This is a genomic window from Acinetobacter sp. 1294243 (assembly GCF_000588015.1).
In the GTDB taxonomy this organism is placed as follows: Bacteria; Pseudomonadota; Gammaproteobacteria; order Pseudomonadales; family Moraxellaceae; genus Acinetobacter; species Acinetobacter pittii.
The window spans coordinates 57,672-115,342 of sequence record NZ_JFXG01000004.1; the positions used below are offsets into that span (position 1 = coordinate 57,672).

A 57,671-nucleotide genomic window follows, 5' to 3' on the forward strand; every position below is an offset into this window, starting at 1 on the left:
TGTCTTAATTAATGGCATTAATCTGCTACACGTTAAGTTTTTTGGCGAAATGGAATTTTGGTTTTCTATTGTCAAAATCTTAGCGATTCTTGCAATGATTGGCTTTGGTTCATATCTACTTGCAACAGGCACAGCAGGTCCACAGGCAAGCATTTCAAACCTTTGGGCACTTGGCGGTTTCTTCCCGTTCGGTGTTGAAGGCTTAGTGATGGCAATGGCGGTCATTATTTTTGCTTTTGGTGGTATTGAGCTTTTCGGTATTACTGCAGCTGAAGCACGTGACCCTGATAAAACTTTACCTAAAGCTGTGAATCAAATTATTTATCGTATTTTGATTTTCTACATTGCGACGCTTTTTGTTTTATTCTCGCTGTTCCCATGGAACCAAATGGCACAAGGCGGAAGCCCGTTTGTAATGGTCTTTGCTTCTTTAGATAGCCAAGGCATAGCAACGTTATTGAACTTTGTGATTTTGACCGCTGCGGTTTCAGTTTATAACGGGACAAGTTATTGCAGTAGCCGTATGTTATTAGGCCTTGCACAACAAGGAAATGCACCAAAAGTATTTGCACGTATTAATAAACGCGGTATTCCAACCAACGCAGTGATCCTTTCTGCGGCAGTCACTATTTTATGTGTACTGTTAAATTATATTTTCCCTGAAAAAGCATTTGGTTTACTCATGATGCTTGTGGTTGCAGCGATTGTAATTAACTGGGTTGTAATTTCATGGACGCATTTAAAATTCCGCAAATATATGCAGCGCCAAGGGCAAACAACGAAGTTCCCAAGCTTTATGTATCCGTTTAGCAACTATCTATGCATACTGTTTATGCTGGGTATTTTGGTCGTGATGTCTTTAACACCAGATATGCGTGTTGCGGTCATGATGATTCCTGGCTGGATCTTGTGTTTGATGGTGGCTTACCAATTTAAACGCCGAAAATTAAAAGCTGAGCAGTCTGTACCTGCCTTAGAAGCAGATATTTAATAAATTATTGAGTTGTATTTAAAAAAGGACGTATCTCATACGTCCTTTTTTATTTTTAAAATTTAGCAACAGAAATTAAAGGATTTTATTATTGTTATAATATAACATTTCATTAATTTGATGATGAGCAATTTTCCCATTTTTGGTGAAGATAGAGCATATTTATGAAGCGTTATTTCGGTTTAATTTTATTATCTCTCACAGCGTGTAGCACTCAAACTCCCAAGCCAACAATCCCTCTGCACAACCAGACCTCTTTACCTCAACCTACAAAAACAGTGGTCAGAATAAAGCCTCAGCCTGAGGCGTATGTTGCATGGTTAGCAACAGCAGATCATCGTCAGTCTGTGCAAGCTTACAAGCAATTTCTTAAACAAAAGGGTCTTGCCGATTTAGTGCCAGACCATGAATTATTAAGCTCAGCTCGAGACTGGCAAAAATGTGGAGTTGAGCCTTACGCGGTGCCACCACGCGAGATTTGGTCCAATATTGTTCCGACGCTTAGCATTTTAAAAGCGTTAGTTGAGGATGGTGTAATTAATGATTTTGAAGTGACTTCGGTCTACCGAGCATTATCTCTAAACCGCTGTGCAGGTGGTGCTGATGCTTCCCGACATGTCTTTAATGCAGCGCTTGATTTTAGAATTGGGCCAGAACAGCCTACCGATTTAGACCAATTCAATATTCAGCAAACCAAAACCAAACTTTGTCAGTTCTGGGCGACAAAAGGTCAAGCGCTTAATATGGGACTAGGTGTTTATGCTTCAGGGCAAATTCATATTGATAGCCAAGGATTCCGTGCATGGGGACCTGACCATCACTACAAAACCTCAATTTGTCAGGGACTATAAAAGCAATTTTTTCAACGACTAAGTAAATTGATTTAAACAAAAGCGGAATAAAAACTTGATCAATAGTTATGTTATAACATAACATTATTGTGGTTTAGAAATAGATTACGCCTGTGATCTGGCCATACCTAGATGGCCAGCCATGATCAGTTTAAATATTATTCGAAGAGATCAAGCCATGCGCACTGCAATCGCCAACTCATTTGCCAAGCTTCCCGTCACTGTTTTATCAGGCTTTTTGGGTGCAGGAAAAACCACATTACTCAACCATATTTTAAATAATCGTGAAGGCCGCCGTATTGCCGTGATTGTCAATGATATGTCTGAGGTGAATATTGATGCTGCATTAGTACGTGAAGGTGGGGCAGAGCTTTCAAGAACGGATGAAAAGCTGGTTGAAATGAGTAATGGCTGTATCTGTTGTACGTTACGTGAAGATTTATTGGTTGAGGTTAAACGGCTAGCTGATGAAGGACGATTTGACCAATTGGTGATTGAGTCAACTGGCATTTCTGAACCACTGCCTGTTGCAGAAACCTTTACCTTTGAAGATGAAGATGGAAACTCACTCAATGAGTTTGCTCGACTCGACACCATGGTTACGGTAGTCGATGCTTTTAACTTTCTTAAAGACTACAGTTCAGTCGACTCACTGCAACAACGTGGTGAGTCATTAGGCGAGCAAGATGAAAGAACTGTAGTCGATCTTCTCATTGATCAAATCGAGTTTTGTGATGTGATTGTGCTGAATAAAATTGATCTGATTGATCGGGCTCAGCAAGACCAGCTTATCGCCATTTTAAGAACTCTAAACCCGCGTGCCCGAATTGAAATTGCTCAATTTGGAAAGATTGCCTTAGATAAAATTTTAAATACGCAATTATTCGATTTTGATGAAGCTGCCCAAGCACCAGGTTGGTTAAAAGAGTTACGTGGTGAGCATACGCCAGAGACTGAAGAGTATGGAATCAGTAGCTTTGTTTACCGCGCTCGCCGACCTTTCCATCCAGAGCGTTTTTATGATTTGGTTCAGGCTGAATGGCCGGGAGTCGTGCGTTCTAAGGGCTTTTTCTGGTTGGCTGCCGAACCGACATTGGCTTATTCATGGTCACAAGCAGGTGCAATGGCTCGACACGGCTTGGCAGGTTATTGGTGGGCCGCCGTTGCAGAAGAAGATTGGCCGAGTGACCTAGCCAGCATTGAACAAATTAAGAAAAATTGGGATGCCCGCACAGGTGATGCACGTCAGGAGCTGGTATTAATTGGTATGCAAATGGATGAGCAAGCTTTAATAGAACGCTTAGACCGTTGTTTATTAAATGATGAAGAAATGGCTTTAGGTCCACAAGCTTGGCAGAGCTGGTCGAACCCTTTTAAGCAAGATGATGAAACCATGTTGATTGCTTAATTAAAAAAGCCCCTATTTAAAAGGGGCTTTTTTTTTATGATTTATCTTTAATGAAAACCTTTCGAATGTAGGTGTTAAGTGGGGTGGAATAATATTTTTCAATTGCTGCGCTAATGATGAAAGTTAAAATCAGATAGCCAATTAAAAGCATAATTTTGATGCTAGAGTCAGTTTGAGCCGGAATAAAAGCAACCTTCATAAGGCCCAGCACAACCAGATGAAACAAATAAGTTTCATAACTTCTTTGCCCCAACCAGACCATCACTTTGGTCAATAGGTTATGCGCCTGTGTTTCGGAAGGATGCTGAAAACACAAAATGAGTAGACCTGTAGCAAAAGCAAATAAGCTGATACCCCATGTACTGACTTCTTTAATTGGCGCATATAAATATAGAGCGGTCATACTCAAAATAATCAACCACGAAAGAGGTTTTTTATAGGGCCAATTTGGCTGATATTTATGAGAGAAAATGGCAGTTAAACAGCCAATTGCTATACCATCAAAACTCGAAAAATAGTGATATAAATAGGCACCGCTTTCTTCTCCAAAATGGAGAGACCTAAAATAAGGCCCATATAAAATCACGCCAATTAGTACAGCAACAAAGACCTTATTACTACGCGTAAGTAGACACAATAATGGAAAAACAAAGTAAAAAACTTCTTCTACAGAGAGTGACCACAACACCCCCAAAGCATAGTTTACCCAACCAAATTTAATAATCAGGATATTCATCCAGAAGGTTAAAGCTGCAAAAATTGTTAGTGGATAGGAAACCTCAATGCCATTCGGGGCTTGGTTCATAAAGGGTTTTAAGTCAAACGAACCGAGTATGCTTACCCCAAAAATGAGTAATACCAGACACGGTAAAATACGTGCTGCCCGTCGGATATAAAAATGCTTGAGGTTAATTGCAGAAAATTGTTTGTCTCGTTTTAAAGTGTGATGAGTAATTAAAAAACCCGAAATCACAAAAAACATGGTGACGCCATAATTTCCGTTTCTTGCGATGACTGTGCTAAATGCTTCACCTAAAAAATCAAAACCTAACCATGTATCTTTAAGTTTATAGGGAATATTAAAATGATGTAAAAGAACCAAAAGGATAGAGATTCCTCGAAGAATATCTATTTTATAATTACGCATTCGATGTGCTTCCAGTTTTATTAATATACTGTGTGGCAGAAGAATACTATCGATCAGTTATTTTAAATAAAAGTTTTAAGCATCATTTCGTAAACCCGAAAAAATGATATTTTTGTTTTCTTGGATGGGGCACTGGCTTAGCAGAAATAACTATTAAATAAATATTGATAAAATCCTAATATATTTGAATTTCTCTACATAAAACTTTAAATTAGCTCTTATCGAGCTATGTTTATTTTTTAAACTTTTTAAAATCTATTTATTTCATAAATTAACATGTTGTATGTGGTTGTATATACATAGCATGTCAACTAAAATACTTTTTTGCCTGCCGCCTTTTTGAGTATTTGTTATGCCCAGAACATCAAAACAAGAACATGCTGAGCTTTCGATTGAAGCTGATAGTCCAGTTCCTTTATATCAACGCGTCAAACAGCTGATTTCACAAAAGATTTATGAAGGCTCGTGGGCTGTAAATAAAAAAATTCCTTCGGAAAGTGAACTGGTTAATCAACTCGGCTGTAGCCGTATGACGGTAAACCGTGCGCTACGTGAGTTAACGACTGAGGGTTTACTTGTGCGAATTCAGGGCGTTGGTTCTTTCGTAGCTGAAGGGCAAGGCCGAACTGCACTTTTTCAAATTAATAATATTGCCGATGAGATTATTGCACGAAACCATAAGCACCACGCTGAAGTTTTAGTCCTAGAACAAGTTTATGCAAATGCAGAGCAAAGCGTGTTAATGCAGACTCGTGAAGGGCAAAGATTATTTCATTCGATTATTGTGCATTATGAAAATGATGTACCTGTTCAGGTCGAAGATCGTTTAGTTGATGCAGCACTGATTCCAGATTATTTAGAACAAGATTTTAAAACCATTACCCCAAATGCTTACCTCATGGCAAAAGCTCCCGTGACAGAAGGCGAGCATATTGTTGAGGCCGTTTTAGCATCTCCTCAAGAGTGTAAGTGGTTAAAGATTACTAAAGCTGAGCCATGCTTACTCATTCGCCGCCGCACATGGTCAAACAAACAACTCATTTCAAGTGCGCGTTTGATCTATCCGGGTAGCCGCTACTATCTCGAAGGGAAATTTAATCCATGATTGAATTGATCAGGGCCGATCAATATACAAAAATGCTTTGGAAAAACGGTGCAGGCTTTACTTTAGAAATTGCTCGAAGCCTAGGTGAGGCTGACTTTGACTGGCGTATTTCGATGGCAGATGTGACCACTTCTGGGCCATTTTCGCTATTTCCCAATAAGCAGCGCATTATTAGCGTTCTTGATGGGAAGGGTATGGTGCTGCATGTCGATGATCTTCCTGCCAAAACGCTGAACCAAGGTGATATTTTTGCTTTCCATGGCGAGAATCAGGTCCAAAGTGAACTGGTCGACGGTGCAATTCGAGATTTAAATTTAATTTATGATCCTGCAAAGTTTCATGCTCGTTTTCAGTGGTTGAATGATGCAGCGGAGCAGGCATTTATCAGTTCGGCAGACCTGATTTTCATTTTTAATCAGGGTAGTGAAACGGAAGTGAACGTTGATGATCATTCCGTTCAGATTGCTGCTAATGAGACTTTAAAAATTGAAAAAAATACTGGGGTAACATCGGTTCATTTTACTCAAACTCAAGCAAAAAGTTGTTATGTTATTGAGCTAATTCAACGTTAAAAATTAAGTAATTTGCTTATTCAAAAGCACATGTCTACTGAAAAGACATGTGCTTTTTTTATACCTGATATAAAAATAAATTAATTTAATTCATAAGTTTATTGAATTTTATTAAAAAAATATCAGTCACCCTCTTCACGCCGAAAAATATTTGTGTAGTATATGGATGTATATACAAGTTAATACATTACTATACAAATGCAGAGACAAGTGATGTTCTGCTGATGTAAGCTCAAAGGAAGGAGTCCGACCGTGACAACAATGACAACAAAATTTCGTGATGTAGAAATTCGTGCGCCACGCGGCACTGAATTGACGGCTAAAAGTTGGTTAACTGAAGCTCCATTACGTATGTTGATGAATAACCTTGATCCGGACGTTGCAGAAAACCCGAAAGAGTTGGTTGTATACGGTGGTATTGGCCGTGCAGCACGAAACTGGGAATGTTTCGACAAAATTGTAGATACGCTAAAAAATCTTGAAACTGATGAAACTTTATTGGTTCAATCAGGCAAACCAGTAGGTGTGTTTAAAACTCATAAAGATGCACCACGCGTTTTAATTGCAAACTCAAACCTTGTACCGCACTGGGCAAACTGGGAACACTTTAACGAATTAGACGCTAAAGCTTTGGCAATGTACGGTCAAATGACAGCAGGTTCATGGATCTATATTGGTAGCCAAGGCATTGTACAAGGTACTTACGAAACTTTCGTTGAAGCAGGCCGTCAACACTATAACGGTGATTTAAAAGGTCGTTGGGTGCTTACTGCTGGTTTAGGTGGTATGGGTGGTGCTCAGCCTTTAGCTGCAACACTTGCAGGTGCGTGTTCTTTAAACATTGAATGCCAACAAGCAAGTATCGATTTCCGTTTACGTACCCGTTATGTAGATGAACAAGCGACTGACTTAGACGATGCTTTAGCGCGTATTGACCGTTATACGAAAGAAGGTAAAGCAATTTCAATTGCGCTTCATGGTAACGCTGCTGAAATTTTACCTGAGCTTGTACGCCGTGGTGTACGTCCAGACATGGTAACTGACCAAACAAGTGCACATGATCCACTAAATGGCTACTTACCAGTAGGCTGGACTTGGGATGAATACCGTGCACGTGCGAAAACTGAACCAGAAGCTGTTGTAAAAGCTGCAAAACAGTCGATGGCGAAGCACGTACAAGCGATGCTTGATTTCCAAAAAATGGGTGTTCCAACTTTTGACTATGGTAATAACATCCGTCAAATGGCGAAAGAAGAAGGTGTAGCAAACGCTTTTGATTTCCCAGGCTTCGTACCTGCATACATCCGTCCATTGTTCTGCCGTGGTATTGGTCCATTCCGTTGGGCAGCGCTTTCTGGTGACCCAGAAGATATTTATAAAACAGATGCCAAAGTTAAAGAGTTAATTCCTGATGATGAGCATTTACATCACTGGTTAGACATGGCACGTGAACGCATTAGCTTCCAAGGTTTACCAGCGCGTATTTGCTGGGTAGGTTTAGGCTTACGTGCAAAACTTGGTTTGGCATTTAACGAAATGGTTCGTAGCGGTGAATTATCAGCTCCAGTTGTGATTGGGCGTGACCATTTAGACTCAGGTTCAGTTGCAAGTCCAAACCGTGAAACTGAAGCAATGCAAGACGGATCAGATGCAGTATCAGACTGGCCTTTATTAAACGCTTTGCTTAATACAGCAGGCGGCGCAACTTGGGTGTCTTTACATCACGGTGGTGGTGTAGGTATGGGCTTCTCTCAACACTCAGGCGTTGTGATTGTGTGTGATGGTACAGATGAAGCTGCTGCACGTATTGCTCGCGTACTGACCAATGACCCTGCAACAGGTGTTATGCGTCATGCCGATGCAGGTTATGAAATTGCAATTAACTGTGCGAAAGAGCAAGGCCTACACTTGCCAATGATCACGCAATAAAAATACACGGAAGAACTGGCGGTGCTTTTTGCAATTGTGAAAAGCACCGTCTCAGCAGAATATAGTGCAAAAAATTAGGAAGCCAACATGGAATTATTAATCCAACCGGGAAAACTAACCTTAGCCGATTTACGTCAAGCGTACCTCAACCCGATCAAAGTTAAATTAGATGAAAGTGCTTCATCTGCAATTAATGCAAGCGTGGCTTGCGTTGAGAAAATTGTAAATGAAGGACGTACAGCTTACGGCATTAATACAGGCTTTGGCTTACTTGCTTCAACCAAAATTGCTCCTGAAGATTTAGAAAAATTACAGCGTTCATTGGTTCTTTCGCATGCAGCAGGTGTAGGTGAAGCACTTGATGATGCAATGGTTCGTTTAATTATTCTATTGAAAGCAAATAGCTTGGCGCGTGGTTTCTCTGGTATTCGCCGTAAAGTGATTGATGCTTTGTTGGCTTTAATTAATGCCGAAGTTTACCCACACATTCCACTGAAAGGTTCAGTAGGCGCTTCAGGTGACTTGGCACCACTTGCACACATGTCTTTAGTGTTACTTGGTGAAGGTAAGGCGCGTTATAAAGGTGAATGGTTACCAGCAGTTGAAGCTTTAAAAGTTGCAGGTTTAGAACCAATTTCTTTAGCAGCTAAAGAAGGTTTAGCACTTTTAAATGGTACACAAGTTTCAACGGCTTATGCTTTACGCGGCTTATTTGAAGCGGAAGATTTATTTGCCGCTGCAACTGTTTGTGGTGGCTTAAGCGTTGAAGCAATGCTGGGTTCACGTGCACCATTTGATGCGCGTATTCATGAAGTACGTGGTCAACGTGGCCAAATTGATGTGGCTGCGGCTTATCGTGATCTATTAACAGACTCGAGTGAAATTGCACATTCACACGAAGACTGTAGCAAAGTTCAAGACCCATACTCTTTACGTTGCCAACCACAGGTGATGGGCGCATGTTTAACCCAAATCCGTCAGGCTGCTGAAGTATTAGAAATTGAAGCAAATGCTGTATCTGATAATCCGCTTGTTTTTGCTGAACAAGGTGACGTGATTTCTGGTGGTAACTTCCATGCAGAACCTGTTGCAATGGCGGCTGATAATTTAGCATTAGCAATTGCAGAAATTGGTTCATTGTCTGAACGTCGTATTTCAATGATGATGGACCGTCACATGTCGCAACTTCCACCGTTCTTGGTGGCAAATGGTGGTGTTAACTCGGGCTTTATGATTGCTCAGGTAACCGCTGCTGCTCTTGCAAGTGACAACAAAGCGCTTGCTCATCCAGCAAGTGTTGATAGCTTACCGACTTCTGCCAACCAAGAAGACCATGTATCAATGGCTCCGAATGCGGGTAAACGTCTTTGGTATATGGCTGACAACGTCCGTGGCATTTTAGCTGTTGAATGGTTAGGCGCTTGTCAGGGTCTAGACTTCCGTGAAGGCCTAAAAAGCTCGCCTAAACTTGAACAAGCTCGTAAAATCTTGCGCGCTCAAGTGCCTTACTACAGTGAAGACCGTTTCTTTGCTCCTGATATTGAGCAAGCAAGTGAATTACTCTCAAGCGGCTGCTTAAACGAGTTAATTATTCCAAAACTACTCCCTAGTTTATCTGAAGTGTGATTGATAAAACGGTCACATGGAGTGGCCGAATCTAACTAAATATCCTCAAGGATTGGAGATTATAATGCCACAAACCCCCACACTACAGCGGGTTTTAAACCCCCGCCACATTCGTTTCTTGGCATTGGGCTCAGCAATTGGAACTGGGCTTTTCTATGGTTCGGCAACTGCCATTAAAATGGCAGGGCCTTCAGTATTACTTGCGTATATCGTTGCAGGGATTGCAATTTATATCGTTATGCGCGCATTGGGTGAAATGGCTGTCCAAAACCCTGTCTCTGGTTCATTTAGCCACTATGCTTCACAGTACATTGGTCCATTGGCTGGCTTTACGACAGGCTGGACTTATGTTTTTGAGATGATCATTGTGGCGTTGGCTGATGTCACTGCTTTTGGTATTTACATGGGGTTCTGGTATCCCGATGTACCACGGTGGATCTGGATTTTATCCCTGATTATGTTCTTGGGTGCAATTAACCTCATTCACGTTAAAGTCTTTGGCGAACTCGAGTTTTGGCTTTCTATTGTCAAGGTGAGCGCCATTGTTGCCATGATTTTAGGTGGAATCGGTTTAATGTTCTACGGCTTCCATGCTGACCATAGCAGTGTGGTACCGGGTATTCAAAACTTATGGATTTATGATGGCTTTATGCCGCATGGGATTGCCGGCTTAGTTGCATGCTTATCTGTGGTTGTATTTGCTTTCGGTGGTATCGAAATTATTGGTATTACAGCAGGTGAATCACAAGATCCGAAAACCACTTTACCAAAAGCAATTAATGCAGTTCCAGTACGTATTTTACTTTTCTATGTGTTGACCATTTTTGTACTGATGTCGATTTTCCCATGGAATCAAATTGGTAGCCAAGGTAGTCCATTTGTACAGATTTTTGAGAATTTGGGCATTCAATCAGCAGCTACAATTTTAAATATTGTCGTGATTACTGCTGCTGTTTCAGCGATTAATAGTGATGTATTTGGTGCTGGTCGTATGCTTTATGGCATGGCAAACCGTGGTCAAGCGCCTCGAGTTTTCCAGAAATTATCACGTAATGGTGTGCCATGGATGACTGTAGTGGTTATGGCTGGGGGGCTATTAATTGGTGTAGTGCTGAACTACCTGATTCCTGAAAATGTATTCATGATCATTGCCTCAATTGCAACTTTCGCAACCGTTTGGGTGTGGCTCATGATCTTGCTTTCGCAAGTCGCGATGCGCCGTAAGTTGTCTACTGCTGAAATTAAGGCATTGGATTTCCCCGTTATTGGTTGGCCGTATGCTCCTGCGTTTGCAATTGGTTTTATGGTATTCATTTTAGTCATGATGGGTTATTTCCCAGATTCACGCCCTGCAATTTATGTGGGAATCACATGGCTTGTTCTGTTAATGATCGCTTATCGTATTTGGGTCAAACCTCAGCAAAATTCGGGAAAGCAAATTAATTCAATTCCGCAAAATATCGAGATAGAAAGCTAACAAGTCAACTGCCCAATAGCTTTACTGTTGGGCAGTTTTGAGGAAAGGCGAATGAAAAAACTTTGGCAAAATTGCCACATTGCGACCATGCAAAATGGGCAATATTCCTATATTGAAGATGCAGCAATAGTCACAGAAGGGCATCTGATTCACTGGATTGGAAAACAACAACAACTTCCTGCCGACACTTATTCCGAAACAGTTAACTTAAATGGCGCTTGGGTAACCCCGGGGTTGATCGACTGTCATACGCATAGTGTTTTTGGTGGCAACCGTAGTGTTGAGTTTGAAAAACGCTTGCAAGGTGTGAGCTATGCTGAAATTGCTGCAAGCGGTGGCGGCATTGCCAGTACAGTTCGTGCAACACGTGAAGCAAGCGAAGAACAATTACTAAGCTCAGCACTTAAACGTATTCGCTGTATGCAAAAAGACGGCGTTACAACCATCGAGATCAAATCTGGCTACGGACTCAATTACGAAAATGAGCGCAAGATGCTGCGTGTGATCCGTCAAATTGGTGAAGCTTTACCAATGACGGTAAAAAGCACTTGCTTGGCTGCACATGCGTTACCGCCAGAGTACAAAGACCAAAGCGATGCTTATATCGAGCATATCTGTACAGAGATGTTGCCTAAACTACATGCTGAAGGTTTAGTCGATGCAGTTGATGCTTTCTGCGAGCATTTGGCATTTTCACCAGCTCAGGTTGAACGTGTTTTTAAAACAGCACAATCATTAGGTTTGCCCGTTAAGCTTCATGCTGAGCAGCTCTCATCGCTAGGTGGTTCAAGCTTGGCAGCACGTTATCATGCTTTGTCGGCCGACCATTTAGAGTACATGACCGAAGATGATGTCAAAGCAATGGCAGAGTCGGGCACGGTTGCAGTGTTATTACCGGGTGCCTTTTATTTATTGCGTGAAACGCAATACCCACCAATTGAAAGCCTGATTAAACATGGCGTGCGTATTGCGCTGTCGAGTGATTTAAACCCGGGTACATCTCCAGCACTTTCTTTACGTTTAATGCTCAACATGGGCAGCACACTTTTCCGCTTAAGGCCTGAGCAAGCCTTAGCAGGTGTCACCATTCATGCTGCACAAGCGCTCGGTTTAGAGCAAACACACGGCAGTTTAGAGCAGGGTAAAGTCGCTGACTTTGTGGCTTGGGGTATTGAGCATCCATCTGAAATAGTTTACTGGCTGGGCGGAGATTTGCCTAAGCGAGTCGTTCAGCATGGACAAGAAGTTATTTTTTAGACGGTGGCATATGAATCACACATTTAAATGGCAAGGCCGCCATGATGGCGAGGGTGAAGCACACCAACGTATTCACCATATCATGAACAAAACCCAACCTGCTGAATTTGCCCTGATTGGTTTTAGCTCTGATGAAGGCGTGAAACGTAACAAAGGCCGAGTCGGCGCTGCTGATGCACCAGATGCGATTCGTACACAACTGGCTAATTTACCGATTCATCGTCCAGTCAGTATTCTCGATTTGGGTACAGTGACCTGTGAATCTGAGAATTTAGAGCAAGCGCAAACCGAGTTGGCAGAGCAAGTCGCAAATAGCTTACAAAATGGTTTAAAACCGATTGTATTGGGCGGTGGACATGAGGTTGCCTTTGGCAGCTTTAGTGGTCTGTTCCACTATGTACAAGCCCACGCGCCAGATAAAAAAATAGGCATTATTAATTTTGATGCCCACTTTGATTTACGTGAAGCTGAACATGCCACCTCTGGAACACCATTTTTACAGGCAGCTCGACTTTCAGAACAGCATCAAAAACAATTTAATTATTTATGTATTGGGGTCGCCAACCATGCCAATACTAAAGTTTTGTTTGATACAGCCGATGCGCTAAATTGTTCATATTTACGCGATCATGAGGTTAATATTTTTAACCTATCAAACGTGCTTGCAGCGGTTGATGCTTTTATTGAAAAAGTAGACTATTTGTACGTTACGATTGATTTAGATGTCTTCACGGCTGCGGTTGCACCAGGGGTCAGTGCACCTGCTGTAAAAGGAATTGATTTAGCTACTTTTGAAGCAATTTTTAAGCATATTCAAGAGAATGGGAAAATCAAACTTTTAGATATTGCTGAGTGCAATCCAAAATTTGATTTGGACAATCGAACAGCAAAACTGGCTGCCTATATTGTTTATCAATACTTCTTTAATTAATAAGTTAAAGAATATACTTTTAAGTCAGGTTTTTACTTAAGGCCTGACTGAAAAGATTGTAAAAATAATGAACTAGAAGAATAGCCTGATAGGAATGATTGATTCTGGTCTAGGAGGATTGTCTCTATTTATTAAGCACATTCGGCAGACCCGTCCGAATGAAGATATTATTTCCTTTGCAGACTCGAAATATATTCCCTATGGGGATAAAAATAGCGATTGAAACGATTAGAGCGCAAAATTAGTATTCCACTTATTGCTATAGAACCTGCGGTAAAACCAGCTGTAGGAATAACCTTAAGTAAATATATTATTGTTTTGGCAACTGAAACCACCGTTAAAGGAAAAATTTAGAAAATTTAATTGAAACTTACGCAAAAGATATCAAAGTGTCTTTACTGCCATGTATTGGTCTGGCCGAAAAAATTGAAAATACCAAAGCATACACTGCTGAAGTTAAAAGCTATTTAAAAAATATTTTGGATTTTCTGTTAGGACGAAAGGTTGATATGATCCTAGCCAAAATAATGGACACAAAGTCCCTCTAAAGCTAACTATGGAGATATAAGAAATGGCGAAACGCTTTAGCACTGAATTTAAGCAACAAGCGATAGAGTATGTGCTGGCAAATTCACATGAACCATTAGCTGCCATAGCTAGGAAGTTGGGTGTGGGTTATTAAACGCTAGATAAACGGGTACGTGATACGTGAAATAAAAGTGGCTGGGGCCAGCAAACGACAACTAACACCAGAGCAACAACGTATTCTGGATTTAGAAAAAGAAGTCAAACAGCTTAGTGAAGCGAATGATATTCTAAAAAAACGCATGTGTACTTTCTGACCGCAGATCAAACTTCGAAAAGTACACGGTAATTGCGGATTTAACGATGAACAAGAAAGTCACTATCTCTTCAGCCTGTAGATGTTTAGCTGTCAGCGCTGCTGGTTATTATGCTTGGCGCAAGCGACGAGTTGATAATGCTCAGAAATATAAGGATTTAAAAGCAGTATATTAGCAACCTCATGCTCGTTTGGGCGCACCGTCATTGGTTTATGACATGCATGATCTGGGCTACAGCATGAGTGAACGTATTGTAGGAAGAATGCTTAAGCATCTTGGGTTATGCAGTAAGATTTCATGCAAATATAAGCATACGACAGATTCAAATCATCGTTTGCATACAACTCCCAATTTATTGGATCGCCAATTTACAGCCACAAAACCGAATCGGGTTCGGGTATAGACAACAGACATTACATATATTTGGATCAAAGAAGGTTAGTTGTATTTATGTGTGATGCTGGATCTATTTAGCCGTCGTATTGTAGGAGACAAACCAGCCATAGAATAGACCAATTTAAGGTCTATGAGGACACTAATTTGCCATCACACGATACGACGAATGAAAAGTGCTTTTGTAAAAAAGCACTTTGTCGAATTATTTTATTTGTTTTCTATAAACATAATCATTATCTTCTTCATGAGTTTTTATAAAACCTGATTTCTCGAGAATTTTTATAGAAAATATGTTTCTAGGATCAACATAACCTTCTAGGTACTGCACATTATCTTTTTCTTTTAAAAAATTTTCAAGCCATTGCAAAGCAGCATATCCATAACCTTGGTTCCAATATTTTTTATAAATTACATAACCTACATAAGCTTTTTTTTCATTTTTTAATACTGTAGCTTGAATTGTACCAATTGGGTAATTTTTATGAAAGTCACTATATATTATCCAGTTCATCCACTCTTCGTTCGGATTATGAGATCCATCTATTAAAGATTGATACCTATTTCTCAATTGTTGTATATTCTCATACTTAACATCTGGAATATACAAATATAATTCATCATCCTGCAGGTAATTAAAAGTATTTTCTGCATCACTGATACTCAATAAAAATACATTTAAACTATTCATGATAAAACCTCATTAATTAAAAAAAATTTATATATAAATAGATTATATAATTCAAAATGAAGATTTGAATTTTTATCATCAAATAATTTGTCATTAAAATTTAATGGTTGATTAAACAAAAATAATCTTTTTAGAGGCTCTTCTTTAATTATTAAAGAAATATCATTTAAGCTTAGAATGAGATCATCATTTAAATTGAGAGATCCATCATTAAACTTTTTAAGTATAAAAATATTATTATTAATTATATATTTATTATCTCTTATTGCTTCGGTGAAATAATTGTTTCTTTCGACTAAATAGTTATCTATTAATAAATAATCAACATCAATTTTTTTTAGATACCAATCTATTGCTTGATTATAATTTTCTATAATAGGCTCATCTGGACCATTGAAAGATGTGTTAACTAATACGCCTAAACCTGTTATTTCTTTAAATTTTGTTATTAAATCATATAACCAAGGATCATCTTCATAATCTAGCGTTTGGCATCTTGTCGTATTATCTGGATGTTCTAAAGCTGGCATTTTTCTTAGATTACTATCAGATATATTATATGAGAACGTCATCCAAGAGCTATTTAAGGGACCGTGAAAGATATTTCCTATTTCTTCTTTTAGAATAATAGGTGCAACTGGTCTCCATGACTGTCTCTTCTTTATTTTGTTTAATTTGTTTTTTGTACTATCCAATAGTGGAGAGGCCAATATACTTCGTCCACCAAGTGCTCTTGGGCCAAACTCTGAGCGACCTGAACAACGAGCAAATATTTTCCCATCGAATATTAATTTTGCTACTTCATGGGTATTCGTTTTTTTGAATGAAATGAAATTTTTATGCTCTTTATTTAAAATATCTATATCTAGTTCATATTTGATGCCAAGCCTATCCGTTGTAACTTTGTTAACTTGATCTTTAAGTTTAACTGCACCCCAAAATGCACAACCAATTGATATTCCAGCATCATTTGGCGCACTTGGTAAACTAACACTATCGAAAAAACTACTATTATAGATTTTAGAATTAGCTAAAATATTAAGAAAAGAGCCGCCTGCTAATGCGATATCCTTTAAACCTGTTAATTCTGATGCTTTCTTTGCATAATGTAAAAGTATATTTTCGGCAGCATTTTGACAACTATCTGCCAAATAAAATTTAGTTTCATCTGTTAATGTAAATTGATCATTATTATTTGAGGGTAATTTATATAGCATCTGTTGCCAATTATTATGATATATGATTTCTCCATCTTCTTCTTCAAAAATTTTTATTAATTCTTTACGTTTGTTATAGGCTGCTAGGGCCATCAAGGAGCCATGTTGCCCCTCTTTATTAAAAATTAATCTACTAACATTTTCATATAAGGCTCCAACACTTTGAATTATTGAAAAGTTATTAGGGTGAGGAATTTGGCTTTCTCTATATTTTAAATCAAAGTATTCACCTAATTTAATTTTATAAATACTTAAATTTTCAGATTTAAGTTTGACTGGTTTTTTACATTCAATTATTGAATTATACCATTCCGAAAACTTCATTTCATAATCTTTTAATTCTTCAGTAGCTGATCCAGCATAATCAGATACTAATACACAAATTTCTTTTTTAGGTGCATAACTTGAAGCACAATAAGCATGAGCTAAATGATGTGAAATAACGTAATGATTATTTGAATAGGGATCAAAATCATCAAAATCCTCTTCTATAACCGAATGCTGAAATCCTACACCTCCTCTTGCAGTACCCTGAAAAGAAGACACAATAATATCAACTTGTTCGATTGAAAATCCAAAAGATTCTAAAAAATTCTTTATTTCTAGTCTCTTTGATAAACCATGACAAACGAAGTTTTTTATTCTGGTTATTCGTTCTAATTGTGTAGCTGCTATAAGCGTACCATCTTGAACTAATGCTAATGAAGCATGATGTCCTAAATGAATTCCTAATGATAGTCCCATTATTATTTATCCTCTAGGAGTAAATCCAATTGTTAAAATTCCAATTGACTCATTAACAGATAGTTGTGATCTTCCATGTACTATGGAATCACCATAAGTAATCATTATTTCTCCAGGCTTGAAATAATATTTTCTCATTTTTTTTCCATTAATATCAAATACATATAAGAAAGAATTTTTATTTCCCACTGCTTCATGCCATAGATTTATATTTACATTTATCGAGAAACTTGTTGTATCTACATGCGCAGCCAATCCATCTCCAACTTTCTCATAAAATAAATAGCTTGCTATTCCTGTTGGAGTTGATTGCGTAGTATAAGTAGTGACAAGTTCATTTAGCTCATTTGACAATGCAATTCTATCTGCAATCGTTCCTCCTAATCCTAAATAATGTCCAATTTGTTTAATTGCTCTTGGTCGTACTTCATTTTTTGCTTCATTAATAAGCTGATTTAGCAATTTATCAGTCATGAAGCTAGGTCTTCCAAAGTAATTAACCCCGGTTTCAGAAATTTTATTATGATTTTGAATTCTTGAGATCAAATATGCATACTCTTTGAATAAGGATAGTTCTTCATTATTCTTTGGCAATACTCCATTTGGACATATTTCCTGGATAGCCATAGATAAACTTCCTCTTAATAAGGCTAACTCCTTAGAGTTAAGTTTATCTTTAATTTTTAAAATTGATTCAGAAAAACTTTCAATTACCATTTAATATCTCCAAATTTTTTAATGGGAAGCCATAGGACATAATGCATACTTCCTCTCCTTTCTTTAAAGTAGTTCTTGCATGTACAGTTGTTTTTGCCCAAAATATTATATAGTCACCTGGTTTTAAATTTAATTCTATGGGATCTGATAACATTGGATATAAAATTAATTTTGATGAATCATTTATATTGTAATTATGCTTTAGCATAATAATCATGTTTATACAGAAATCTTCAATATCTATATGTGGATATGCTAATTCACCTTCATTATAAAAATTATAATTACTATTAACCTTTCCATTAAATTTTATTTTATTTTCTTTGAAAATTGTTTTGATAAAATTTTGAAAACTACTGCTATTAAAAAATTTTTTTGACTCAGAACTAGCAATATTCCATCTATGTGCTTTTTTAGGAACAGTTAGACAGTTTTTTTTTAATAATTCCGCCTCTTCACTTAAATATTTAAGCTGTTTTGAGTCTAAGAAATCAAGATGGCCTCTAGAAATTATTGAATGACCAATTTCTTCATTCATTAGTCTAATTACTTGAATAGCAACTCTTAAATAATCTGGAATATCATACCATTTTATATATATTTCTCTCTGTAAATCAGGAATTACAGCCAACGCATGTTTAAATATCTCTTCATTACTCAAAGTAGAAACCATCCCTTTTTTTATGTTAATTAAACTATAAAAGCTATTGTTAATAGCTTTTATAGTCGAATCTTTCTCTACATTTGATGTATAGACATTGGCTTGGCGTATGCTCCTCCTGAAACTAACACGGCTTCTTCTTCAGATAGGGTTTCTCCACGTTTCTTAGCTAACACTAGCATTTTCTTTAATGCGGATTCAGCCTCTCCATTAATACCTTCATTAGTTAGTTTTTCTTTAATTGAATCTAACGCATTTTCTTGATGTATTGCATTTTTTTTCATAATAAATTTCCTTTAAATAATAATGCCAAAAATATGGCACTTAATTTTTTATCATAAGTTAAAAATATATAAAATATTGTTTTTAATTTTATTGTTATTTTATTGTATATTATTTTATAAAGCCTTAAAAATTAAGTAGTTTAGCACTATTTAATTCAATAATTATTTTAGTGCACCATAATGTTGCAATTATAAAATGTGTTTTATTAGATGATAAATAATTTTAAAAAATATAATATTTAACATATTTGAGGGGTGTTTTAATGGTGCAATTATAAATGTATTTCACTAAATAATATTTAAGAATCAATATAGTATTAATTCGGTTGCAAGGTACCATAATAGTGCATTTTGATTAAATATTTATAGTAGTTTATGACCTTGTTGCGTAAATATTTAAAAATTTCCTCTTTTCTAACTAATTCTAAGTTACAACTTGGGTAAAGGGCTTACTTGATTCTTGATCTGGACTGTCATTACTCTCCTAGATAAATATCATCTATTCTTTTTGCATAAGAAAATATTATGATTGGACAACGATACACCCCAAAATATAAAGATGAAGCCGCTAAATTGATTACAGGATGTGAATATTCTGTCACTGATGTAGGAGAACGTTTAGGTATGTAAAAGCACAGCATTTATAAATGGCTAAAGGTGCAACCACTCTGATGAAAGTGAACTGCTCGAGGTAAAGAAATAAATCCTGTGCCTTACAAGTCAGCTTAAACAGATTGAAGAGGAATGGAATATCTTAAAAAAGGTCGCAAGATACTTTGCAAGCATGTCCGAGTAAAGTATCAGTTTATCCTTGAATGCAGCCATCAATTTAAAATTAAAACGATGGGTAGGGTTCTTAAGATTGCTCTTGCTCTCTATTATGCCAAGTTGCATGAACTTGAATCAGGCAGAACTATTAAAATAAGCGGTTATTGCAGCTCATCCATTCTTCTTATGATGCCAGTTATGACATCTACGGTTATCGTCATATCACGCTAGATATTTTAAAGAGCTAGGTGAAAGTTGTGAGTCTTCGCGTGCTGACGACCATGAGGAATAATGGCAGGATATAAGAAGTATAAAAGCATGTCGTGGTCGTCCTCAGATTGTGCCACCTATTCGTTTAAATTGAAAATTTGTTGTAAACACACCTGATACCTTGTGGGTGAGTGATCCTAGATCCACATCTACCAAAGTGGGTCATATCTGACTGTGGTTCTCGATTTATATTCAAGGAAATTCATCGATTGGTGAATTAAATCTACGCTTGCCAAGGATATCGTTTTAGATGCACTGTTAATGGCGGTATGGCGACGCAGACTCAATGAACCCAGATCCATACACTTAGACCAAGGTTCAAATACAACAGCAGAGACTGGCAGAAATTCTGTCAGAAGCATAACTTGGCCCCAAGCATGGGCTGTAGAGGGAACTGTTGGGATAATGCTATTGCTGACTCTTTTCTAGCAACTTAAAGAAGGAAAGAATTAAAAAGAGGGTATGAAAAACGAAAAATGGCCCATGCGGATGTGTTTCATTATATCGAGATGTTTTACAATCGGATCAGGTGTCATTCGCATCTCGATGGGATGAGTCCAGAAGCCTTTGAGTCAACTTCAAAATGAGGCTGTTTCATGTCAAGCATACTGGGAATAGTCCAATTTTAACTTTATGAGTTCATAATATCACTACGTAAAATTCCATCTTCAATTATTAAGACTCTATCAGCGGAATTTATAGTTTCTTGTCTGTGAGCAATAATAAATCTAGTAATTTTTAGCTTTTTGATAAGATTATTAACCTCAAACTCTTTATATATATCTAAATTACTTGTTGCCTCATCAAGAAAAAGAATCTTTGGTCTTTTATATAGAGCTCTAGCTAATAAGATCCTTTGCTTCTGCCCACCAGATAATACGGTCCCCATCTCTCCTATAAGTGTATTATAACCCATACTTGTATTGATTATCTCCTCATGTATAGCTGCCATTTTTGCACACTCTTGAATCCAGTCTAAATTTGAGCTGGCATCAAAAAAAGATATATTGTCTGCTATGGATCCTGAAAAGAGAACATCTTCTTGTAATACCGTACCAACCAGTGATCGTATATTATACAAACCTAATTCTTTGATTTTATGCTCGCCATAAAATACATCACCTGTTGTAGGAGCTAGAATACCAAGCAAAATGTTCAATAAAGTTGATTTCCCACTGCCAGAGGCACCAGTTATGGCAACTGATTGACCATATGGTATTTCGAATGTAATATTATTTAGAATGCTTTTTTCATAATTAGAATAACTAAATGAAATATTTTTAACTTTAATTGATAACTTATTTGAATTTATTTCCATAAATTCTTGAGGATAAATGATTTCGGGTTCAGTAAGGGAAATATCTCTTAATCTATCGTTATGTAATTTTATTGTACCGATTTCTGATAACTTATCAATTAAAGCAGTAATTCTATTTGTAAAAAGTGTTTTGTAAACGACGAATGCAACAAGAGAACCTACACTCAATTCATTTTTTAATACTAGCAATGTGGCTAAGTATATAATTACAATATTTTCTAGTCCAAAAAGAAAAATTCTAAATTCTTTAGTCATTATGTTTATTTTTTCTACTTGTATTTCAGAGTTAATTTGGTTAGTAAGTAGGGAAAACCATATAGATTTTCTTTCAATTTGAGCATTAAAAGTCTTAATAGTTTTTACCCCACGGATAGATTCAAGAAAATGAGAGTTCTGTTTTGCAGTATGTATAATGCGTTCTTCATTTTTGTATTTTTGTGGATAATAAAACACTATTTTAATTACTAAATAGAGGATCGTGAAAATAAAAACTATACTAGTTAATAGTGGTGAGTAAAATAATAGTAAGCTAAGTATTAAAATTGACATAATTCCATCAAATATGGCTGTCATAAAGCTTGATGTTATAGTATTCAATATGGTGTTGATTGATCCAAATTTCGAAGCAATATCGCCAATTGATCTTTTTTCAAAAAAATCAACTGGTAAATCTAGTATCTTTGAAACAATATTGGCCTGCCATTTTAGACTAATATTGAATTTCATGAAAATATTAAGATTTTCTCTTGCTAAATCCAATATTACTTGAAATGCTAAAATAAAAACGAAACTTAATGCTAATATTGACAGTGAACTTTCATTCTGAGTAGGAATAATTTGATCGATAATCCATTGTAATAATTGTGGATTTAGTAAGATTACTAGTTCTAGACTCAATGAAATAAAGAAAATTTGTACTAAGACTGATTTAATCCCTATTATTTCATTAAAAAAATTATTAAAGTTTGATTTTTTAATCTTATATTCATTATTTTGGGAGTTAAAGTTTGGTTTTGGCCATATTTCTAAAGCTATACCTGTAAAACTTTTTGAAAAATCTTCTGAATTAATTTTTCTAACACCTATTGCAGGATCATGAATTATATAGTTATTATGATTTATTTTAGTTAAAATAACAAAATGATTGAACTCCCAGTGTAAAATACACGGTAAATTAATGTTTTCTAAATTTTCTATATCAATTTTTATTGGTCTTGTTTGAAGTTGCAAATCATCAGAAATTATCATCAGCATATTCAGTGAAGTGCCTTGTAATGATATTTTATATTTGTTTCTTAATGTGATTATTGAGATGCTTTTACCATAGTAATTTACAATCATTGCTAAGCATGCTAAACCACATTCAGCCGATTCATGTTGTAGAATAACAGGAACTTTTCTCTTCAAACTAAAATTTAACATTTAATCGTAACTCTTAATTTTTAAAGGGGGTTAAGATCCACGCAATAATTTTTTTGCGATCTTGTTTAATTTCTGCTGTTAATGTCAATCCAGCTCTTTCCTCTATTTTATTTTCATAATATTTTTTATTACTTTCTTTTATTTTTACTTCTATCAGGAAGTAGATCTCCCCTTTTTTATCATTATTTAGAATCAAGTTATCGGGATCTATGTCTGATGCAGAATATGCCATATTTGAAATTTTGTATATATATCCTTCTCTCATTCCGTAGGTTTGATATGGATAAGAATCATATTTTAATAAAACTTTATTATTTATTTTAACTTTTGAAATGTACTGACTTTCTAAATATAGATTTATTTTTAATTTGTTACTAGGAGTTATTATCATCATAGTTCTTTCTTTTTTTTGAAATTTATTAGCTATTGAATTAATTATACTTATTGAGCCCTCCACGGGGGATCTTATTTCTTTTTTATAACCATTAATTTCTAAAGTGTAAAGTAAATCATTTTTTTTTACATGATCTCCAACTTTAAAATATTGGTTTTTGATTAAACCTGACTCATTAGTTTGTATTTTTATGTATCCATCTTCTGGTAAGGTTATTCCCTTTACACTGATGTATCTTGTGTACTCTCCAGTAAAAAGAAATGTGGCTATGAGTGTTGTTGTTAATAAAAGAAGATATATATATAATGTTTTTGAGAATGGCCTAACTAATGAAATATTGCTAAAATTTTTATTACTTTGATTTTCGAGTGCTTCTTTTCTATATATCATTAAATTAAACCTAACCTAAATATACGATATTTTCATGCTATTCTAAAATGAATTTTTAGTATGAGTTTAGAATACCTATTAAATTTTTACGAACAAATCATTATATTAAGGATGTAATTGTATCCAAATAATAAGTAAATATTTCGCTAACTTAATTATATAGATGAATTGTTGAGATTTAAATAGACTGTATCTGAATAGTGATTTATTGGCCTAACCACTTATAGATTAAGAAGTATTGAAATGTTATATGTTTTTGAAATACTTGGATTTAATATTCTTTCTAATCCTTGTAACCATTCATTAAATTCAGTTAGCTCTTCTAAAGGTTTGGGATGCCTTAACGTATAAGTAATTCCGAAATCTTGTAGACGTTCAGCAGAGGGCCATCGAAGAGGGCTTTTAACAATTTTTTAGCAATATGTTTAAAATTATGACTTCAATTATTGAGAGCATGGATTTATACAACTAATGTTTAGATTGGTTTGTGTTATCAGTGAGATCAATTTCTAATATTGCATATCATTGATTCACTATAGAGAGTCTAATTTCAAGTAGGTATTTCCATCTAATGTTCAATGCAAATGTGAATGTCCAACTTTTTAGAGATAGTGTAGTTTTTCTTCATATTTTAGATAATGTTTCAGGGTGTGGTCTGTAAAGTCGAAATTTACTTTTGATCTCAAACCATTGATAATATTAGATGCATTTAGAATAGGGAGTATGCTTTATAAATGGATTGCCAGCATAATTCCCAATACTAGGTTGGTATTCCTTAACATAACAATGACTTTATTACTCATTCGATTCATCCTTATTCGTGAATAAGTTAATGGCTCATCATCTTCACTGAGTAAATCGTGGTATAAAGGGAAACGTAATTTTAAATTCTCATTAAGTTCATCAGATGACTTCTTCCGCTTTGGCGTAGAAATTATTGATCTGATTATCTTACGTGATTTGGGGCTTCATAATTCGTGTAGCAGTATCAATAGAACTAGATGTTGTGCCTTTTATTTAGAACCTTTCATGGTTTTGATTATTGTGAATCTCGCAGATTCGGCTTTCTGTTTTCGTGTAGACGATAGTATTTCGGTACTTACTTGTTGCTTAACATTCATGACTTTTTGTTTTAGATTATATTGAGCTAATTCGTTTTTTATATTTGTTTATCAAATTTTTTGGGGCCCTATTAATTTGCCAAACTTCCCAAAACCTGCCAAATTTGCCGATGTTCCGAAAGCAACCTAACCATACCGCTTATATTGAAGGTTGGACTCTTTACGCAGAGCAATTGGGTAAAGATGTTGGTTTCTATAAAGACCCGCTTTCAGACTATGGAAGACTATCGAGTGAGTTGTTCCGTGCTTGCCGTTTAGTGGTTGACACTGGGGTACATTATAAAAAATGGACCCGTCAGCAAATGATTGATTTTATGCGAGAACACTCTGCTTTAGACGAGCCTGATATTCAGGCAGAGGCAGATCGCTATATTGCTATTCCTGCCCAAGCATTAGCGTATAAGATGGGACAACTGAAAATTTTAGAGCTTCGAGAGCTAGCCAAACAAGAGCTCGGAGACCGTTTTGATATCAAAGCCTTCCATGACATGATTTTAAATGCAGGAACATTGCCTTTAAATATTCTGGATGCGCGTATTGAAAATTGGATTAAGGAACAAAAAGTGGCAGCTTAAAATAAAATTCAAAATTTAGGTCAGGTCCTCGTTGGGCCTGATTTAAAAACCAATAGAAAACAGAATATAATTATAAAAAATATATTTTATTTCAGAACTTTAAAATGGAAAAATCTTTAAAAGAATACCAAGCTATTATTTTTGATATGGACGGTACTTTAGTCGACTCCTTTAGCTTCTTTTTAGGTGCTTTAAATCAGCTTGCCAAGAAGCATAAATTTAAATCTGTAGAGCTACATGAAGTAGAGCAGTACAAACATCTTTCACCAAAAGAAATTATGAAAGAGATGAATGTTTCTAGGTGGAAACTGCCTTGGATTGCCAAAGATTTCATTCGTTTAATGAAAGAAAGAGACCAAGAAGTTTACATGTTTGAAGGCATGCGGGACCACTTAATTGAACTACATAATCGGGGATATACGCTCGCAATTATTACTTCAAACTCTAAAGAAAACTGTCAAAGTCTTTTGGGTGCAGAGCTATGTGAGCTTTTTGCTCATATTGATGGTGGCTCGTCTATATTTGGCAAAGCTAAACGAATTAAGCGTGTTCTAAACATTTTGAATTTAAATAAAGAGCAGGCCATTTATGTCGGAGACCAAACGACTGATGGCGAAGCTGCACATAAAGCAGGCATTGATTTTGCTGCGGTAGGTTGGGGGTATACATCGGCTGAAAAATTAAAAACCATTCAGCCCAAAGTCGTGCTCAATGACTTGGCAACCATGAAAGAATTTTTCTAAATATATGAAATGCAGGACAAACCATGAATAACAATAACAACCCGATTGGAATGATTGATTCTGGTTTAGGCGGGCTGTCTCTATTTAAGTACATTCGGCAGGCCCTTCCGAATGAAGACATTATCTATTTCGCTGACTCGAAATATGTCCCGTATGGAGACAAAGAAAGCGACTGGATTGTTTCACGAACCACGCATTTAATTTCAAATCTAGTTGCACAGGGTAAATGTAAGGCGATCGTGATTGCTTGTAACACCATGACGGCTGTAGCGATTGAAACAATCAGAGCACAAATTAGTGTTCCACTTATTGCGATAGAACCAGCGGTAAAACCCGCGGTAGCAATGACTGTGAGCAAGCATATTGCTGTTTTGGCAACTGCCACCACAGTGAAGGGCAAAAACTTAAAAAGTTTAATTGAAACGTATGCCCAAGATATTAAAGTGTCTTTGGTGCCTTGTATTGGCTTAGCCGAAAAAATCGAAACGGGCAAAGCGCATACAGCGGAAGTTAAGGATTATTTGAAAAATATTTTGGCGCCGTTAGTCGAGCAAAAAGTCGATACGATTATTTTAGGATGCACACACTATCCATTTGTCTCAGACACAATTCAGGAAATTGTAGGCCGTGATATCCAAATTATTGAGCCTTCGGAAGCTGTAACAGCGCAATTAATTCGGCAGCTCAAACAATATCATTTAAGTTCTGAAAGTCCAAATGAGGGAAATCATATTATTTGGACCAGTTCAGACCCGTTGGAAGTTGCGGACGTGACTTTTTCTTTGTTAGGTACGCGATTACCCGTAAAGGCTATAGAAAAGTAAACTCTAGAAAAGATGATAAGAGGTATATACTTATCATCTTATATATTTACATAAACTGTTTAATTAGAATTAATGATAAATCTATTTTATTAACTAAATATATATAACCAAATTTTATATTTTAAATTTAATTAAAATTCGCAAATATAATAAAGATAATAATATTATTTAAACATTAGTTAAATTATTATATTTAAACTTTTTTTATTAAAATAAATTGACGTTCTTTATTATACCAATTATTATTTCGTTGCTGGCCTACATCGCCAGTCGGTTTTGACAGACCGTGTCTAGCGTGTCGGGTTATACTTTCTCAGTATTTCCCGTGTGGAACCTTTGTGCCCCCTTTTTCTCTATGGTAGGGCGGAAGGGGGACGCGTACGCGCGTGCTGATCGCTAGGCTCAGTCTGTCAACCCTCTTTCGTTCTGCCACCCTAATCAATTGACGGTGATTTGGTGGTAGGACTCCATTTTTAAGGAGTTGGCCATGCCACAATTTAAACTCATTTTCTCTCTCATTTAACTATTTTATTTATTTAAAATTTGGATTTTCTATGTCCTGATTTTTTAAATATATAAATTATTTTTATTTTATAATCTTAATTATTTTGTTTTCCTATTCTTGTGGGAGGATTAATTATTATTTAAAAAAATTATTTTAATATTTAAACGAATAATATTTTTATTTTATTTAAAGATATAAATAATCATGAGAATAATATGAAACTTCATAAATTTATATTGTTTTTAAACCTTGTGGTCGGTGCTTACAGTATTACAAATGATGATGCGAACGCTCAGCAGGAATTTAAAAGAATTTGTTCGTTAGGTGAACACAGGCAAGCCAGTTGCAATTGTATTTGCCAACAGCTTGCACAGGTGTATTCGCCTCAAACCGTACAACGTTTAAAACACACCAGTTTGCAAAGTCCTGATCTCCCACAGGACTTTGCCCCTAACTTGTTCGGCATCATTCGACGCTGCGACAAAACTGAAATGGGCTAAGTTCGCTTAGCTCCTTTATCTCTGTGTCGCAATGATCTCTCAAACTTTAAATCAGCGCAAAAGTAAAAGTCCGTTGTGACATAGGGTCCTAGGGGGTGTTCTGTATGTTCTGGTATGAACGCAATAAAAAAGCCCGCTATGCAGTTATACATATCGGGCTTAATCAATCAGTTATTAAAGCAAGTGATGCCTTAATAATGATCTTTTTGAATTACTCTACAGTTACTGACTTCGCCAAGTTACGTGGTTGGTCAACGTCTGTACCACGTAATACAGCAACGTGATAAGACAACAACTGAACTGGTACGCTATAAACGATTGGAGCTAGCCATTCGTTTACTGCTGGAATATGCACAACGTGTTGACGGTCTTTTTCATTGATTCCGCTATTTTCGTCAGCGAAAACAAATAATTCACCACCACGTGCCTGAACTTCTTCCATATTTGATTTGAGCTTATCAAGCATTTCATCATTTGGAGCAAGAATGACGATCGGCATTTCATTATCAACGAGTGCTAATGGACCGTGTTTTAACTCACCAGCTGCATAGCCTTCTGCATGAATATATGAAATTTCTTTTAGCTTTAATGCGCCTTCTAATGCGATTGGATAATTCGTACCACGGCCTAAGAATAAGCAGTGATTTTTTTCAACGAATAATTCAGACAAACGCAAAATTTCTGGATCATGTTTAAGCGTATCAAGAATAACTTTCGGGCTGTGCCATAACTCACGTGTAATTTCTTCAAGAAGAGCAGGGCTAATACGTTGTTTAACTTGACCAATTTTCAAGATTAACAACATAAGCGCAGCGAGCTGAGTCGTGAACGCTTTAGTTGAAGCAACACCAATTTCAGGACCAGCAAGCGTCAATAAGTGATGATCAGTTTCACGAACCATTGAAGACGTAGCAACGTTACAGATGGTTAAAGTCTGAATATCGATATTGTTTGCTTTCGCACGCTTTTGAGTTTCACGTAGTGCAGCTAAAGTATCGGCAGTTTCACCTGACTGTGAAATACAAATATAAAGTGTATTTTCAACAATTACAGGAGTGCGATAGCGGAATTCACTTGCGATTTCAACTTGGCAAGGCACGCCAATCAGTTGCTCAAACCAATATTTCGCAATCATTCCTGAGTGATAACTTGTACCACACGCAATGATTTGTACGCTTTGAATTTTATTGAAATCTGCATCAGCATTTTTCAAGAAATCATCACGTAAGCTATTGCCATCAAGCGCTTGAGAAATTGTTTGCTTGATTGCTTCTGGTTGCTCATAAATTTCTTTGAGCATGTAGTGTTTGTATTCACCTTTTGATGCACTGCTTACGGTTGCATCAAGCTCTCGTACTGGACGCTCAACGCGCTCGCCATTTGCAAATACTTCAATTGAAGTACGTGTAAGACGTGCAATATCACCTTCTTCTAGGTACATAAAGCGGTTAGTTACAGGCAAAAGTGCAAGTTGGTCTGAACTAATAAAGTTTTCACCAATACCTACACCAATCACGAGTGGTGAACCTTCACGTACAGTAATGAGTTCATCTGGATAATCGCTGTGGATAATACCTAGCGCGTAAGCACCTTTAAGCTGAGGTACAACAGTTTCAACAGCTTCTAAAAGGCTATCTGTACTTTTTAATGCTTCAGCAACTAAGTGTGCAACAACTTCAGTATCTGTTTGAGAAGTAAAAACGTAACCTAAAGCTTGAAGGTCGTCTTTTAATTCTTGGTAGTTTTCAATGATACCGTTATGTACTACAGCGACCTTACCTGACATATGAGGGTGAGCATTGTTTTCAGTTGGTTTACCATGTGTTGCCCAACGGGTATGCGCAATCCCGATAGCCCCCGCAAGTTGGTGTTCAGCGACAGCTTCTGCAAGATTGATAACTTTACCTACACGACGCTCACGTAAAATTTGTTGGTTATTCAGTAAAGCAACACCCGCAGAATCATAACCGCGGTATTCAAGACGTTTTAAACCTTCAAGTAAAATCTCGGTTACACAACGTTGTGCAACGCCTCCGACGATACCACACATACTTCAATCCTCTTATTTTTTAACCTTTTGGGGACGTTGATAATTTGCTTTTGAAATTTGTTGTGCACGTTCAAAGGAGAGACTTTGCTCGGCTACATCTTTCGTAATCACAGAACCAGCACCAACTGTTGCGCCACTCCCAATGGTCACCGGAGCAACCAGCGAGCTATTAGAACCGATAAAAACGGCATCACCAATAGTGGTTTTGTGTTTATTTGCACCGTCGTAATTACAAGTAATCGTACCTGCCCCAATATTCGATTCAGCACCGATTTCTGCATCACCTAAATAGGTGAAATGGTTAGCTTTACTACCCAATCCAATCGTTGTATTTTTAACTTCAACAAAGTTGCCGATATGTACTTCATTTGCCAATTTAGCGCCTGGGCGTAAGCGTGCAAATGGTCCAATTTGAGCATTTTCGCCTACAACTGCGCCATCAAAAACGCTATAGGCTTGAACTTTAGTTCCGGCTGCAATTTTGGTGTTCTTTAAAATACAACCAGCCCCGATTTCTACAAAATCGCCAAGTTCACAGTCACCTTCAATAATCACATTGACGTCAATACGAACGTCATGTCCAACTTTTACAGAACCGCGTAAGTCAAAGCGTGCAGGGTCTGCAAAAGTTACGCCTTGTTGCATAAGCTCTTTTGCTTGCTGTTGCTGGAACTCACGTTCAAGTGCAGCAAGTTGTAAGCGGTCATTGACGCCTTCAACTTCAAAAGCGAGTTCTGGTTGAATAGATGCGATTTCTAGACCATCTGCAACAGCCATTGCTACGATATCAGTTAGATAATATTCGCCTTGCGCATTTTCGTTTGAAAGTTTAGGCAACCACTCATGAAGTTTTGCATTGCTAACACAGTAAATACCTGTGTTGATTTCTTGAATCTGACGCTGAGCTTCTGTTGCATCTTTATGTTCAACAATCGCTTGAATCTTACCTTCTTGACGAACGATACGACCATAACCTGTTGGGTTGTCGACATGTAAAGTAATCATGCCAATGCCCGTTTTACTTGAAACTTCAACAAGTTGCTCTAGCGTTGTTTGACGTACTAAAGGTACATCACCATAAAGAATTAATGAAATCCCGTCTTTAGGAAGTACGGGTAAAGTCATTTGTACCGCATGGCCTGTACCTAGTTGTTCTGCTTGTTTAACCCACACAATATTTTCTTGTGCAAAAGTTTGTTTGACGTGGTCACCACCATGCCCATAAATCGTAATAATATTTTCTGCGTGTATTTTTTTTGCTGTTTGAATGACATGTTCTAAAAGTGGGCGACCCGCTAAAGGTTGTAGTACTTTAGGAAGCTGAGAACGCATACGCGTTCCTTTACCTGCAGCAAGGATAATGACGGTAGTTGACATGAGTAAACCTACTTAAATGGCGTTACGCCCCAAAAAGTAATAAATATGATGATACAGAGGGCCGCCCAAAGCCCTGCAATGATGTCGTCTAGCATGATCCCGAAACCACCAGCAACTTTCTGGTCGGCAACACGGATTGGCCAAGGTTTCCAAACATCAAATAGGCGGAATAAGCAAAAACCAATTAGTGCCCATTGTAACGACATTATATTAAAAAAGATTAAAGGCAGAAGAGTAATTGATTGTCCTGCAAATTCATCCCACACAATTCGCCCATCATCATGAACATCAAGGACTTTTGCAGTTTGACCACAGATATAAATCCCGATCAATGACATGATAAGGATGGCGATCAAGCTTAAGTTAAAGCCAAGTGATAACCAGATTGGAACGAAGAGTAGGGCAAAGGCAGAGCCAAAAGTACCAGGAGCTTTAGGTGCGAGACCAGATCCGAAACCAACTCCACAGAAAACGATGCAGCGGTTGAACCAAGACATGTCCTTAAAATGAATCGGTGGCTTATGCAAAGTGTTGGTATCCATGAATTTGCAATGGGTAATCTGAACCCACGTGCTCAAAAGTTAGTTGTGTTTGCTCAACGATCTCTCCGATCATTGTAATCTTAATGTCTAGTTGTTTTTGCAAAAGTTTTTCATAATTTTGCGGTGTTATTGTAAAACATAATTCGTAGTCATCACCACCAGCTAAAGCATATTGCCAGCGCTGTTGTTCTGGTAGTTCTTCTAGCGTTGAATCAATCGGTAACTTTTCTAAAAGTAATCGGGCACCGACCTTTGAAGCTTTTAAAATGTGACCTAAATCTTGGGCTAATCCATCAGAAATATCAATCATACTAGATGCTAATCCCTTTAACTGTTGTCCAAGTTGACAACGTGGTGTCGGATAGTCTAGTCTTTTTTGTAATGGATGACCTAGGTGCTGTAAACCATAAGCTGCATCACCAACTTGACCGCTCACACAAACATAGTCACCGACTTTGGCACCTGAACGTAACACGGCTTGTCCGCTTTCAATCCAGCCCATGGCCGTAACAGTAATGGTGAGATGAGGGCCTTGAGTCGTATCTCCGCCAATAAGAGCAACGCCAAATTGATTACAGCAGTCATAAATTCCCTGACTGAATCCTTCAAGCCATTCATGATCAATTGTAGGTAGGCTGAGCGCCAGTAAAATACTATGCGGTTTTGCCCCCATTGCTGCAATATCTGAAAGATTGACAGCTACGCTTTTCCAGCCAATTGCATGGGCAGAGGTATCAAGAGGAAAATGACGTCCAGCAACGAGTGTATCTGCACAGATCACCAATTGTTGGTTTACGGGAGGGGTAATTAAGGCTGAGTCATCTCCAATACCCAAGGTGACATCTGTGTAAGATTGTCTGTTAAAGTATTGGTCAATAATAGAAAACTCAGCCATATCAACTTCAAACCTATTAGTTTGCTTGTTGTTTTTCAGCACTACGTAGTGTTGAACTTAAACGATCTAGAACGCCATTAATGTATTTATGGCTATCTGCTCCACCAAAGTGTTTAGCGAGTTCAATAGCTTCATCTAGAACGACACGATAAGGTACTTCTAAATGATCACGTAACTCGTAAGCACCCAAGCGTAATGTTGCTAGCTCTACACCATCAAGTGCACTAAGTTCACGGTCAAGAACCGGAATAAGTAATGCATCAAGATCTTCGTGCTGTGCAATCACTTGTGTTAGAAGTTCGTGATAGTAGTTTAAGTCTACCTTGTGCATTGCATTTTCAGCACGGGTGCGTGCTTCGATTTCATGTACAGGGTTGTGACTCATTTGCCACTCATAAATACCTTGTACAGCAAAACGACGTGCTTTACGTTTTGCTGCATAAGCGGCTTGCAGTGTTTGAGACATGCTTTAAATTGCCTTTAATAAATTAACCATTTCAATTGCAGTTAAAGCAGCTTCGCTACCTTTGTTTCCTGCTTTTGTACCTGAACGTTCGATGGCTTGCTCGATGCTATCAGTAGTTAATACACCATTGATGACAGGCAAGCTGCTTTCTAACGCGACTACACCTAAACCTTTTGCACATTCACCAGCAACGAAGTCAAAGTGTGGTGTGCTACCACGAATAACTGCGCCAAGTGCGATAATGGCATCAAACTGGTTTGATGTAGCTAATTTTTTAGCAACAATCGGGAGTTCCCATGCGCCAGGAGCATGAATAACAGTAATGTTATCTTCATTTACACCATGACGTTTTAATGTGTCGATTGCACCATCCAATAAGTGTTCAACAACAAAGCTGTTGAAACGACCCACTAAAATCGCATAACGACCTTCGCTTGCGAGATGTAATAAACCTTCAATACGGCGAATTGCCATAGCAACCTCGATTATTTCGTTGTGATTTGATCAGCAGTGACATATTCCACTACTTCTAAATTAAAGCCAGATAAAGCATTGAAACGTAATGGTGAGCTAAGAAGCTTCATTTTTTCAACACCTAAGTCACGCAAAATTTGAGCACCGACACCAATGGTTTGATATTGATGTGAAAGTGCTGCATTGGATTTCACCGGTTTTGGCTTATTTAAATCATCCAACGCTGGTCCCAAGTCTTGCAAATGATCTTGTCCGATCCAGACTAAAACACCGCGATCACTCGCTGCAATCGTCTGTAGGGCACGGTCTAAATTCCACGCAGGTTCACCATCAGCTTTATTTAGCTTAAGCAAATCGCGAATTGGACTAAAACCATGCACACGTACTGTTGTAACACCTTCTTTTGGCTCGCCTTTAACTAAAGCCAAATGAATGTCCGGGTTACCAATCTCACGATAACGATAAAGTTCAAATGAACCATATTCTGTTTGAATGGTTTTTTGATCCAGACGTTCAACCGTTTGCTCATTGGTCATGCGGTAGTGAATCAAGTCCGCAATTGTACCAATTTTTAAGCCATGCTTCTCGGCAAAAATTTCTAAATCTGCACGGCGTGCCATTGTGCCATCTTCATTAATGATTTCACAAATGACAGAAGCCGGTTCAAGGCCTGCTAAACGAGCTAAATCACAACCTGCTTCGGTATGGCCTGCACGATGTAAAACACCGCCTGGTTGAGCCATTAACGGGAAAATATGACCCGGCTGTACGATATCAGTTGGTTTTGCATGCGCTGCGACAGCAGCTTGAATTGTATGTGCACGCTCTGCTGCTGAAATACCCGTGGTAATACCTTCAGCGGCTTCGATTGATAAGGTAAAGTTTGTACTGTGCTGAGCGCCGTTTTGGTCAACCATCAACGGAAGGTTTAACTGTTTACAGCGCTCACGGCTTAGCGTTAGGCAAACTAGACCACGTGCATGGGTAATCATGAAGTTAATATCTTCAGGACGAACATGCGTTGCTGCAATGACAAGATCACCTTCATTTTCGCGATCTTCGTCATCCATCAAGATAACCATTTTGCCTGCACGAATATCGGCGACAAGATCTTCAACACGACTCAGCGGCATTCGCTTTCACCTTTTTTTGTCGTAAGACAATTTCTATTTAATAAATTTTGCATAGTTTACGCTGTTTAGAGAATTTTGCCTATGATTCTGATTTATCCAAATTTGTGACCTCTAAGAATAGATCGAGATTTATTTATACAAATAAATCATAAGAAAAAGGAGTAGTTTTAAATAAAAGGTATGAATTTAAATAAAAAAACCTAGCCAAAAGGCTAGGTTCTGATGCGCGTAGTTACTTTTTATGAAGCTGCACTACTTGGACTATCACTTTGTGGGATTGATTTTTTTCCCATTAAAATTTCAGTCCGGATATTTTGAGCAAGTTCAGCACATTCTGCATTCATACCATTGATCATAAATGCATGACGTGTCATCACATTGCTTGGGTTTGGCATAGCAACAAGTTGGTAGCTGTCTTGAATTGCTTTGAGCTGTTCATTTTCGAGATATAAAGCAGACTCTTTAGCGTGAAGATGCTGTGCTAAACGTTGAGCAGCTTCTTTTGCATCGATTTGCATAGCTTCTACAGCATTACATGTTGCACTACGAGTTTGCAGCGCAAAGCGTTTATCTTCACGGTAACGTTTATATAAAACATCTGAAAGTAATTGGAATACTGTTCCAATCATAAGTAGACATTCTACGGCATGCGTATGAGAGGTTGAAATCGCAAGTGTCGCACCGTCGGCATTAAACTCATCTACTACTTCAATATCTGTGAGTTTCAATTGGTAATGCTTAACGCATAACTCAATACTCTTGTTTAAAAAGAGCTGGCAGAGTTTGAAATAAGGAACAGATACCGATTGGTTAACACTGCTTAATAACTGTTTAGGGTCATAAAACTGAATATTGAGTGCCAACGTATGTTGGTCAGCTGAATCTGAAGTTTTTTCGGCTTGTTGGCGAGCTGCTGGTTTCGCTTTAGCTTGTTGCTGAGCTTGTGCAACCAAGGTTACCGTATTTTGTTTTTCTAGAGCCAATGCTTGAGTTAACTGCTGAATTTCATGCTTCAAGCGGTTTTCTTCATTAATGCGTGCCAAATATTCACTTCGTGTTGGACGAGCAATCGCGCGATAGGCAAGCCACAATAAAACATGCAAAAACAGAGAAGCTAAAATTGCAAGCCATTGAGTACGAAGAATTTCTCCGATACTTGGCTGAATCAACGTAACTTCAATAGATCCGACTTTCTTTTCATTTTGAAGGGCATCACGAGCAAAAATTTCGCCTTGGCGGGTTTTTGAAATTCCGCTCGTTGCTAGAACCTGTTTGTTTGCATCAAGAATGCGAATAGACGCAACACTTGGATTGGTCGCATAGCGATTGGCAATCAGAGCCAAAGACACCGTATTAGCAGGTTCAAGCTCGGATAAGCTGTCTGCAACGAGCTGACTGGTCATGAGCTGACCTTGACTCGCACGGTTTTCATTAAGCTGGTGTGTCGTTGCAATGACCAATAAAAAGGTATGCAATGCAAAACTAACGATCAGTAGGCTAGCAAATAGCCCTTGTCTAGGCGCAATCAAGTTAAACTTCCAAGGCAATTATATTGAAATTCGATTATGATTCTTACAATAGTTGTCACTCAGACTAGAGTCAATTCATGCGAGAAATCATTCTTATATCCTTTTTAGGACCGGACCAACCAAACCAGTTTACCCGATTAATGCAAGTACTATCCGTACATTCATTGCAAATACTGGATGTAGGTCAGGCTGTTATTCATAATCAACTTACATTAGGCATTGTAGTCGCTTCTGATAATGAAACTGCGACCGCATTGGCAATGAAAGAGATTCTGATTTTAGCACATGATATTGGCTTAACAGTGCGCTTTAAACCAATCACGGGCGCAGAATACGATCAATGGGTAAGTGAAGGTGGTCGGACTCGTTATATCGTCACGGCTTTAGCTCCAGAACTCACTGCGGCACACTTACAAGCAGTTACAAAAATTGTGTCTAGCCAAGGCTTTAACATCGAAACAGTAACGCGTTTATCAGGTCGTGTAGACTTTGAAAAGGATAGTGCATTCCCACGTCGTGCCTGTGTACAGTTTGGTCTAAGTAGCGGCCCAACTTTAGATGCACAAGCCATGCGAGCTGCATGTTTACTTCTTTCAAGCGAATTAAATATCGATGTTGCTGTTCAAGAAGACAACGCTTATCGACGTAATCGCCGTTTGGTGTGTTTCGATATGGACTCAACGTTAATTGAACAAGAAGTGATTGATGAGTTGGCGATTGAAGCAGGGGTAGGCGCACAAGTTGCTGAAATCACTGAAAGAGCGATGCAAGGTGAGCTTGATTTTCAGCAAAGTTTCCGTGCCCGTGTTGCATTATTAAAAGGTCTTGATGCTGCTGTTTTACCTAAAATTGCAGAGCGTTTAACCATTACCGAAGGTGCAGAGCGTCTTATCTCGACTTTAAAAGCACTTGGCTATAAAACGGCAATTTTATCTGGTGGATTCCAGTATTTTGCTGAGTATTTACAAGGCAAACTCGGTATTGATGAAGTTCACGCTAACATTTTAGATGTCCAAGACGGTTTCGTAACAGGCGAAGTGAAAGGTGCGATTGTAGATGGTGCCCGTAAAGCTGAGTTATTACGCGAGCTTGCAAATAAGATGGGGATTTCTCTAGAGCAAGCGATGGCAGTAGGCGATGGTGCAAACGATTTACCGATGCTTGCGATCGCAGGTTTAGGTGTTGCCTATCGTGCAAAACCATTAGTACGCCAAAACGCAAATCAAGCGATTTCAAGTGTTGGTTTAGATGGTGTGCTTTATTTACTCGGTATGCATGATAAAGATTTAAATCGTGCTTAACCTATATGGATAAGCTTTAAGCGCTACTTCAGAGTAGCGCTTTTTTTATGCAGAATAGTCATAAAAACAAGCAAGTTATGACAAAATTTTGCACAGAAAAAAGGCAATAAAAAAATCTGAAAAAAACTTATTTTGATCCTTAAAAACGGCATATTTTTTTGTAATGACACGCCAGAATTGATGCCATATAGGGAATCGAACTTTTTGAATTTTACAAAAATGTAATGACAAAAGAATGTTGCGACAAAGTATGTCGCATTAAGAAAAAACGGGTCTTTTTTTCTAAAAAAAAACATCCATAATGCATCGTAAGCTTCAACACAAATCATGAATTAAAGTTGTTTTTGGAATGAGGTCGGGTATTAAAGACCGAATGTTTTTAGACGTTTTCATTAAGACGGAGGTTTCTATGGTAACAGCGAATTTTGCCGCTATCGCCGGATTCAGCTTAATTGCTGTCGCGCTTGTTGCTGTTTTCTTTTCTCCTTACCGTCGTTGGCTTGGTTTTATGCTTGCAGGGATGTTCTTTTGGGGGCTATTGGAAGTGGTCCGTTTTGGAGTTCAAGTCACTTTTGAAATGCCAGTCACATATAGTTATTTAACTGCATTAAGTCTAGCGATGGTAATGGTTACATTTATTTTGTTACGTGAGGATAAACAAGCACAAAAGGCATTGGCAAATCGCCAATATATAGAACACACGCCAGTATATGAAGATGATCAGCAGCAATGTTCTAGCCGATAATTAAATTGTTATCTAACGGTAAAAAGGTATGCACAGCATGCCTTTTTCATTTACGAAACGTGATTTTTATTATACAAAGCATTTATTAAAAAATAGCCAGTTATGCTACGATAGATGGGTCTGTTGACGTTTCATCTAGATTGCGTTGCCAGCTAAAAAATATCAATTGATGCATAAAACATAGGCAATGGTATGACCTTGCTAAGTTTTGCTCTAAAGTTTTCATAAAAATACAATAGGCGTGAATGTTCATGAAACTTTCTTCCATACCTGTAGTCAAGTTACCTCTTGTTGATGTCAGTACAGACCCATTAGATTTGTTGGTAGCAGGTTTAGTGCTGCGTATGAAGCAGTTGGCGCGTACTAGCCCTAAGTTTATTGAACTGATTCATGACCGTGCATTTCGTATTCAGATCGGTACAGATTTAGGTGTTGCACGTCAGATCATTATTAATAATGGTCAGATTGATACTGTTGCAGGCGCACCTGAAAAAGCTGATTTTATTTTGCAATTTGCAGACAGTGAGCAAGGTGTAAAAACTTTGATCAAAGGTGACCCAACAGCATTTATGACGGGTATGCAAGATGGCAGCATTAAAATGGAAGGTGACTTCAGCTTGTTGGTATGGTTCAACCAGGTTGCTAAGCTCATTCCACCTAAGTTGCCAAAACCAGTAAAAGATAAAGTACGTCAGGCACGTGCTTTTATTAAAGAGAAAACTGGACGTTAATATCCAAATATAAAAAAACTCCCATTTTGGGAGTTTTTTTATGTCTATGCTTCGACTTCTAGATTGAATGTCACTGGACCATCATTAATCAAATGAACTTTCATATCGGCTGCAAAAATTCCAGTTTGAACTTTTTCAAATTGAGAATGCGCATATTCAACCAATTGTTCGTATAACGCTTTTGCGTCGCTAGGTGGCATTGCTGGGCCAAAGTCTGGACGCAGACCTTTTTGTGTTTGTGCCATCAAGGTAAATTGTGACACAAGCAAGATTCCACCATTTGCTTGAGACACGTTCCAGCCCATTTTGCCTTGTTCATCATCAAAAATTCGATATTTCAAAATTTTATCAATAAGCTTTTGACCAATAGCCAAAGTATCATCTCGGCCAATGCCTAAAAACACCAGTAGGCCGTGTTGGATTTCGCCTGTAGTTTCACCGTCTACAACCACTTTGGCTTCAAGAACTCGTTGTATTAAAGCGCGCATAGTTAAAGCAAATTTCTATAATTAATTGAATTAACGTAGTTTAGCAGAATTTAAATTAAATGATTTTTAAAAGGAAATTTCATGGAACTGCAACAATGGTATAAAACCTCGTAATTCATCCATAAAAATATGCTTTAATGCTAAGAAGCAAGCGAATAATCATTGACTATGTCTCCAATTATCCATTCTTTACTAGATACAGACTTGTACAAATTTACGATGCTACAAGTGGTTCTGCATAAATTCCCGCAAACACATAGTGTCTATCATTTTCGTTGCAGAAACTTAGAAGATACAGTCTATCCATTAGTGGATATTTTGGATGACTTAAACGAGCAACTCGACCATTTATGTAATCTCAAATATAAAGAAGACGAGCTACAATATTTAAGAAAATTACGCTTTATTAAAAGCGACTTTGTCGATTACTTAGAATTATTCCAACTCAAACGTCGTTTTATTCAGGCTAGTATTGATGCAGAAGGTCGTTTAGATATTCATATTGAAGGACCGATGGTCCAAGCGATGATGTTCGAGATTTTTGTTCTGGCGATTGTAAACGAGTTGTATTTTAGTCGTATCAAAACAGACCAAGTTTGGGCCGAAGGCGAACGCCGATTACAAGCAAAACTCGATTTGATTCAGCAATATGAAAAATCTCAACAACCAAATGATCCACCGTTTTTAGTTTCTGATTTTGGTACACGTCGTCGTTATAGCTTTGCTTGGCAAAAACATGTCGTAGCGGCATTTCATAAAACTGTACCAAATGTGTTCCGTGGTACAAGTAATGTGTTGCTGGCTAAAGAGCTTAACATTACACCAATCGGGACCATGGCACATGAGTTCCTACAAGCTTTTCAGGCACTTGATGTACGTTTGCGTGATTTCCAAAAAGCTGCTCTGGAAACGTGGGTACAAGAGTACCGTGGAGATTTAGGAATTGCCCTAACCGATGTGGTAGGGATGGATGCTTTCTTACGCGATTTTGACCTGTATTTTGCCAAACTCTTTGATGGTTTACGTCATGACAGTGGCGACCCGTATGAGTGGGGCGATAAGGCGTATGCACATTACCGTAAATTAAAAATTGATACCAAAACCAAAATGCTGACCTTTAGCGATGGCCTTAATTTGCCAAAGGCATGGGAATTGCATCAATACTTTAAAGATCGTTTTCAGGTGAGTTTTGGCATTGGAACTAACCTAACCAACGACATGGGGCAAAAGCCGCTGAATATTGTGTTGAAACTGGTTGAATGTAATGGTCAGTCAGTTGCGAAAATCTCAGATAGTCCGGGTAAAACCATGACTGACAACGATACTTTCTTGGCCTATTTACGTCAGGTTTTTGAAATCGAAGAACTTGAAGAAGCGGTTTAAGTAAAATGTAGTCTCGCTATTTTTTATTTTTAAAAGTGAGAATGCTGATATCTGATTTTCTGCTAAAGCGTAGCAGAAAATCAGAGTTTGTTAGATATATGCTTATGCTAAGATTGAAAATAAGCTGGTATAAAAAGAAACCATGACGATGACACTCCCTGATTTTAAACTCGATTTATTAATAGAAGCAGAAGAATTAGTGCCTTATTTAGGCAATGAATATATTCGCATTATAGATTTGAGCCGTGCATCGGTTTATGAACAACTCCATATTCCACATGCCATTCATTTACAGCCTAAATGGTTAGTGGCTCAGCATGAAGAAGCAACTGGTGTTTTGCCGGATGAAGCGGGTTTACAAGCACTGATTAAAAAATTGAATATTTCACCTAATCATCATGTTGTAGTGTATGACGATGAAGGCGGGGCATGGGCTGGGCGTTTAATCTGGAATTTGCATTGCTTAGGATTTACCCGTACCAGTTTAATTAACGGTGGTATCCATGCATGGTTAGGGGCAGGCTTACCAACCACAGCAGAAGTCGAAAAAGTTTCTCCTGTTGCAGACTTAATTCAAATTGATTTATCACATGCCGCTCAGTTCCGTGTGAACTATGAAGAGTTACGCAAACAAGTTGAACAAGAAAGTGTGCAATTGTGGGATTGCCGTACGAGTGATGAATATAGTGGTGTCCGTTTAGCAGCGCGACGCGGCGGTCACATTCCAAATGCCCTCCATTTTGAATGGAGTACTGCACTTAATCGTCAAAATCATCTAAAATTGCATCCGCTTGAACGCACGCGGCAGCGCCTTGAACAACTTGGGTTCGATTTACAACAACCTGTAGTTGTGTACTGCCAGTCACATCACCGTTCCGGTTTGGCCTATATTCTGGCTAGACTCTTGGGCTGGGAAGCAAAAGCCTATGATGGTGCGTGGAGTGAATGGGGCAATCGCCTCGATAGTCCTATTATTACTGGAGAATCACCGTCGTGAGTTTCACATCTCGATTAAAAAAAGAATTATTTATTAAGGCACAAAACCTTGTACCACAGCATCAATTGAGCCGTGTGGTAGGTAAAGTTGCTGCGAGTGAAAATCCAGTTGTGAAAAACGCTGTTATTCATGCGTTTAAAGCTAAATATGGGATTGATTTATCGATTGCTGAACAAGGCAATGCACTGAAATATAAATCTTTTAATGACTTTTTTACCCGTGCATTAAAAGAGGGTGTACGTCTGATTGATGAAAATACAGATAGCATTGTCTCACCAGCGGACGGCGCAATTTCCCAAATTGGTAAAATTACTGCGGGTGAAGTCTTTCAAGCAAAAGGTCAAAGTTTCTCTGTAGAGAAACTCATTGGCGATCCACAACTTGCTCAACCATTCCAAGACGGTGAGTTCGCGACAGTTTATTTATCACCGCGTGATTACCATCGTGTTCATATGCCGTTTGCCGGGACATTAACAGAAACGTTATACGTGCCAGGCGAGCTATTTTCAGTAAATCAGGTCACTGCTGAAAATGTACCGGGATTATTTGCTCGTAATGAACGCATGGTGTGTTTGTTCGATACTGAACTTGGCCGTATGGCTGTTGTTCTAGTAGGTGCGATGATTGTTGCTGGTATTGAAACTGTGGCAACAGGCAAGGTAAAACCTTCAGGCCGTATCGAATTACAACATCATCAGTTAAAGCTAGAGAAAGGTGCTGAGCTTGGACGTTTTTATTTAGGTTCTACAGCTGTTATTTTATTTGAAAAAGATAAGATCGAATGGGAACAACGTTTTAAAGCTGAGTCTGTAGTTGTAATGGGCGAGCGCATGGGACATACCGTTTAGTCCGTTATATAGCTCCCTAAAAACAAGTAAACCCTGACTTTAATTATTCAGGGTTTTTTTGATTTAAATTATATAAACCTAAAATATATAATTATGTTTGGATTTATATTATATGGAAATATAATTATTATTAAGTGATCTAAATGAGTACGTTATATAAGCTAGTCTATAAATATGTATCTGAAGAGAGCAAAAATATTAATATGATTAAAAATTAATAAATAAAAATAGAATGAAATACTTAAGTTAGACTTAAGTCGAGGTTTTAATTTCATTTGAAGATAAGTTATTAAATCTAAAAAATTATTTATTTTTTTATAAGCAAGAAATGCTTTTTAGATATTACACAACTTTAGCCTTGGCACAATGCTTGCTACTTGTTCAGGACTTTACTGTAACTTTCATATTTTTTAGGTTCTGAAATCATGTTAAAAGTTAAACGCCTGACAGCTTCGGTTTTATCTGTACTTTGTATTTCACTCACCCATGCCAATGATTTTAAAGTTTTAAATCAAATTTCAAAACAACCTACTCAACTTCAAAATGGAGAATATAAAGGTAATTATTACGTTCCATCTACTTTAAATACCATTACATGGGGCTATTTACCAAATCGAGATGCTAAACCCGTGCTTACTGTTCCGTCGGGTAGTGTTGTGACATTTGATACGGTTTCTCATGAAGGTTTGCTTGAAGACCAAGGGCGTAATGCTGAAAAGTTCTTTCAATCGAAAGGTGTCAAATCTAATGAAATCTTGGAAGATGCAAAAATAATTACGCAGTCAAATTTAAAGCATGATTTTCATAAAGATGGGCCGCATATTGTGACAGGCCCTGTTGCAATTGAAGGTGCACAGCCCGGTGATATTCTGAAAGTTGAAGTACTTAAAGTTGAGCCACGTGTTCCTTACGGTGTGATTTCAAATCGACATGGTAAAGGTGCTTTAGTAGGGGAGTTTCCTAAAAAAGCAAAGCAAGAAAATGCATCGGCTGAGCATCCTGAACGTTATGGAAATGTATCGATTTTCACCCCAATCGAAAAAAATGCTAAAGGTGAATACGAAGGTGTATTAAAAACAGAATCTGGTAAATCAATACGTTTTCCGCTCTATCCTTTTATGGGAATTATGGGGGTAGCAGCCAATACGTCTGAGCCTGTTCACTCTGTACCACCTGCAATGTATGGCGGAAATATTGATATTAATGAACTAGGTGCAGGTTCAACCGCGTATTATCCTGTTCAAGTCAAAGGTGCATTATTCTATACGGGTGATAGCCATTTCGCGCAAGGCGATGGGGAAGTGGCATTAACGGCACTAGAAGCTTCAGCCCGCGCCACGCTGAAATTTACCTTACTCAAAGCAGGTAAGGACAAAATACCGGGCAAAGATTTAAAACAACCTTTAGCTGAAAATGCTGAATTTTGGATTACACCGGGTCTAGATGAAGATCTTGATGAAGCGATGAAGAAATCTACACGTGAAGCCATTCGTTTCTTAAACCAAGAATACGGTATTGATGAAGCGACAGCGTATGCCTATTTAAGTGCCGCGACTGATTTTGAAGTTTCACAAGTGGTAGATAAAACCAAAGGTATTCATGCAAAAATCAGAAAAGCTGATTTTAAAGAGTTTGAGAGTAAATAATTGAGATGACCTAAGCTTGGTATTTAAAATATTAAATACCAAGTTAATTTTATTTTAACTATTTATAAGTTTTATATATTTTATAATTAAGTATAATAAATCTCACATATATTGATTAGTATAAAATCTAATGCAATCACTTCCTAACGTTCTACTATATTTGGCTGCACTATTAACATTCTGTGCCGCATTACTTCATTTTATTTGTGTGTTTTGGGGAGCAAATGGTTTTCGGTTTTTAGGGGCTGGTAAAAGTATTGTCCAGATGGTTGAAAGAGGACACTGGTATCCTAATTTTACAGCTATAAGTGTAGGATTAATTCTAACAGTATGTGCTACATATGCCTTCTTTGCAGCAAAGGGAATACAGATATTACCTTTTACCAAAATTATTTTGTCGCTTGTTGCAGCGGTTTTTCTTATCCGTGGTTTTGCTTTTCCATGGTTAAAGTCAAAATTTGTTGGTAATAGTGATTTATTTTGGTATGTCAGCTCAGCTTTTTGTCTAATGCTGGGAAGTTTATATGCTGTAGGCGTATATTTAATTTGAAACGAATATATTCTAGGTGAACTAGAGTGAATAATTTTAAAAAATAAAAGGGAGCTTGGCTCCCTTTTTAATTATTTAGTCCAACCATATTTTTTGAAAATAGTATTGCCTTGTTGTAAAGATAGAAACTCTACAAAACGTTTAGCCTCGGCATCTTTTAAACTATGTTTAGTCAAGGCTACACCTGTGTCGCGATAGACAACTAGCTCTGGTTCGATAGGAATAACTTGTCCAACATCTGGGTTACTGATTCCCCAAATATTAAAGACTAACCAAGCATCATAGCTGCTATTTTCTTCCCATTTTTTCTTGGCAATACCTGTGTTGGCTGCATAGGTGGCAATATTTTTTCGAAAAGCTTTTGTTAATTGAATATTTCCGGTTCTGCCAGCGATATCTTCCCACATACCGACTTGACCTGCACCATGTGTAACTAAAACCTTAATGCCAGATTTAGCGAGGTCTTTAAATCCTTTAATATTTTTAGGATTTCCTTTTCTCACTAAAATCGCTGCGGGGCGTAAATATAAAGGTTCTACCGAGTCTTTTATAATTTGCTCAGAAAATGTATTTTCGAAATCAGACATCATGGCTTCGGAACCACTATAGATAATATCTGCATCTAGTTTTGCCTTTTCAGACCATTGAGTAGTAGGACCAGAAGTCACATGAACGGCTATTCCTGTCTTATTGGTGAATTGTTTGGCGGCTTCTTTCATAGCGGGTGCTGGCCCACCCGGACCATATACTTGTACATCTGCAAAACTATGGATAGATAGAGAACCGAGAATAAGAAAAATCAGGTAGGGTATAAATTTTTGTTTTGGCATTTTAATCGCTGTCGTAATTAAGAAAATATCAGCATATATTTTTTATTATTAAAATTGGATTAATTTTTACAACGATATTTATAATACATATTCTTTAAAATATATTTAATGAGATTTTAAGAGACTATATAAATGTAAATTATTTTAAGTTGAATATAAATATAGAAGATTCTATGGTAATTTATATTTTATAAATTAATTATTTAATTAGATGTAATTTAAATAATAGAGGAGTAATCCCTTGATTAGAAAAAGTAATTCTTTTTTAAAAATTTTATTTAGCAGTATTTGTTTGGCATCTGGTTCTGCTATGGCTGCTCCAATTACAGATTTGGGTAAGCAAATTGTGAGCGAAAAACCGGGTTCAATATTGTCGCTAGAACAGGAAGCTGTGACGGATTTGTTTCCTCATGCAGATCAGCGTTTGTTGGTCAATTATCGTAGTCGAGGTATTCAGGGCGAACCTATTGTTGCATCGGCTTTTATTTTATTACCAAAAGGAACGCCACCAAAGAATGGCTGGCCGATACTTGCTTGGGCGCATGGTACTACTGGAGTTGCTGATACTTGTGCACCTTCGGGCGACTATGTGGGTGGGCCAGTTCACTCATACCAAGAAGTTGCTTCCAAAGCTTTAGATGGTTGGCTTGCACGTGGCTATGCAGTTGTTGCACCTGATTATCAAGGTTTAGGTACATTAGGCGCACATCCCTATATGAATGCAAAGAGCCAACTGCATACAGTGGTTGATGCAGTGCGTGCATTACATATGCTTAAGCCCAAGAGCTTTAATAAACAGTGGTTGGTGATGGGGCATAGTCAAGGCGGGGCTGCAGCAATTGCAGTGTCTGCCTATGGTCAAAAAGATGCTCCCGAATTAGATTTAAAAGGGGCAATCGCTCTTGCGCCAGGCGGCTATCAATATGAGGGCATTGCAGAATATGTGAAAACTAATCCGAACCCAGAACCTAGTGTGGCAGCATTTTTCCCGATTGTATTATTGGGAGCACAAGCAGCCGAACCAAGCATTGTTCCTGAAAACTTAGTCAGTCCAGAAATGAATGCGGTGCTAACGCAAGCGCGCAGTCGTTGTTTATCTGAACTTCAATCTGATTTGAAGAAGTCTCCTTCTAGCATATTTCGCCATAATGCAGATTTAAAACCTCTTTTGGCTTATTTAAAACAGCAGTCTATTGAAAATATGGTGCCGACTGTGCCGTTAATGATTGTTCAAGGCTCTAAAGATCATTTAGTCGACCCTAGAGGGACATCTGCTTATTATCAGCAGCTATGTAAATTAAAAAAACCAACTATTTATCAAACGATTGATGATGGTGATCACCGTGATGCATTACGCCAGAGCAATACTTTTGCCACTAGTTTTTTAAACGTAATAGAGAAAAATCAGACAAAATCGTATTGCTCGAATTCTAAGTAAATTGGTTTAAATAATACAAAAAAGCCGACTTTTCATGAGTCGGCTTTTTGAATGTGAGAGGGGCAAATTTAGGTCATGTTATATAGTCTTTCTTTTGGAAAAACTGCGGTAAATGTTGATCCTTCGTTTTCTTTAGACTGCACATCTAAATAAGCGCCGTGTTGCATCAGCACGTGTTTTACAATTGCCAAGCCTAAACCTGTTCCACCTGTTTGACGACTACGGTCGCTATCAACACGATAGAAGCGTTCAGTCAGTCGTGGCAAATGTTTAGGGTTAATTCCGATGCCTGTGTCTTGCACACTAAAGTATGCATGTTCACCATCATCATGCCAACCAATCGTAATGGTTCCACCTTTTGGCGTGTACTTGATGGCATTGGTAATTAAATTACTAAATGCGCTGGCAATTTCCATGTCGGAACCAATCAGGTCACAGTGGCTATCAATATGTAAATTGAGCGTGTGTCCATAATCGGCATTGTAGGCCTGAGCATCATCAAACAATTGATTCATTAAACTCGGCATTTCAATAATCTGGTTTTTTGCAATTTTCTTATTATTTTCTAAATTTGATAACAGTAGTAAATCATTGACCAACGCATTCATACGTTTGGTTTGTGATTGCATCTGGTCAAATGCACGTTTCCAGCGTGGGCTAATATCTTCCTGATCGGTAAAGGTTTCGATATAACCACTGAGCACGGTTAATGGGGTACGAAGCTCATGCGAAATATTATCGACAAAGTCTTTACGCATTTGCTCAAGGTTGTGCATACGAGTCACATCGTAAGCCACCAATAAACGACTTTCTCCACCAAATCTTGTGAGTTTAACCTGCACATAACGGTCATCATCAAAATTTGAGTGAAGCTTAATTCCATCAGGTGCCTGATCAATATTGTTAAAATATTCAATAAAGGTTGGCTGACGTAAAATCGTTAATAAGTTGCGGCCACGGTCGAGAGGACTGATTCCTAACAAACGTTCCGCAGCAGGGTTCCACCACTCGATTTGATGTTGGTCATCAATGAGTACAACCGCTTCAGCAAGAGCAACTAATGAAGACTGAGCCCGGTCAATTAAACCGACCATTTCGGCCTGAACTATTCGTTCCTGACGCTGAGCACGGTAAACATTAAATAACAATGCCCCCCAAATCCCGTTAAGGTTTGGAGGAACGTCATAAGGTTTATTGGCAATCCAGTCATTGACCAGATATAAAGAACGCAACTGGAGTGTAAAAAACACCACGAAGGCGATAAAAATACAGCTCCAGAAATACCCAATACCGAAACCGACTAAACCGGCAATAATTAGAAAAAATAATAAAAGCCGTAAATCTTGTTTGGCAAACGTCCATAAACTACTGTAGCGAGAAAGCTTTTGTTCACGTACCTGTTCAGGGACGGGGTAGGGTTCATACATAAATCTTGGTTAACCTGCGGCTAAATCTGCACGTGTTGAGAAACGGTAGCCAGTTCCACGTACAGTCTGAACAAATCGGTCAACACCAAAAGGTTCTAGCACTTTACGCAAACGACGGATATGCACATCGATAGTGCGGTCTTCAATATATACATTACCGCCCCACACCTGATCGAGCAACTGGGCACGCGTATATGCACGTTCTGGATGGGTCATAAAAAACGCAAGTAAGCGATATTCAGTTGGGCCCATATCTAAAATACTGTTACCAAAGCTAACACGTTGGCTTACAGGATCAAGAATTAAACCATTGGCATCAATTGTTTTTTCACCACTTAATGCATTCGCGCGGCGCAGAACTGCCTTAATACGTGAAACCAGTTCACGTGTTGAAAAAGGCTTCGTCATGTAATCATCTGCACCCGCATCAAGACCTTGTACTTTATGGTCTTCTTCTCCGCGAGCGGTCAGCATAATTACTGGAATTTCTGCTAAATTCTCATCGCGTTTTAAGCGGCGACATAAATCGACACCACTTACGCCTCCAGGTAACATCCAATCAAGCAAGATAAGCGCCGGACGTTGGTCGACGATAATTTGATGAGCTTGTTTGGCATCTTCTGCCTGTAAACACTGAAAGCCTGCCATGTCCAAAGAAGTATGGATCATTTCACGAATAGGAAGCTCATCATCGACAATTAAAATATAGTCATCTTTCACAACGCAATATCCTATAGATTTAACGGTGAACCGTTTTGTAGTTATGACAGGCTTATTACAAAGATTAATTATGACAATTTCATTGCAGAAAAGTCTATAAAAATGAATTTAGCAATAATTTGTGACAAAACTAAGGCAAAGGTATGACCAAATTATGACATCTCGGCCTCAAACTTTCTAAAATCATTCAATAGGTTATCACCTTAATTGCTTAGCTATTTTTCACATTTTTAGCTGTCAAAAAACTTTAATATTATTTTGAAACTTGAGCTAATAAAGATAAAAAAACGATACGGCATGCAGTTAAAACCTGCTCAAGAGACTGCTCAAACCCGCCCATCACCCATCGAATCGCAATTTGAGTGACATATCCATTCAAACCAGTTGCGATTAAAGAAAGCTCATTTTCGTGGTGTTGAATTTGCGGCATGGTCAGCATAACAAAGGCTTGAATCATGCGATCAAATTGCGCAAGTGTTTCTTGAATGGTGGCCTGATTATGTAATTCTTGTACCAAGACTGCGTCGACATAGACAATACGAGCTAATCTCGGGTCATCTTTTAATGTCGTCAGCAGTGCTTTTAAACCTGCATCAACCATTTTTTCTGGATCGGGGGCAGCTTTAATCACGGCTTGCATCAGATTTTGCTGTAATTCTTCAATCATTTTTAAAAAGATGGTTTGAAATAAATCTTCACTCTTTTTAAATGATTCATAAAAATAACGTTCGGTGAGTTTTGCCTCTTGGCAGACATCTTTTACCGTCACTGAAAAAAAACCAAGGGTTCCGTAGGTTGCAATACCCGCTTCAATCAGCTTTTCACGGCGTGCCTCTTTACGTTCAGATAGAGATAACCCTTTGAACTGACGTTCTTTACTCACACTTTTTGTTTTCTTTTTACTGGTTGAGTCGTTAGTCGCCATAAATAAATTGTTTCCTGAAGAATGGTTTCCTAATTTATAGGTTTTAGCCAAATATGCTCACTATGATAAAGCCCTCAGCAGAATTGTGCCATTCTATCTGAAATTACAGTGTACTATATTGACAATGTGTATTGTCAAAATTATATTGAAGGTGTCTAAAGTGCACATGCAATGAACCGATTGTGCAAATCGAAAAACAAAGGATGGACAATGAAAAATTTTAAAAACAAAGTCGCTGCAATTACGGGCGCGGGTTCTGGCATTGGGCAACAGTTAGCAATTCTTTTGGCAAAACAGGGCTGCCATCTTTCGTTAAGTGATATTAATGAAAAAGGATTACAACAAACTGTCGAGCTTTTAAAGCCGTACAGCAATATTACTGTTACTACCAAAAAGCTTGATGTGTCTGACCGTGAAGCGGTAAAGCAGTGGGCGCAAGAAACAGTACAAGATCACGGCTCTGTTAACCTAATTTTTAACAATGCTGGTGTTGCGTTAGGTTCGACTGTCGAAGGCGCGACCTACGAAGATTTAGAGTGGATTGTTGGGATTAACTTCTGGGGTGTCGTATACGGGACTAAAGAATTTTTACCGTTCATTAAGCAAACTCAAGATGGGCACATTATTAACATCTCGAGCTTATTTGGTCTGACTGCTCAACCGACTCAATCTGGTTATAACGCAACTAAATTTGCTGTACGTGGCTTTACCGAATCGTTACGCCAAGAGTTGGATATTGAAAAAAGTGGCGTGAGTTCTTTGTGCGTACATCCGGGGGGAATTCGCACCAATATTGCTAAAGCTGCAAAAATGAGTGATAGCTTGAGTACTTTAGGTATGGACCCAGCTAAATCGATTCAAAACTTTGATAAGTTCTTACGTACCCCACCAGAAGAAGCGGCTCCTCAAATTTTGGATGCCGTTTTTAAAAATAAAAGCCGCTTATTGATTGGGAGTGATGCAAAATTTCTTTATGCCTTGCAGCGTTTGTTCCCAACAGGATATCAACGCGCTTCAACCGTTGTGACCAAATGGATGAAATAAGATTTAAATTAAAAAAAGCCATCAAATGATGGCTTTTTTTATATGGCTTGGATAGTTCTAGATAAGAACTTTGATCGTCTTTTTCTTCCAAATAAATTGATAATACAAGCCTTGAATAATACATAGACTGACAAATGCCAAGGCATAGGCAACCCAAATACCTTTAAGTCCCCACATTGAGCTAAACCAGTAAGCGCATGGAATTTCAATAAATAAAATGGCAGAGATGTTAATCAGCATTGGAACAGTCACGGTACCGCTCGCACGCATGATAGATGCAAAAATGGCACCTGCGCCAAAGAATAAAATCGCCCAAAGTACAATAAATAAAAGCTGTTGACCTAACACCACCACAGTTGGGTCGGTAATAAACAAAGCCATTAAATATTTTGAAAATAGATAACCAAGTGCAATTAAGGCACCTGTAAATAAAAAGTTCATTCCCAAAGCCGTGCGGGTTACTCGCGCTAATAGATCTGATTTACCCGCACCAATCGCTTGCGCTGCAAAAATTGAGGCTGCGATGGAGATCGAAATCGCTGGAAACTGAATGTAGTTGAGCACCTGATTCACTGCACCATAAGCTGCTGTAGCATGTGAACCATAATGGTTAACCAACCCAACAATAACTAACCCCGCCATTGAGGTGGTAATCATTTGAATACCCGTTGGGACGCCTAAGCGTAAAATGATTTTGCTTAGTTCTGGATTATGACGGATATGTTGCAGAAGCTGACGATTCGGCCGAAGTGAATGATTTTTCTTGTTAAGATAAATCGCGAGAAAAATTAATATTGCGATATAACTAATAATTGATGCTATAGCAGGAGCAATAATCCCTAGGGCAGGAAAGCCAAAATAACCTTTGAGAAGAATTGGTGTAATAATTATACCGATGACACTGGTTAAAGCGAGGGCCAGTAAAGGGGTTGTACTGTCTCCCACACCACGTAAAATTGAGGTATAGATAATATAAACGAACAGAAGAGGGCTACCCGCCAACATCCATTGAACATAAGGCAAAGCAAGATGCATGACCTTTGGGTCGGTACCTAAAAGCTCCAAAATATCATGGGCGAAAAACACACCGATAATCGCGGTAATAATTCCACCAATGATGGTCATAAACAGGGTAGAACCGACCACACTTTGGACTTTCTCTATATTTTGCGCACCCCATGCTTGTCCTACTAAAACAGTCGTACCTGTTGAAATTCCGATAATAAAAGCGAGGAGCAAAAATAAGATAGGGAAATATACAGAAACTGCCGCAATCGCATCAACTCCCATCATTTGACCAACAAAGATGGTGTTAATAGTTCCCGACAAGTTCTGCAAAATATTGGTTGCAATCAAGGGTAGCAAGAAAACAAAAAATGTTTTCCATAGATTTTGCTGTTGAATTAAGGACTGTCTTGGTGGCATGTGTTCTCCATCGCCCATCTCTTTGATGAGCGGGGCGGATATTCAACTTAGCATAGTTGGAGCGAATGAGTTGTAGTATTTTTACAGCGCTAAGTGGCTAAATTTATTAACATTGATTCAAAATTTCTCCTGCTTTTTTCAGAGTCTCATCATTTTTAGCAAAGCAGAATCGAATCAAGCGTAAAGACTCAGGCGCTTGCTGATAGAAAACCGAAACTGGAATAGCCACAATCTTATGTTGTTCGGCAAGAAACTGGCACATTTCTACATCGTTTAAGTCGGGACGAATTTGACTGTAATCGAGGTTTTGGAAATAAGTACCTTGAGAAGGTTTAAGTAAAAAACGACTATTGTGAATTGCCTGATTAAATCGATCTCTTTTCGTTTGGTAAAACTGCGAAAGCTCTTGAATATGTTCTGGATGTTGCTCCATATATTGTGCTAGCGCAATCTGACAAGGAGTCGTACCACAGAAATTCGCATATTGATAAATCTGGCGGAATAAACGCATCAGCTCAGGTGAAGCGACGCAATAACCTGTTTTCCAGCCTGTCACATGAAAGGTTTTTCCAAAAGAACCAATTACAAAACTACGCTCTCTGAGCTCTGGAAAATGCAATGCACTAAAGTGTTGTTGACCATCAAAAACTAAGTGTTCATAGACTTCATCGGATAAAACCAAAATATTTTTATCTTGAATCAGTTCAATGAGTTCTAACCAGTCTTGTTTATCCCAGATCGTACCTGTTGGATTATGGGGAGTATTCACCACAATCATACGGGTTTTGTCATTAATCAAATCTTTAACCTGTTGCCAGTTCACTTTAAAGTCAGGTGCTTGCAGGGGAATATGAACCGCTTTGCCGCCTGCTAATTCTACAGAAGGGCCATAGCTATCATAACTTGGATCAAAAATAATGACTTCATCACCTGCATTGATGCAGGCTTGTATGGCACAAAAAATTGCTATGGTTGCGCCGGGAGTAATCGTGATTTGAGTAACAGGATCAAGTTGAATTTGATCACGCTGCTGAAATTGTAAAGCGAGTTGCTCCCGTAAACCGAGAATACCATCGCCAGGTGGGTACTGATTATGGCCAGCTAAAGTCGCTTGAGATAAGGCTTCAAGTAAGGCTTGTGGCGCCGGAAAATCTGGAAAGCCTTGTGACAGGTTGAGTGCACCTAGACGATGTGCCAGTGCCGTCATGGTACTAAAAATAGTCACGCCTTGAGTGGCCAATTTTGACTGTAGCTGAAGCATATTGTTCTCTTATTAAAAATATTTAAAGTTATAAAATTGATTCAATCACTGCCCGAATTACACCGAGTGTCAAACCAATAAATGCACCCACTACAACACCATTTACACGGATCATGTGCAAGTCGCCACCTACTTCATTTTCAATTTTCCCGATCATTTCACGTGAGTCCCATTCATGAATGCGTTCACTCACATAGCGTATGATTTTATGGCTATATTGATCCGTAAAATTCATGGCAAGTCCTGTCATTTCTTTGTTGAGAACTTCACGTACTTTTACATTTTGAACAAGGTTTTCACCGAGCTGCTGAATCGCAGCCCGCAGGTTCATTGCAATGCCAGAGTCTTCTTTCATTAAATCCTCTTTAATGGCATCACACAAAATGGTGACAGCACCACTAATAAAATTTAGAACTTGAGGACTATCAAGGAGCGCATCTTTACCACTGTTAAGACGTTGACTGGCAACACTATCGGGTTTCGCTAGTTCCAGCATGAGTGAATGTGCAATTGTTTCAATTTCTTGCCGCCATGGGTGTTCATGGTCTGCCAGCATCGATTCTACTTTTTCAACCAATGAGTCGATTGTACGTTGTTGAACATCAATTCCAATCCAGCTCGCACCTCTTGCAAGTGACCAGACGCCTAGTGCTTTAAACATTTTTCGGGTTAATTCACGAGTTTTATCTGGATTTTGTACGACCCATTCATGAGCGATATCGAGACCACGCTGTAAAACGTCTTGGTGGAAATCATTTTCCAATACCGCGCGTAGCATCTCACTGGCGAGTTTGTTGACTTGGGTATTACGTACCCATTGCACACTGTTGTTTTGCACGAAATTAGCAATTTGCTCTTGGCTCACAAATTCAAAAATTTTCGGTACAGTTTGCTGAATGAGCTGCACTACTTGAGTATTGTTTTGTGGACTTGCCAACCATTGACCAATTGCGAGGCTTAAGTCTGTTTTTTCTAAGCTTCTTTCGACTACTTGAGGCGAAAGAAAATTTTCCTGTACAAAACGGCCCATTGACTCTGCAATGCGAGCTTTGTTGCGCGGAATAATCTCGGTATGGTCGCGTAAAAACTTAGGAATGGGTAACTTACCAAAAGGGTTCCGAAACAGAACTGTAATCGCGTACCAATCGGCTAGACCACCAACTACACCTGCTTCGGCCCCTAGCATTAAAATATGAATAAAACCTGTGTACTCTGGCAGAAAACGGTCGGCTACCATCAGTGCAATCCACAGCACAACGACGATGATCAGCGCTAGGGTAGCAAAATATTTACTACGTTTAAGACTGGGCACGTGGTGAACTTCTTCTGCCATGCTCATAAATTTATCCTATTCATTTTTGTTTTACTGGAGGCTCGGGCGGTGGCAACAGCTCTCCTGTCGGACTCAATCCATATTTTTGTCCGAGTGATTTCAAGATCAAGCTTGCATCAAAAGCGTCTTGAGGAGCCTGCTTTTGATCCCGATAACATTCAATAGTATACGACACTTGAACAGGGTCGATATTGACCACTTGTGGGAAATCATAGAATGGATCATGCCAGAAACCCGGATAGCGACGACCATAGCCATAAGGATAAAAGCTCGGCGCAGATGGATAAACCACAGCCTGACGTGGTGGTTTCTGACTTTGGTTACTTGGGTCATTCAGTACTTTAAAAAAGCGGAAACCTTTTTGCACGGTCGTTTGTGCTGATTTTACCAAAGTGATTTCTTCAGCTGCACCGTAACTCATATTCGGATCGGCTTGGAAACTAATACGAAACGTTTGCGCATTTAAAGGGGATGCGGAAAACTGGCCAAGTTGATCAAAGGTTTTTGGTTTACTTGGAGTCGTCGCACAAGCAGTTAAAGTTAAGGCAACGCCTAATGCTAAACAAAGAGAGAGATATTTCATGGTGAACTCCCAGCTGAGCATTAAAACAAAGATGACTCAGCATTAAAAATTAATAAGCTTTAAAAACTACTGTTCGGTTCTAATAAAAATTCGGTTTCCTCTGGAGTAGAAACACGTCCAAGAATGGTATTGCGATGAGGATAGCGTCCAAATCGATCAATAATGACTTTATGCTTTTTCTCAAAGCTTAAGTTAATTTCATTACCAAGACGTTGAAATAGTTTCAAGGCAAATTCATGGATCAATTTTGATTCACTATGCATAAACGGCATATATAAAAAAGAGCGTTGCTCTGGATTAAGCTGTGCATCGAGTTGCAAACTAATTGCTTCTTGTGCCAAAGCTAATGCCAAGCCGTCATAGGTAAAAGATTGGGGCTGATCACGATAGATGTTGCGAGAAAACTGGTCTAGTACAATAATCTCTGCCAAACGACCTTCTGCTGTTTTTCGCCAAGACCAGAGTTCTGCTTGAGTTGCCTGTCGATGAACATCAGAAAAATTTTCACGGATTTTTTTGTCAAAATCATCACTTTTTGCAAACCAAAGTGAACGGTGTTCAGGAGAAAACCAGAAGTTTAAAATGTCTTGTTCGTTCATGATATTGACAACTCTTTAGCAATTATTCTTCAATAAAATCACAATTCTTTCGTGTCTTAAATAACAAGATTGTGATAAAAATTGCCAAACTGGAATGATGTGATTATATAAGTAACCGTATCATCTCACGATTTTGTATATAGTGATCTTTAATAAGCGAGCAAATGCATGAGTCAACCCACTACACCATCTCAATCAGTTATTCCTGCTTGGGTGGATTCGTCGCTACTACAAGGCATGTTACGTGGAATAGAGCGTGAAAGCCTACGTATGCAAAGTAATGGGTTCTTATCACAAGAGTTACATCCGAAAGCATTAGGTTCGGCGTTAACACATCCAAAAATTACGACTGATTATTCAGAAGCGTTGATGGAGTTTATTACTTCACCTAAGCCAACGATTGAAGAAGCTCTGCATGAGCTCACCGATATTCATGTGGTTGTGCATCGTCATTTAGAAAATGGTGAAAAACTCTGGCCGCTGTCTATGCCATGTATGTTAGACGACAATGAAGAACGCATTCGTCTAGCGCAGTACGGCACCTCTAATATTGGTCGTTTTAAAACACTATATCGCCGTGGGTTAGGAATTCGATATGGTCGTCGTATGCAGACCATTTCAGGTGTGCATTACAACTTATCTTTCCCAGATACACTTTTTGCTGAGCTACAAGCTCATGAAACTGACGAACAATTAAAATCATTAAGTTTGCAGGATTACCGTAGCCATCGTTATTTTGGTCTTATTCGTAATTTTATTCGTTTAACACCATTGGTCATGTTCTTGGTGGGCGCGAGTCCAACAGTATGTCGTTGTTTCTTGACCGGACACAAACATCATTTGTTGCCTTTAATCAAAGGTTCATACTATTTACCGTATGCTACAGCACTCCGTATGGGGCGATTGGGCTATCAAAACTCAGCCCAAAAAAGCTTAGGTATTCATTACAACAATTTGTCTGGCTATCTGGATGGTTTACAAAAAGCCGTTCATTCTCCTTATCCACCATTTAGCCGTTTAGGGTTAAATGATGCATCTGGTGAGCCGTTGCAAATTAATGATCATGTTTTGCAGATTGAGAATGAATATTACAGTCTAGTACGTCCAAAACAGGTGCCTCAAGCAGGTGAAACACCGTCTCAAGCTTTAAAAAATCGAGGCGTGGGCTATGTGGAGTTACGTGCTGTAGATGTAAATCCATACTCGGCAATTGGCGTTGATGAAACGACAGCAGGCTTTCTTGAAGTCTTAGCACTTT

At 38.1% G+C, this 57,671-nt stretch carries 50 protein-coding genes and 5 pseudogenes (2 of these 55 cut by a window edge); 28 read left to right on the forward strand and 27 right to left on the reverse strand.

The window, feature by feature from the left end; genetic code table 11:
- The 3 genes from J655_RS11030 to zigA all read left to right on the forward strand — a co-directional run.
- Window positions 1-991, forward strand: partial view of an amino acid permease gene (locus J655_RS11030; RefSeq protein ID WP_002119258.1) — the 3' portion only. 398 nt of this gene lie to the left of the window's left edge; 991 of the gene's 1,389 nt are visible here — the last part of the coding sequence; its start codon lies off the left edge, out of view; it ends in the stop codon at window positions 989-991.
- 164 nt (window positions 992-1,155) lie between these two features.
- Window positions 1,156-1,842: a D-Ala-D-Ala carboxypeptidase family metallohydrolase gene (locus tag J655_RS11035; protein WP_032006645.1), complete on the forward strand. Its 687-nt coding sequence runs from the start codon at window positions 1,156-1,158 to the stop codon at window positions 1,840-1,842.
- Window positions 1,843-1,984: 142 nt separating this feature from the next.
- Entirely contained in the window at window positions 1,985-3,250 is a 1,266-nt protein-coding gene (gene zigA / locus J655_RS11040) for a zinc metallochaperone GTPase ZigA (protein ID WP_081403788.1), read from the forward strand.
- A gap of 34 nt (window positions 3,251-3,284) precedes the next feature.
- Here zigA and J655_RS11045 read toward each other — a convergent pair whose 3' ends face one another.
- Window positions 3,285-4,397: an acyltransferase family protein gene (locus J655_RS11045; RefSeq protein ID WP_032006647.1), complete on the reverse strand. Its 1,113-nt coding sequence runs from the start codon at window positions 4,395-4,397 to the stop codon at window positions 3,285-3,287.
- A 352-nt stretch (window positions 4,398-4,749) separates the two neighbouring features.
- Between J655_RS11045 and hutC the strand changes: the two genes are divergently transcribed.
- From hutC to J655_RS25140, 9 genes and pseudogenes are all read left to right on the forward strand, one after another.
- Window positions 4,750-5,502, forward strand: coding sequence for a histidine utilization repressor (hutC, locus tag J655_RS11050; protein WP_032052367.1), 753 nt, complete (start codon window positions 4,750-4,752; stop codon window positions 5,500-5,502).
- Window positions 5,499-6,074: a HutD family protein gene (locus J655_RS11055; RefSeq protein WP_032006649.1), complete on the forward strand. Its 576-nt coding sequence runs from the start codon at window positions 5,499-5,501 to the stop codon at window positions 6,072-6,074. Before hutC ends, J655_RS11055 begins: the two co-directional genes overlap by 4 nt.
- A gap of 261 nt (window positions 6,075-6,335) precedes the next feature.
- Window positions 6,336-8,003: a urocanate hydratase gene (gene hutU / locus J655_RS11060; RefSeq protein ID WP_014207979.1), complete on the forward strand. Its 1,668-nt coding sequence runs from the start codon at window positions 6,336-6,338 to the stop codon at window positions 8,001-8,003.
- Window positions 8,004-8,090: 87 nt separating this feature from the next.
- Window positions 8,091-9,629: a histidine ammonia-lyase gene (gene hutH, locus J655_RS11065; protein ID WP_000421598.1), complete on the forward strand. Its 1,539-nt coding sequence runs from the start codon at window positions 8,091-8,093 to the stop codon at window positions 9,627-9,629.
- Between the two features lie 64 nt (window positions 9,630-9,693).
- Window positions 9,694-11,106, forward strand: coding sequence for an amino acid permease (locus J655_RS11070; RefSeq protein ID WP_032052368.1), 1,413 nt, complete (start codon window positions 9,694-9,696; stop codon window positions 11,104-11,106).
- Between the two features lie 51 nt (window positions 11,107-11,157).
- Entirely contained in the window at window positions 11,158-12,363 is a 1,206-nt protein-coding gene (gene hutI, locus J655_RS11075) for an imidazolonepropionase (RefSeq protein WP_032052369.1), read from the forward strand.
- Window positions 12,364-12,373: 10 nt separating this feature from the next.
- Window positions 12,374-13,294 carry a formimidoylglutamase gene (hutG, locus tag J655_RS11080; protein ID WP_032052370.1) on the forward strand — a complete coding sequence of 307 codons (921 nt, stop codon included), beginning with the start codon at window positions 12,374-12,376 and terminating at the stop codon, window positions 13,292-13,294.
- A gap of 94 nt (window positions 13,295-13,388) precedes the next feature.
- Window positions 13,389-13,812 (forward strand): annotated as a pseudogene (locus J655_RS25535) (glutamate racemase); the annotation flags it as partial.
- A gap of 53 nt (window positions 13,813-13,865) precedes the next feature.
- Window positions 13,866-14,652 (forward strand): annotated as a pseudogene (locus J655_RS25140) (IS3 family transposase); the annotation flags it as partial.
- An 82-nt stretch (window positions 14,653-14,734) separates the two neighbouring features.
- On the opposite strand, the gene J655_RS0104350 reads toward J655_RS25140, so the two are convergent.
- The 5 genes from J655_RS0104350 to J655_RS11100 all read right to left on the reverse strand — a co-directional run bounded on the left by J655_RS0104350 (window position 14,735) and on the right by J655_RS11100 (window position 18,843).
- Window positions 14,735-15,220: a GNAT family N-acetyltransferase gene (locus tag J655_RS0104350; protein WP_032006652.1), complete on the reverse strand. Its 486-nt coding sequence runs from the start codon at window positions 15,218-15,220 to the stop codon at window positions 14,735-14,737.
- Entirely contained in the window at window positions 15,217-17,181 is a 1,965-nt protein-coding gene (locus tag J655_RS11085) for a carbamoyltransferase C-terminal domain-containing protein (protein WP_032052371.1), read from the reverse strand. Before J655_RS11085 ends, J655_RS0104350 begins: the two co-directional genes overlap by 4 nt.
- Before the next feature lie 6 nt (window positions 17,182-17,187).
- Window positions 17,188-17,898: a hypothetical protein gene (locus J655_RS11090; protein ID WP_032052372.1), complete on the reverse strand. Its 711-nt coding sequence runs from the start codon at window positions 17,896-17,898 to the stop codon at window positions 17,188-17,190.
- The gene (locus J655_RS11095; protein ID WP_227591713.1) at window positions 17,888-18,559 is read right to left on the reverse strand and encodes a hypothetical protein; all 672 of its coding nucleotides are present in this window, start codon (window positions 18,557-18,559) and stop codon (window positions 17,888-17,890) included. The genes J655_RS11090 and J655_RS11095 overlap by 11 nt, the downstream gene beginning before the upstream one ends.
- Before the next feature lie 77 nt (window positions 18,560-18,636).
- Window positions 18,637-18,843 (reverse strand): hypothetical protein, encoded by a 207-nt coding sequence (locus J655_RS11100; RefSeq protein WP_005066667.1) that lies wholly within the window; start codon window positions 18,841-18,843, stop codon window positions 18,637-18,639.
- Between the two features lie 525 nt (window positions 18,844-19,368).
- Between J655_RS11100 and J655_RS25750 the strand changes: the two are divergent.
- A pseudogene (locus J655_RS25750) lies at window positions 19,369-20,468 on the forward strand (IS3 family transposase).
- A gap of 44 nt (window positions 20,469-20,512) precedes the next feature.
- Here the strand turns inward: J655_RS25750 and J655_RS11105 are convergent.
- Both J655_RS11105 and J655_RS11110 read right to left on the reverse strand, forming a co-directional pair.
- Window positions 20,513-22,621, reverse strand: coding sequence for a peptidase domain-containing ABC transporter (locus J655_RS11105; RefSeq protein WP_032052373.1), 2,109 nt, complete (start codon window positions 22,619-22,621; stop codon window positions 20,513-20,515).
- Window positions 22,622-22,634: 13 nt separating this feature from the next.
- On the reverse strand, window positions 22,635-23,405 hold the full coding sequence (locus J655_RS11110) for an HlyD family efflux transporter periplasmic adaptor subunit (protein WP_005066671.1): 771 nt from the start codon (window positions 23,403-23,405) through the stop codon (window positions 22,635-22,637).
- 1,207 nt (window positions 23,406-24,612) lie between these two features.
- Here J655_RS11110 and J655_RS11115 point away from each other — a divergent pair.
- The 4 genes and pseudogenes from J655_RS11115 to J655_RS11130 all read left to right on the forward strand — a co-directional run.
- A pseudogene (locus J655_RS11115) lies at window positions 24,613-25,101 on the forward strand (DUF885 domain-containing protein); the annotation flags it as partial.
- A gap of 104 nt (window positions 25,102-25,205) precedes the next feature.
- Window positions 25,206-25,844, forward strand: a complete 639-nt coding sequence (locus tag J655_RS11120) for an HAD family hydrolase (protein ID WP_005066675.1) — start codon at window positions 25,206-25,208, stop codon at window positions 25,842-25,844.
- Window positions 25,845-25,867: 23 nt separating this feature from the next.
- A complete protein-coding gene (gene murI / locus J655_RS11125; protein WP_005066677.1) occupies window positions 25,868-26,668 on the forward strand; it encodes a glutamate racemase in 801 nt (266 codons plus the stop codon).
- Window positions 26,669-27,388: 720 nt separating this feature from the next.
- Window positions 27,389-27,683: pseudogene (locus tag J655_RS11130) on the forward strand (hypothetical protein).
- 201 nt (window positions 27,684-27,884) lie between these two features.
- Here the strand turns inward: J655_RS11130 and glmS are convergent.
- The 8 genes from glmS to J655_RS11170 all read right to left on the reverse strand — a co-directional run bounded on the left by glmS (window position 27,885) and on the right by J655_RS11170 (window position 36,157).
- Window positions 27,885-29,723, reverse strand: coding sequence for a glutamine--fructose-6-phosphate transaminase (isomerizing) (gene glmS, locus J655_RS11135; RefSeq protein WP_017398988.1), 1,839 nt, complete (start codon window positions 29,721-29,723; stop codon window positions 27,885-27,887).
- A gap of 12 nt (window positions 29,724-29,735) precedes the next feature.
- Window positions 29,736-31,100, reverse strand: coding sequence for a bifunctional UDP-N-acetylglucosamine diphosphorylase/glucosamine-1-phosphate N-acetyltransferase GlmU (gene glmU / locus J655_RS11140; RefSeq protein ID WP_017398989.1), 1,365 nt, complete (start codon window positions 31,098-31,100; stop codon window positions 29,736-29,738).
- Window positions 31,101-31,108: 8 nt separating this feature from the next.
- A complete protein-coding gene (locus J655_RS11145) occupies window positions 31,109-31,642 on the reverse strand; it encodes a phosphatidylglycerophosphatase A (RefSeq protein ID WP_017398990.1) in 534 nt (177 codons plus the stop codon).
- Complete coding sequence (gene thiL, locus J655_RS11150) at window positions 31,620-32,537, reverse strand: thiamine-phosphate kinase (RefSeq protein WP_017398991.1); 918 nt, start codon at window positions 32,535-32,537, stop codon at window positions 31,620-31,622. Before thiL ends, J655_RS11145 begins: the two co-directional genes overlap by 23 nt.
- A gap of 16 nt (window positions 32,538-32,553) precedes the next feature.
- The gene (gene nusB, locus J655_RS11155; protein ID WP_002119137.1) at window positions 32,554-33,003 is read right to left on the reverse strand and encodes a transcription antitermination factor NusB; all 450 of its coding nucleotides are present in this window, start codon (window positions 33,001-33,003) and stop codon (window positions 32,554-32,556) included.
- A gap of 3 nt (window positions 33,004-33,006) precedes the next feature.
- Window positions 33,007-33,477, reverse strand: coding sequence for a 6,7-dimethyl-8-ribityllumazine synthase (gene ribE, locus J655_RS11160; RefSeq protein ID WP_002119264.1), 471 nt, complete (start codon window positions 33,475-33,477; stop codon window positions 33,007-33,009).
- Window positions 33,478-33,488: 11 nt separating this feature from the next.
- Window positions 33,489-34,610: a bifunctional 3,4-dihydroxy-2-butanone-4-phosphate synthase/GTP cyclohydrolase II gene (ribBA, locus tag J655_RS11165; protein ID WP_002119278.1), complete on the reverse strand. Its 1,122-nt coding sequence runs from the start codon at window positions 34,608-34,610 to the stop codon at window positions 33,489-33,491.
- Window positions 34,611-34,849: 239 nt separating this feature from the next.
- Window positions 34,850-36,157, reverse strand: coding sequence for a hypothetical protein (locus J655_RS11170; protein ID WP_080612948.1), 1,308 nt, complete (start codon window positions 36,155-36,157; stop codon window positions 34,850-34,852).
- A 59-nt stretch (window positions 36,158-36,216) separates the two neighbouring features.
- On the opposite strand from J655_RS11170, the gene serB reads away from it, so the two are divergent.
- The gene (gene serB, locus J655_RS11175; protein ID WP_005804373.1) at window positions 36,217-37,440 is read left to right on the forward strand and encodes a phosphoserine phosphatase SerB; all 1,224 of its coding nucleotides are present in this window, start codon (window positions 36,217-36,219) and stop codon (window positions 37,438-37,440) included.
- A 23-nt stretch (window positions 37,441-37,463) separates the two neighbouring features.
- Here serB and J655_RS25700 read toward each other — a convergent pair whose 3' ends face one another.
- Window positions 37,464-37,736 (reverse strand): hypothetical protein, encoded by a 273-nt coding sequence (locus J655_RS25700; protein WP_017481842.1) that lies wholly within the window; start codon window positions 37,734-37,736, stop codon window positions 37,464-37,466.
- Window positions 37,737-37,849: 113 nt separating this feature from the next.
- On the opposite strand from J655_RS25700, the gene aciT reads away from it, so the two are divergent.
- Both aciT and J655_RS11185 read left to right on the forward strand, forming a co-directional pair.
- Window positions 37,850-38,185 (forward strand): ciprofloxacin tolerance protein AciT, encoded by a 336-nt coding sequence (aciT, locus tag J655_RS11180; protein ID WP_002119105.1) that lies wholly within the window; start codon window positions 37,850-37,852, stop codon window positions 38,183-38,185.
- A gap of 251 nt (window positions 38,186-38,436) precedes the next feature.
- Window positions 38,437-38,916, forward strand: a complete 480-nt coding sequence (locus tag J655_RS11185; protein ID WP_002119134.1) for a hypothetical protein — start codon at window positions 38,437-38,439, stop codon at window positions 38,914-38,916.
- A gap of 44 nt (window positions 38,917-38,960) precedes the next feature.
- On the opposite strand, the gene dtd is transcribed toward J655_RS11185, so the two are convergent.
- Window positions 38,961-39,404, reverse strand: coding sequence for a D-aminoacyl-tRNA deacylase (dtd, locus tag J655_RS11190; RefSeq protein WP_032005029.1), 444 nt, complete (start codon window positions 39,402-39,404; stop codon window positions 38,961-38,963).
- Between the two features lie 168 nt (window positions 39,405-39,572).
- Here dtd and pncB point away from each other — a divergent pair, with 168 nt between their 5' ends.
- The 5 genes from pncB to J655_RS11215 all read left to right on the forward strand — a co-directional run bounded on the left by pncB (window position 39,573) and on the right by J655_RS11215 (window position 44,828).
- Window positions 39,573-40,787: a nicotinate phosphoribosyltransferase gene (pncB, locus tag J655_RS11195; RefSeq protein ID WP_017398994.1), complete on the forward strand. Its 1,215-nt coding sequence runs from the start codon at window positions 39,573-39,575 to the stop codon at window positions 40,785-40,787.
- A gap of 148 nt (window positions 40,788-40,935) precedes the next feature.
- The gene (locus J655_RS11200) at window positions 40,936-41,784 is read left to right on the forward strand and encodes a sulfurtransferase (protein WP_032052375.1); all 849 of its coding nucleotides are present in this window, start codon (window positions 40,936-40,938) and stop codon (window positions 41,782-41,784) included.
- The gene (asd, locus tag J655_RS11205; protein ID WP_032006660.1) at window positions 41,781-42,632 is read left to right on the forward strand and encodes an archaetidylserine decarboxylase; all 852 of its coding nucleotides are present in this window, start codon (window positions 41,781-41,783) and stop codon (window positions 42,630-42,632) included. Before J655_RS11200 ends, asd begins: the two co-directional genes overlap by 4 nt.
- A gap of 425 nt (window positions 42,633-43,057) precedes the next feature.
- Window positions 43,058-44,278, forward strand: a complete 1,221-nt coding sequence (locus J655_RS11210; protein ID WP_032006661.1) for an acetamidase/formamidase family protein — start codon at window positions 43,058-43,060, stop codon at window positions 44,276-44,278.
- A 130-nt stretch (window positions 44,279-44,408) separates the two neighbouring features.
- Window positions 44,409-44,828 (forward strand): hypothetical protein, encoded by a 420-nt coding sequence (locus J655_RS11215; protein WP_032052376.1) that lies wholly within the window; start codon window positions 44,409-44,411, stop codon window positions 44,826-44,828.
- Between the two features lie 71 nt (window positions 44,829-44,899).
- Here J655_RS11215 and J655_RS11220 read toward each other — a convergent pair whose 3' ends face one another.
- A complete protein-coding gene (locus J655_RS11220; RefSeq protein WP_032006663.1) occupies window positions 44,900-45,658 on the reverse strand; it encodes an AcfC family putative adhesin in 759 nt (252 codons plus the stop codon).
- Window positions 45,659-45,899: 241 nt separating this feature from the next.
- Between J655_RS11220 and J655_RS11225 the strand changes: the two genes are divergently transcribed.
- Entirely contained in the window at window positions 45,900-47,096 is a 1,197-nt protein-coding gene (locus J655_RS11225; RefSeq protein ID WP_032006664.1) for an alpha/beta fold hydrolase, read from the forward strand.
- Between the two features lie 68 nt (window positions 47,097-47,164).
- On the opposite strand, the gene phoR is transcribed toward J655_RS11225, so the two are convergent.
- From phoR to J655_RS11240, 3 genes are all read right to left on the reverse strand, one after another.
- Complete coding sequence (gene phoR, locus J655_RS11230; protein WP_002121907.1) at window positions 47,165-48,523, reverse strand: phosphate regulon sensor histidine kinase PhoR; 1,359 nt, start codon at window positions 48,521-48,523, stop codon at window positions 47,165-47,167.
- Between the two features lie 9 nt (window positions 48,524-48,532).
- Entirely contained in the window at window positions 48,533-49,243 is a 711-nt protein-coding gene (gene phoB, locus J655_RS11235) for a phosphate regulon transcriptional regulator PhoB (RefSeq protein ID WP_000650776.1), read from the reverse strand.
- Window positions 49,244-49,496: 253 nt separating this feature from the next.
- On the reverse strand, window positions 49,497-50,168 hold the full coding sequence (locus J655_RS11240) for a TetR/AcrR family transcriptional regulator (RefSeq protein ID WP_005066712.1): 672 nt from the start codon (window positions 50,166-50,168) through the stop codon (window positions 49,497-49,499).
- Window positions 50,169-50,378: 210 nt separating this feature from the next.
- On the opposite strand from J655_RS11240, the gene J655_RS11245 reads away from it, so the two are divergent.
- Window positions 50,379-51,212, forward strand: a complete 834-nt coding sequence (locus tag J655_RS11245) for an SDR family NAD(P)-dependent oxidoreductase (protein ID WP_032052377.1) — start codon at window positions 50,379-50,381, stop codon at window positions 51,210-51,212.
- Between the two features lie 57 nt (window positions 51,213-51,269).
- On the opposite strand, the gene J655_RS11250 is transcribed toward J655_RS11245, so the two are convergent.
- The 5 genes from J655_RS11250 to J655_RS11270 all read right to left on the reverse strand — a co-directional run bounded on the left by J655_RS11250 (window position 51,270) and on the right by J655_RS11270 (window position 56,413).
- Window positions 51,270-52,637: an MATE family efflux transporter gene (locus J655_RS11250; RefSeq protein ID WP_019767353.1), complete on the reverse strand. Its 1,368-nt coding sequence runs from the start codon at window positions 52,635-52,637 to the stop codon at window positions 51,270-51,272.
- Window positions 52,638-52,743: 106 nt separating this feature from the next.
- The gene (locus J655_RS11255) at window positions 52,744-53,898 is read right to left on the reverse strand and encodes a pyridoxal phosphate-dependent aminotransferase (protein ID WP_019767354.1); all 1,155 of its coding nucleotides are present in this window, start codon (window positions 53,896-53,898) and stop codon (window positions 52,744-52,746) included.
- Window positions 53,899-53,926: 28 nt separating this feature from the next.
- On the reverse strand, window positions 53,927-55,237 hold the full coding sequence (locus tag J655_RS11260) for a DUF445 domain-containing protein (RefSeq protein WP_005078711.1): 1,311 nt from the start codon (window positions 55,235-55,237) through the stop codon (window positions 53,927-53,929).
- A 13-nt stretch (window positions 55,238-55,250) separates the two neighbouring features.
- Window positions 55,251-55,814: a CC0125/CC1285 family lipoprotein gene (locus J655_RS11265; protein ID WP_032052379.1), complete on the reverse strand. Its 564-nt coding sequence runs from the start codon at window positions 55,812-55,814 to the stop codon at window positions 55,251-55,253.
- A 59-nt stretch (window positions 55,815-55,873) separates the two neighbouring features.
- Window positions 55,874-56,413, reverse strand: coding sequence for a DUF924 family protein (locus J655_RS11270; protein WP_019767357.1), 540 nt, complete (start codon window positions 56,411-56,413; stop codon window positions 55,874-55,876).
- A gap of 168 nt (window positions 56,414-56,581) precedes the next feature.
- On the opposite strand from J655_RS11270, the gene gshA reads away from it, so the two are divergent.
- A protein-coding gene (gene gshA / locus J655_RS11275; protein WP_019767358.1) for a glutamate--cysteine ligase crosses the window boundary here: on the forward strand, window positions 56,582-57,671 show its 5' portion. The gene runs 488 nt beyond the window's last position; the window shows 1,090 of its 1,578 coding nt (coding positions 1-1,090); its start codon is at window positions 56,582-56,584; the stop codon falls past the right edge of the window.

What these genes read in the sequence shown, in the direction of transcription:
- J655_RS11035 (WP_032006645.1), top strand. Translation starts at nt 1,156, where the DNA reads ATGAAGCGTTATTTCGGTTTAATTTTATTATCTCTCACAGCGTGTAGC.
- zigA (WP_081403788.1), top strand. Translation starts at nt 1,985, where the DNA reads ATGATCAGTTTAAATATTATTCGAAGAGATCAAGCCATGCGCACTGCA.
- J655_RS11045 (WP_032006647.1), bottom strand. Translation starts at nt 4,397, where the DNA reads ATGCGTAATTATAAAATAGATATTCTTCGAGGAATCTCTATCCTTTTG.
- hutC (WP_032052367.1), top strand. Translation starts at nt 4,750, where the DNA reads ATGCCCAGAACATCAAAACAAGAACATGCTGAGCTTTCGATTGAAGCT.
- J655_RS11055 (WP_032006649.1), top strand. Translation starts at nt 5,499, where the DNA reads ATGATTGAATTGATCAGGGCCGATCAATATACAAAAATGCTTTGGAAA.
- hutU (WP_014207979.1), top strand. Translation starts at nt 6,336, where the DNA reads ATGACAACAAAATTTCGTGATGTAGAAATTCGTGCGCCACGCGGCACT.
- hutH (WP_000421598.1), top strand. Translation starts at nt 8,091, where the DNA reads ATGGAATTATTAATCCAACCGGGAAAACTAACCTTAGCCGATTTACGT.
- J655_RS11070 (WP_032052368.1), top strand. Translation starts at nt 9,694, where the DNA reads ATGCCACAAACCCCCACACTACAGCGGGTTTTAAACCCCCGCCACATT.
- hutI (WP_032052369.1), top strand. Translation starts at nt 11,158, where the DNA reads ATGAAAAAACTTTGGCAAAATTGCCACATTGCGACCATGCAAAATGGG.
- hutG (WP_032052370.1), top strand. Translation starts at nt 12,374, where the DNA reads ATGAATCACACATTTAAATGGCAAGGCCGCCATGATGGCGAGGGTGAA.
- J655_RS0104350 (WP_032006652.1), bottom strand. Translation starts at nt 15,220, where the DNA reads ATGAATAGTTTAAATGTATTTTTATTGAGTATCAGTGATGCAGAAAAT.
- J655_RS11085 (WP_032052371.1), bottom strand. Translation starts at nt 17,181, where the DNA reads ATGGGACTATCATTAGGAATTCATTTAGGACATCATGCTTCATTAGCA.
- J655_RS11090 (WP_032052372.1), bottom strand. Translation starts at nt 17,898, where the DNA reads ATGGTAATTGAAAGTTTTTCTGAATCAATTTTAAAAATTAAAGATAAA.
- J655_RS11100 (WP_005066667.1), bottom strand. Translation starts at nt 18,843, where the DNA reads ATGAAAAAAAATGCAATACATCAAGAAAATGCGTTAGATTCAATTAAA.
- J655_RS11105 (WP_032052373.1), bottom strand. Translation starts at nt 22,621, where the DNA reads ATGTTAAATTTTAGTTTGAAGAGAAAAGTTCCTGTTATTCTACAACAT.
- J655_RS11110 (WP_005066671.1), bottom strand. Translation starts at nt 23,405, where the DNA reads ATGATATATAGAAAAGAAGCACTCGAAAATCAAAGTAATAAAAATTTT.
- J655_RS11120 (WP_005066675.1), top strand. Translation starts at nt 25,206, where the DNA reads ATGGAAAAATCTTTAAAAGAATACCAAGCTATTATTTTTGATATGGAC.
- murI (WP_005066677.1), top strand. Translation starts at nt 25,868, where the DNA reads ATGAATAACAATAACAACCCGATTGGAATGATTGATTCTGGTTTAGGC.
- glmS (WP_017398988.1), bottom strand. Translation starts at nt 29,723, where the DNA reads ATGTGTGGTATCGTCGGAGGCGTTGCACAACGTTGTGTAACCGAGATT.
- glmU (WP_017398989.1), bottom strand. Translation starts at nt 31,100, where the DNA reads ATGTCAACTACCGTCATTATCCTTGCTGCAGGTAAAGGAACGCGTATG.
- J655_RS11145 (WP_017398990.1), bottom strand. Translation starts at nt 31,642, where the DNA reads ATGGATACCAACACTTTGCATAAGCCACCGATTCATTTTAAGGACATG.
- thiL (WP_017398991.1), bottom strand. Translation starts at nt 32,537, where the DNA reads ATGGCTGAGTTTTCTATTATTGACCAATACTTTAACAGACAATCTTAC.
- nusB (WP_002119137.1), bottom strand. Translation starts at nt 33,003, where the DNA reads ATGTCTCAAACACTGCAAGCCGCTTATGCAGCAAAACGTAAAGCACGT.
- ribE (WP_002119264.1), bottom strand. Translation starts at nt 33,477, where the DNA reads ATGGCAATTCGCCGTATTGAAGGTTTATTACATCTCGCAAGCGAAGGT.
- ribBA (WP_002119278.1), bottom strand. Translation starts at nt 34,610, where the DNA reads ATGCCGCTGAGTCGTGTTGAAGATCTTGTCGCCGATATTCGTGCAGGC.
- serB (WP_005804373.1), top strand. Translation starts at nt 36,217, where the DNA reads ATGCGAGAAATCATTCTTATATCCTTTTTAGGACCGGACCAACCAAAC.
- J655_RS25700 (WP_017481842.1), bottom strand. Translation starts at nt 37,736, where the DNA reads ATGTTTTTTTTTAGAAAAAAAGACCCGTTTTTTCTTAATGCGACATAC.
- aciT (WP_002119105.1), top strand. Translation starts at nt 37,850, where the DNA reads ATGGTAACAGCGAATTTTGCCGCTATCGCCGGATTCAGCTTAATTGCT.
- J655_RS11185 (WP_002119134.1), top strand. Translation starts at nt 38,437, where the DNA reads ATGAAACTTTCTTCCATACCTGTAGTCAAGTTACCTCTTGTTGATGTC.
- dtd (WP_032005029.1), bottom strand. Translation starts at nt 39,404, where the DNA reads ATGCGCGCTTTAATACAACGAGTTCTTGAAGCCAAAGTGGTTGTAGAC.
- pncB (WP_017398994.1), top strand. Translation starts at nt 39,573, where the DNA reads ATGTCTCCAATTATCCATTCTTTACTAGATACAGACTTGTACAAATTT.
- J655_RS11200 (WP_032052375.1), top strand. Translation starts at nt 40,936, where the DNA reads ATGACACTCCCTGATTTTAAACTCGATTTATTAATAGAAGCAGAAGAA.
- J655_RS11210 (WP_032006661.1), top strand. Translation starts at nt 43,058, where the DNA reads ATGTTAAAAGTTAAACGCCTGACAGCTTCGGTTTTATCTGTACTTTGT.
- J655_RS11215 (WP_032052376.1), top strand. Translation starts at nt 44,409, where the DNA reads ATGCAATCACTTCCTAACGTTCTACTATATTTGGCTGCACTATTAACA.
- J655_RS11220 (WP_032006663.1), bottom strand. Translation starts at nt 45,658, where the DNA reads ATGCCAAAACAAAAATTTATACCCTACCTGATTTTTCTTATTCTCGGT.
- phoR (WP_002121907.1), bottom strand. Translation starts at nt 48,523, where the DNA reads ATGTATGAACCCTACCCCGTCCCTGAACAGGTACGTGAACAAAAGCTT.
- J655_RS11240 (WP_005066712.1), bottom strand. Translation starts at nt 50,168, where the DNA reads ATGGCGACTAACGACTCAACCAGTAAAAAGAAAACAAAAAGTGTGAGT.
- J655_RS11245 (WP_032052377.1), top strand. Translation starts at nt 50,379, where the DNA reads ATGAAAAATTTTAAAAACAAAGTCGCTGCAATTACGGGCGCGGGTTCT.
- J655_RS11250 (WP_019767353.1), bottom strand. Translation starts at nt 52,637, where the DNA reads ATGCCACCAAGACAGTCCTTAATTCAACAGCAAAATCTATGGAAAACA.
- J655_RS11255 (WP_019767354.1), bottom strand. Translation starts at nt 53,898, where the DNA reads ATGCTTCAGCTACAGTCAAAATTGGCCACTCAAGGCGTGACTATTTTT.
- J655_RS11260 (WP_005078711.1), bottom strand. Translation starts at nt 55,237, where the DNA reads ATGAGCATGGCAGAAGAAGTTCACCACGTGCCCAGTCTTAAACGTAGT.
- J655_RS11265 (WP_032052379.1), bottom strand. Translation starts at nt 55,814, where the DNA reads ATGAAATATCTCTCTCTTTGTTTAGCATTAGGCGTTGCCTTAACTTTA.
- J655_RS11270 (WP_019767357.1), bottom strand. Translation starts at nt 56,413, where the DNA reads ATGAACGAACAAGACATTTTAAACTTCTGGTTTTCTCCTGAACACCGT.